The 55,516-nt window shown below is 65.7% G+C and carries 56 protein-coding genes, 1 other RNA gene and 3 pseudogenes (1 of these 60 cut by a window edge); 34 read left to right on the top strand and 26 right to left on the bottom strand.

All coding sequences use genetic code 11. The features are described 5' to 3' along the window. From AC0GNO_RS22130 to AC0GNO_RS22105, 6 genes and pseudogenes are all read right to left on the bottom strand, one after another. Positions 1–349, bottom strand: the 5' portion of a protein-coding gene (locus tag AC0GNO_RS22130) for a hypothetical protein (protein WP_305334506.1). It extends 1,667 nt beyond the left edge of the window; the window shows 349 of its 2,016 coding nt (coding positions 1–349); its start codon is at positions 347–349; its stop codon lies beyond the left edge, outside the window. 3 nt (positions 350–352) lie between these two features. Then, the gene (locus tag AC0GNO_RS22125; protein WP_305334507.1) at positions 353–748 is read right to left on the bottom strand and encodes a hypothetical protein; all 396 of its coding nucleotides are present in this window, start codon (positions 746–748) and stop codon (positions 353–355) included. Continuing rightward, a complete protein-coding gene (locus AC0GNO_RS22120) occupies positions 745–1,830 on the bottom strand; it encodes a hypothetical protein (RefSeq protein ID WP_305334508.1) in 1,086 nt (361 codons plus the stop codon). The genes AC0GNO_RS22125 and AC0GNO_RS22120 overlap by 4 nt, the downstream gene beginning before the upstream one ends. Positions 1,831–1,833: 3 nt before the next feature. After that, complete coding sequence (locus tag AC0GNO_RS22115) at positions 1,834–2,049, bottom strand: hypothetical protein (protein WP_472905535.1); 216 nt, start codon at positions 2,047–2,049, stop codon at positions 1,834–1,836. After that, a pseudogene (locus AC0GNO_RS22110) lies at positions 2,003–2,266 on the bottom strand (head decoration protein); the annotation flags it as partial. The gene AC0GNO_RS22115 and the pseudogene AC0GNO_RS22110, both read right to left, overlap by 47 nt. 18 nt (positions 2,267–2,284) lie before the next feature. Beyond that, complete coding sequence (locus AC0GNO_RS22105) at positions 2,285–3,370, bottom strand: S49 family peptidase (protein WP_472905533.1); 1,086 nt, start codon at positions 3,368–3,370, stop codon at positions 2,285–2,287. A gap of 66 nt (positions 3,371–3,436) precedes the next feature. Between AC0GNO_RS22105 and AC0GNO_RS22100 the strand changes: the two are divergent. The 3 genes and pseudogenes from AC0GNO_RS22100 to AC0GNO_RS22090 all read left to right on the top strand — a co-directional run. Next, a pseudogene (locus tag AC0GNO_RS22100) lies at positions 3,437–4,378 on the top strand (recombinase family protein); the annotation flags it as partial. Continuing rightward, a complete protein-coding gene (locus AC0GNO_RS22095) occupies positions 4,378–4,749 on the top strand; it encodes a site-specific recombinase resolvase (RefSeq protein WP_147073324.1) in 372 nt (123 codons plus the stop codon). The pseudogene AC0GNO_RS22100 and the gene AC0GNO_RS22095, both read left to right, overlap by 1 nt. Beyond that, positions 4,746–5,222 (top strand): LacI family transcriptional regulator, encoded by a 477-nt coding sequence (locus AC0GNO_RS22090; protein WP_337853500.1) that lies wholly within the window; start codon positions 4,746–4,748, stop codon positions 5,220–5,222. The genes AC0GNO_RS22095 and AC0GNO_RS22090 overlap by 4 nt, the downstream gene beginning before the upstream one ends. Here AC0GNO_RS22090 and AC0GNO_RS22085 read toward each other — a convergent pair whose 3' ends face one another. Genes AC0GNO_RS22085 through merT form a run of 3 tightly spaced genes read right to left on the bottom strand, consistent with a single transcriptional unit; the run spans position 5,223 to position 6,109 of the window. Beyond that, entirely contained in the window at positions 5,223–5,444 is a 222-nt protein-coding gene (locus AC0GNO_RS22085) for a GDCCVxC domain-containing (seleno)protein (protein ID WP_147073328.1), read from the bottom strand. After that, positions 5,441–5,725 carry a mercury resistance system periplasmic binding protein MerP gene (merP, locus tag AC0GNO_RS22080; protein ID WP_147073330.1) on the bottom strand — a complete coding sequence of 95 codons (285 nt, stop codon included), beginning with the start codon at positions 5,723–5,725 and terminating at the stop codon, positions 5,441–5,443. Before merP ends, AC0GNO_RS22085 begins: the two co-directional genes overlap by 4 nt. A gap of 12 nt (positions 5,726–5,737) precedes the next feature. Further along, positions 5,738–6,109 carry a mercuric ion transporter MerT gene (gene merT / locus AC0GNO_RS22075; protein ID WP_147073332.1) on the bottom strand — a complete coding sequence of 124 codons (372 nt, stop codon included), beginning with the start codon at positions 6,107–6,109 and terminating at the stop codon, positions 5,738–5,740. A gap of 42 nt (positions 6,110–6,151) precedes the next feature. On the opposite strand from merT, the gene merR reads away from it, so the two are divergent. Next, complete coding sequence (gene merR / locus AC0GNO_RS22070; RefSeq protein WP_147073334.1) at positions 6,152–6,559, top strand: Hg(II)-responsive transcriptional regulator; 408 nt, start codon at positions 6,152–6,154, stop codon at positions 6,557–6,559. Positions 6,560–6,832: 273 nt separating this feature from the next. On the opposite strand, the gene ssrA is transcribed toward merR, so the two are convergent. The 6 genes from ssrA to ompA form a co-directional block, all read right to left on the bottom strand. Then, positions 6,833–7,221, bottom strand: a transfer-messenger RNA (tmRNA) gene (ssrA, locus tag AC0GNO_RS22065). A gap of 13 nt (positions 7,222–7,234) precedes the next feature. Further along, on the bottom strand, positions 7,235–7,909 hold the full coding sequence (locus tag AC0GNO_RS22060; RefSeq protein WP_472905532.1) for an HAD-IA family hydrolase: 675 nt from the start codon (positions 7,907–7,909) through the stop codon (positions 7,235–7,237). Then, on the bottom strand, positions 7,906–8,610 hold the full coding sequence (gene ubiG, locus AC0GNO_RS22055; protein WP_472887843.1) for a bifunctional 2-polyprenyl-6-hydroxyphenol methylase/3-demethylubiquinol 3-O-methyltransferase UbiG: 705 nt from the start codon (positions 8,608–8,610) through the stop codon (positions 7,906–7,908). The genes AC0GNO_RS22060 and ubiG overlap by 4 nt, the downstream gene beginning before the upstream one ends. A gap of 21 nt (positions 8,611–8,631) precedes the next feature. Beyond that, on the bottom strand, positions 8,632–9,861 hold the full coding sequence (locus tag AC0GNO_RS22050; RefSeq protein WP_472905531.1) for a hypothetical protein: 1,230 nt from the start codon (positions 9,859–9,861) through the stop codon (positions 8,632–8,634). Positions 9,862–9,863: 2 nt separating this feature from the next. Then, a complete protein-coding gene (locus tag AC0GNO_RS22045; protein ID WP_472905530.1) occupies positions 9,864–10,394 on the bottom strand; it encodes a hypothetical protein in 531 nt (176 codons plus the stop codon). Between the two features lie 84 nt (positions 10,395–10,478). After that, entirely contained in the window at positions 10,479–11,144 is a 666-nt protein-coding gene (ompA, locus tag AC0GNO_RS22040; protein ID WP_472887840.1) for an outer membrane protein OmpA, read from the bottom strand. Between the two features lie 263 nt (positions 11,145–11,407). Between ompA and gyrA the strand changes: the two genes are divergently transcribed. The 9 genes from gyrA (at position 11,408) to lapB (ending at position 23,090) form a co-directional block, all read left to right on the top strand. After that, positions 11,408–14,047: a DNA gyrase subunit A gene (gyrA, locus tag AC0GNO_RS22035; protein ID WP_472905529.1), complete on the top strand. Its 2,640-nt coding sequence runs from the start codon at positions 11,408–11,410 to the stop codon at positions 14,045–14,047. Further along, the gene (serC, locus tag AC0GNO_RS22030) at positions 14,047–15,153 is read left to right on the top strand and encodes a 3-phosphoserine/phosphohydroxythreonine transaminase (protein WP_472887838.1); all 1,107 of its coding nucleotides are present in this window, start codon (positions 14,047–14,049) and stop codon (positions 15,151–15,153) included. Before gyrA ends, serC begins: the two co-directional genes overlap by 1 nt. 17 nt (positions 15,154–15,170) lie before the next feature. Then, positions 15,171–16,268, top strand: coding sequence for a prephenate dehydratase (gene pheA, locus AC0GNO_RS22025; RefSeq protein ID WP_290972092.1), 1,098 nt, complete (start codon positions 15,171–15,173; stop codon positions 16,266–16,268). 50 nt (positions 16,269–16,318) lie between these two features. Next, positions 16,319–17,197, top strand: a complete 879-nt coding sequence (locus AC0GNO_RS22020) for a prephenate dehydrogenase (RefSeq protein ID WP_472887837.1) — start codon at positions 16,319–16,321, stop codon at positions 17,195–17,197. Between the two features lie 52 nt (positions 17,198–17,249). Continuing rightward, positions 17,250–19,349 (top strand): bifunctional 3-phosphoshikimate 1-carboxyvinyltransferase/cytidylate kinase, encoded by a 2,100-nt coding sequence (locus AC0GNO_RS22015; protein ID WP_472905528.1) that lies wholly within the window; start codon positions 17,250–17,252, stop codon positions 19,347–19,349. Positions 19,350–19,531: 182 nt separating this feature from the next. After that, positions 19,532–21,214: a 30S ribosomal protein S1 gene (rpsA, locus tag AC0GNO_RS22010; RefSeq protein WP_305722783.1), complete on the top strand. Its 1,683-nt coding sequence runs from the start codon at positions 19,532–19,534 to the stop codon at positions 21,212–21,214. A gap of 75 nt (positions 21,215–21,289) precedes the next feature. After that, on the top strand, positions 21,290–21,610 hold the full coding sequence (locus AC0GNO_RS22005; RefSeq protein WP_472887835.1) for an integration host factor subunit beta: 321 nt from the start codon (positions 21,290–21,292) through the stop codon (positions 21,608–21,610). 46 nt (positions 21,611–21,656) lie between these two features. Then, positions 21,657–21,938 (top strand): LapA family protein, encoded by a 282-nt coding sequence (locus tag AC0GNO_RS22000; protein ID WP_472887834.1) that lies wholly within the window; start codon positions 21,657–21,659, stop codon positions 21,936–21,938. A gap of 6 nt (positions 21,939–21,944) precedes the next feature. After that, on the top strand, positions 21,945–23,090 hold the full coding sequence (lapB, locus tag AC0GNO_RS21995; RefSeq protein ID WP_472905527.1) for a lipopolysaccharide assembly protein LapB: 1,146 nt from the start codon (positions 21,945–21,947) through the stop codon (positions 23,088–23,090). 107 nt (positions 23,091–23,197) lie between these two features. Here lapB and AC0GNO_RS21990 read toward each other — a convergent pair whose 3' ends face one another. Beyond that, positions 23,198–23,881 (bottom strand): aspartate/glutamate racemase family protein, encoded by a 684-nt coding sequence (locus tag AC0GNO_RS21990; protein WP_472905526.1) that lies wholly within the window; start codon positions 23,879–23,881, stop codon positions 23,198–23,200. A gap of 47 nt (positions 23,882–23,928) precedes the next feature. Between AC0GNO_RS21990 and AC0GNO_RS21985 the strand changes: the two genes are divergently transcribed. Further along, on the top strand, positions 23,929–25,197 hold the full coding sequence (locus AC0GNO_RS21985; protein WP_472905525.1) for an NAD(P)/FAD-dependent oxidoreductase: 1,269 nt from the start codon (positions 23,929–23,931) through the stop codon (positions 25,195–25,197). Between the two features lie 3 nt (positions 25,198–25,200). Here AC0GNO_RS21985 and AC0GNO_RS21980 read toward each other — a convergent pair whose 3' ends face one another. The 3 genes from AC0GNO_RS21980 to AC0GNO_RS21970 are packed head-to-tail and all read right to left on the bottom strand — an operon-like array spanning position 25,201 to position 27,983. Further along, positions 25,201–26,496: a TRAP transporter large permease gene (locus AC0GNO_RS21980; RefSeq protein WP_472905524.1), complete on the bottom strand. Its 1,296-nt coding sequence runs from the start codon at positions 26,494–26,496 to the stop codon at positions 25,201–25,203. Next, complete coding sequence (locus tag AC0GNO_RS21975) at positions 26,489–26,995, bottom strand: TRAP transporter small permease (RefSeq protein WP_472905523.1); 507 nt, start codon at positions 26,993–26,995, stop codon at positions 26,489–26,491. The genes AC0GNO_RS21980 and AC0GNO_RS21975 overlap by 8 nt, the downstream gene beginning before the upstream one ends. A gap of 13 nt (positions 26,996–27,008) precedes the next feature. Next, positions 27,009–27,983 carry a TRAP transporter substrate-binding protein gene (locus tag AC0GNO_RS21970; RefSeq protein WP_472887828.1) on the bottom strand — a complete coding sequence of 325 codons (975 nt, stop codon included), beginning with the start codon at positions 27,981–27,983 and terminating at the stop codon, positions 27,009–27,011. 174 nt (positions 27,984–28,157) lie between these two features. Here AC0GNO_RS21970 and AC0GNO_RS21965 point away from each other — a divergent pair, with 174 nt between their 5' ends. The 16 genes and pseudogenes from AC0GNO_RS21965 (at position 28,158) to AC0GNO_RS21890 (ending at position 45,144) form a co-directional block, all read left to right on the top strand. Further along, positions 28,158–28,706, top strand: coding sequence for a winged helix DNA-binding protein (locus AC0GNO_RS21965; protein ID WP_472905522.1), 549 nt, complete (start codon positions 28,158–28,160; stop codon positions 28,704–28,706). Next, on the top strand, positions 28,703–29,449 hold the full coding sequence (gene pxpB / locus AC0GNO_RS21960) for a 5-oxoprolinase subunit PxpB (RefSeq protein WP_472905521.1): 747 nt from the start codon (positions 28,703–28,705) through the stop codon (positions 29,447–29,449). Before AC0GNO_RS21965 ends, pxpB begins: the two co-directional genes overlap by 4 nt. Further along, positions 29,446–30,483 carry a 5-oxoprolinase subunit C family protein gene (locus AC0GNO_RS21955; protein ID WP_472905520.1) on the top strand — a complete coding sequence of 346 codons (1,038 nt, stop codon included), beginning with the start codon at positions 29,446–29,448 and terminating at the stop codon, positions 30,481–30,483. The genes pxpB and AC0GNO_RS21955 overlap by 4 nt, the downstream gene beginning before the upstream one ends. Positions 30,484–30,496: 13 nt before the next feature. Then, positions 30,497–31,270 carry a LamB/YcsF family protein gene (locus tag AC0GNO_RS21950; RefSeq protein WP_472905519.1) on the top strand — a complete coding sequence of 258 codons (774 nt, stop codon included), beginning with the start codon at positions 30,497–30,499 and terminating at the stop codon, positions 31,268–31,270. Positions 31,271–31,537: 267 nt separating this feature from the next. Continuing rightward, a complete protein-coding gene (locus tag AC0GNO_RS21945) occupies positions 31,538–32,545 on the top strand; it encodes a recombination-associated protein RdgC (RefSeq protein ID WP_472905518.1) in 1,008 nt (335 codons plus the stop codon). A gap of 14 nt (positions 32,546–32,559) precedes the next feature. Further along, positions 32,560–32,943 carry a fluoride efflux transporter CrcB gene (gene crcB, locus AC0GNO_RS21940; RefSeq protein WP_305361115.1) on the top strand — a complete coding sequence of 128 codons (384 nt, stop codon included), beginning with the start codon at positions 32,560–32,562 and terminating at the stop codon, positions 32,941–32,943. 120 nt (positions 32,944–33,063) lie between these two features. Beyond that, positions 33,064–34,126: pseudogene (locus tag AC0GNO_RS21935) on the top strand (flavodoxin family protein). A gap of 570 nt (positions 34,127–34,696) precedes the next feature. Next, positions 34,697–36,628, top strand: coding sequence for a TAT-dependent nitrous-oxide reductase (gene nosZ / locus AC0GNO_RS21930; protein WP_472905517.1), 1,932 nt, complete (start codon positions 34,697–34,699; stop codon positions 36,626–36,628). A gap of 162 nt (positions 36,629–36,790) precedes the next feature. After that, positions 36,791–39,409 carry a 4Fe-4S binding protein gene (locus AC0GNO_RS21925; RefSeq protein WP_472905516.1) on the top strand — a complete coding sequence of 873 codons (2,619 nt, stop codon included), beginning with the start codon at positions 36,791–36,793 and terminating at the stop codon, positions 39,407–39,409. A gap of 35 nt (positions 39,410–39,444) precedes the next feature. Beyond that, complete coding sequence (locus tag AC0GNO_RS21920; protein WP_472905534.1) at positions 39,445–40,698, top strand: nitrous oxide reductase family maturation protein NosD; 1,254 nt, start codon at positions 39,445–39,447, stop codon at positions 40,696–40,698. Next, a complete protein-coding gene (locus AC0GNO_RS21915) occupies positions 40,679–41,623 on the top strand; it encodes an ABC transporter ATP-binding protein (protein WP_472905515.1) in 945 nt (314 codons plus the stop codon). The genes AC0GNO_RS21920 and AC0GNO_RS21915 overlap by 20 nt, the downstream gene beginning before the upstream one ends. Further along, entirely contained in the window at positions 41,620–42,447 is an 828-nt protein-coding gene (locus AC0GNO_RS21910) for an ABC transporter permease (RefSeq protein WP_472905514.1), read from the top strand. Before AC0GNO_RS21915 ends, AC0GNO_RS21910 begins: the two co-directional genes overlap by 4 nt. Further along, on the top strand, positions 42,444–42,989 hold the full coding sequence (locus tag AC0GNO_RS21905) for a nitrous oxide reductase accessory protein NosL (RefSeq protein WP_472905513.1): 546 nt from the start codon (positions 42,444–42,446) through the stop codon (positions 42,987–42,989). The genes AC0GNO_RS21910 and AC0GNO_RS21905 overlap by 4 nt, the downstream gene beginning before the upstream one ends. Beyond that, the gene (locus AC0GNO_RS21900; RefSeq protein ID WP_472905512.1) at positions 42,989–43,603 is read left to right on the top strand and encodes a nitrous oxide reductase accessory protein NosL; all 615 of its coding nucleotides are present in this window, start codon (positions 42,989–42,991) and stop codon (positions 43,601–43,603) included. Before AC0GNO_RS21905 ends, AC0GNO_RS21900 begins: the two co-directional genes overlap by 1 nt. Positions 43,604–43,709: 106 nt before the next feature. After that, positions 43,710–44,111 (top strand): c-type cytochrome, encoded by a 402-nt coding sequence (locus tag AC0GNO_RS21895; RefSeq protein ID WP_472905511.1) that lies wholly within the window; start codon positions 43,710–43,712, stop codon positions 44,109–44,111. 16 nt (positions 44,112–44,127) lie between these two features. Then, complete coding sequence (locus AC0GNO_RS21890) at positions 44,128–45,144, top strand: FAD:protein FMN transferase (RefSeq protein WP_472905510.1); 1,017 nt, start codon at positions 44,128–44,130, stop codon at positions 45,142–45,144. Between the two features lie 16 nt (positions 45,145–45,160). Here the strand turns inward: AC0GNO_RS21890 and AC0GNO_RS21885 are convergent, their stop codons facing one another. Next, positions 45,161–45,727, bottom strand: coding sequence for an Rrf2 family transcriptional regulator (locus AC0GNO_RS21885; protein WP_472905509.1), 567 nt, complete (start codon positions 45,725–45,727; stop codon positions 45,161–45,163). Positions 45,728–45,840: 113 nt separating this feature from the next. Then, a complete protein-coding gene (locus AC0GNO_RS21880) occupies positions 45,841–46,287 on the bottom strand; it encodes an OsmC family protein (protein WP_177137952.1) in 447 nt (148 codons plus the stop codon). A gap of 175 nt (positions 46,288–46,462) precedes the next feature. Between AC0GNO_RS21880 and AC0GNO_RS21875 the strand changes: the two genes are divergently transcribed. The 3 genes from AC0GNO_RS21875 (at position 46,463) to AC0GNO_RS21865 (ending at position 49,691) form a co-directional block, all read left to right on the top strand. Then, complete coding sequence (locus tag AC0GNO_RS21875; protein WP_472887812.1) at positions 46,463–47,803, top strand: NAD(P)/FAD-dependent oxidoreductase; 1,341 nt, start codon at positions 46,463–46,465, stop codon at positions 47,801–47,803. An 18-nt stretch (positions 47,804–47,821) separates the two neighbouring features. Continuing rightward, the gene (locus AC0GNO_RS21870; protein ID WP_472887811.1) at positions 47,822–48,175 is read left to right on the top strand and encodes a DUF5368 domain-containing protein; all 354 of its coding nucleotides are present in this window, start codon (positions 47,822–47,824) and stop codon (positions 48,173–48,175) included. A gap of 253 nt (positions 48,176–48,428) precedes the next feature. Beyond that, a complete protein-coding gene (locus tag AC0GNO_RS21865) occupies positions 48,429–49,691 on the top strand; it encodes a nitronate monooxygenase (protein ID WP_472905508.1) in 1,263 nt (420 codons plus the stop codon). A gap of 7 nt (positions 49,692–49,698) precedes the next feature. Here the strand turns inward: AC0GNO_RS21865 and AC0GNO_RS21860 are convergent, their stop codons facing one another. The 5 genes from AC0GNO_RS21860 to AC0GNO_RS21840 all read right to left on the bottom strand — a co-directional run bounded on the left by AC0GNO_RS21860 (position 49,699) and on the right by AC0GNO_RS21840 (position 54,112). After that, positions 49,699–49,998, bottom strand: a complete 300-nt coding sequence (locus AC0GNO_RS21860) for a hypothetical protein (protein ID WP_472905507.1) — start codon at positions 49,996–49,998, stop codon at positions 49,699–49,701. Between the two features lie 6 nt (positions 49,999–50,004). After that, on the bottom strand, positions 50,005–50,259 hold the full coding sequence (locus AC0GNO_RS21855) for a MoaD/ThiS family protein (protein WP_177137973.1): 255 nt from the start codon (positions 50,257–50,259) through the stop codon (positions 50,005–50,007). A 77-nt stretch (positions 50,260–50,336) separates the two neighbouring features. Then, positions 50,337–51,689, bottom strand: a complete 1,353-nt coding sequence (locus AC0GNO_RS21850; RefSeq protein ID WP_472905506.1) for an NAD(P)/FAD-dependent oxidoreductase — start codon at positions 51,687–51,689, stop codon at positions 50,337–50,339. A 68-nt stretch (positions 51,690–51,757) separates the two neighbouring features. Further along, positions 51,758–53,605: an aldehyde ferredoxin oxidoreductase family protein gene (locus AC0GNO_RS21845; protein WP_472887807.1), complete on the bottom strand. Its 1,848-nt coding sequence runs from the start codon at positions 53,603–53,605 to the stop codon at positions 51,758–51,760. A 27-nt stretch (positions 53,606–53,632) separates the two neighbouring features. Beyond that, complete coding sequence (locus AC0GNO_RS21840; RefSeq protein ID WP_177137979.1) at positions 53,633–54,112, bottom strand: 4Fe-4S dicluster domain-containing protein; 480 nt, start codon at positions 54,110–54,112, stop codon at positions 53,633–53,635. 224 nt (positions 54,113–54,336) lie between these two features. Here AC0GNO_RS21840 and AC0GNO_RS21835 point away from each other — a divergent pair, with 224 nt between their 5' ends. Then, positions 54,337–55,455: a helix-turn-helix domain-containing protein gene (locus AC0GNO_RS21835; protein ID WP_472905505.1), complete on the top strand. Its 1,119-nt coding sequence runs from the start codon at positions 54,337–54,339 to the stop codon at positions 55,453–55,455. Positions 55,456–55,516 lie beyond the last annotated feature (61 nt).

Genomic DNA, 55,516 nt, shown 5'->3' with positions numbered 1-55,516 from the left:
AGTACCTGACCTCGCCGGAGAACACGACACCAGGAAGACTTGCACCGGTCACGTCCAAGGGGACGCTCGGGCGCAGCAACAGCGTGGTCACCGTCAATGCAGGTAGCTCGGCCAGCAGTGCGGCCCGCGCTGGCGGGATGAACTTGATCGCCACGACCGGCAACGGCAGGCTGGCCAGCACCACGACGTCGTCGCGCGGCGCGATGTAGTTGGCCCCGAACACCAAGTTGGCGTCGGTGGCAGCCGGTTGGTCAAACAGCAGATCGACCAGCGGAGGCCCGACCGCCACGCTGGCGGTGGGCGCAGGCAACGCGGCGACCAGGGTCACCTCGTTGAGAACGGCAGGCACGGACTACCCCAGGATCGCAGACACCATCCGGGCATCGCCGCCCAGATAGAGGTTGGTGCTGGCCAGCTTCACGTCACCGCTGCCGTCGGTACCGCTGCAGTCCAGATCCAGGGCCGTGACTTCGTTGCCGCTGACCAGCCGCGCCCAGGTGGCGATGCCGGTCGCCGTGATCAGCCCGTCTTCTTGCTGCGTCAGCGTCAAGAGTCCACCTGCAATCGTGCCTGCGGGTTTGGTCAGCCTGATCTCGACCAGCATCGCGCTGGTCGGCGTCGTGGCCGGGTTGGCGGGTCGTGTCCCGCCGTAGATGCGCAGACGCGCCGGATTGCTACCGGCATCCAGGAATGCCAGGGTGCCCGCCAGTCGCGCCTCGTTGTGTTCGACAGTGATGGCAACGGTCACGGCATCATCTCCGGATGAAGGTTGTCCGCGATCACGGCGCGGTACATCTGCTTGTGGTCGTAGCTGACCACGGTGTATCTCTGGGCCGGGTCGATAAGCTCGAACCGGTACGCGCCCGTGGTGTCGCTCCAGGTCTCGGCCACCAGGACACGGGTGTTCTCGCTGACCAGTTGCACCCGCCGCACCAGGGGCTGGTCGGGCTGGCCCTTCTCCTTGACGGTTCCGGCGATGAAGCCGTGGCCGCTGAAGTGGATGTTCTTGCGGCCATTCGGAATCGCGTGAAAGTGCCAGTCGTAGCCACCACCCCGGTTCCACAGCTCAGAGTTGGGGCTGTTCAAGCGCATCAGGTCGCAGTCGGCGTTGACGGCGATATTGGCGGCCGGATCAGGGGGCACCGAAGTCGACCCACCCGCGAGCGGCAGCAGGTCATCGGCGGCGTTCACGCCCACGGTTGCCGGAAACGCGGGCAGACCTGACGGTGTGTCACCCGCAATCGCGTGGACGCGCGCCGTGGCCCCATACAGGAACACGCCCGGGATCAGCTTGCCCCGGTAGGCAGCATCCCCGACCTGGAACATCAGCACCCCACCGGCCTTGAACTGGATCAGGCGCGCCCACGGAACGCCGTTGGCGTCGAAGGCTCCGACGATGACCTCACAGCGCAGGGGCATCCGCTGGCCGACGTTGAAGGTCGGGGCCACGTCTATAACGCCCGCGACCGGCTTCGCTCCATCGTTGACACCGCCCGTCACTGGCGCGCCGTCGCCAAAGCCGCTGTTCCAGCGTGTCACGCTCCAGGCACCGTCAATATGTGCGAACCGGTAGCCCTCGGAACCGTTGCCGGTGGTCATCCACAGGCCGATGTGCTTGCGGGCGCTCGGGTCGGTCAGAAACTCAACATCCGCCTCGAACCAGAAGTCACCGTGGGCGGTTTCGTTGAAGCGCAGGATGGACTGGCTATTGGGGGCCGAGATATCGATGGACTGCTGCACGTTGTTGTGTGTCGCGGCCATTCCGCCGAGGACTGCGGTGTAGCCGGTCGCAGGAGCCGTGGCGAAAGACTCGCTCAGCGGGTAGCTCATGGCTTACCTCCACGGGCCAGTGATGTCGAACGCGATCTGTGCGCCTTCGGTTTCCGAGCTGTACTGCGTCCTGACCAGCAAGAAGCGCTTACCCGCCTGACCCACCACGTTGTCCACGATGGTCTGATCGCTATAGGGCCGGTCCTGGGGCATCCACAGCATCCCGGGCAGGATGCCGCGCATATGGCCGTCCTCCTGCCGCACGTAGGTGGGCAGCATCGGCGTCCTGCATCAGCACGCCAGCGGAGTACTGGCTGCCATCGGTGGCCGACGGGTCAATCTGCTTGACCTTGCCCGTCGCCGTGATCTGCCCGAGCACCGTACCCAGCGGTAAGGTCTGGCCAGCTGCCACGGTCACGCGGTCGCGCGAATAGAGATTGGGCGCCTCGTATTTCAGGAGGTCGCCGAGATTGATTGGTTCTTGCATTGCGGGCACGGGATGCTCCTTTTGGGGTTACTTGGTGCCCAGGCGACTTTTGATGGCCTGGATCAGAGGGTTGTGGGGAGAGGCAGGATGGCCAGTGCTACTTGCCGACATGGCCGACTGCGGGTCGATGCGGCTGACGATTTCGGGACTGGCTTCGGCCTGGGTGGCCAGCAACTGGCTGCGCACCTTGGCGGGTGATGCCTTCGCTTCGAGGAAGCCCGCGATCAGGTCGGTGCGCCCGGCCAGGGTGCAGGTCTGGGCGACTTCAATCGCGTCGGCCATGGTCATGGCGGTGGCGGCGGCCGGTTGAGAAAGACTGCCAGCAGGATCAGCAGCAAGCCGATCAGGAGCAGCGGGGTCGGTTCGATCATTCATGTAAGACTCCATCGGGAGGTTGCTAAAAAGTCCCGCGTGGCTTGCCGCCAACTTCGGGGGTGGGGAAACGGATTCGCAGAGCTGCGCAAGTGCGTCGTCGAAGGTGCCGATGGCGTCGGCCAGCCCGATGGCAACGGCGGCTTGCCCAAAGAACAGTCCCGCCTCGGTGTCACGCACGGCAGATGCCTCGATGCCCCGGTTGCGGGCCACCGTCTCGACGAACAGGCCGTAGACGCGATTCACCTCACCCTTGAGAAAGGCGTGGGCTTCGCTGGAAATCGGCTCGTGCGGGTTGAGATCGTTCTTGCGGTCGCCCGCAAAGACCGCCGTGTAGCGAACGCCGTCCTGGGCATCCCTCTCGGACTGGTCGACGTGCATCGCAATGACGCCAATCGAGCCGACACCACCGGTGCGTGAGACGAACACCTTGCTGGCAGCAGACGCCAGTGCGTAGGCCGCTGAAAAGGCCATGTCGTTGGCCACGGCCCAGACCGGCTTCGTCTGGGCAGCCGCACGGATGCGGTCGGCCAGATCGAACACGCCGCCCGACTCGCCACCCGGTGAGTCAACGTCGAGCAGGATGGCGGCGACATCGGGGCTGGCCAGCGCGGCGTCCAACTGCGCGGTCAGCCCTGCGTAGCTGGTCAAGCCGGATTCAGCTTCCAGGCCCACCGTGCGTCGCACCAGCGTGCCGTGGATGGGGATGAGCGCGCTGGCAATCACGACCTGACCGCCCACGTAGCCGAAGCTGACCCATACCCGGGCAACGCCGGGATGGGTGGCGTCGATCTTGGTCTTGACCTCGAAGCCACCGGCGAGCGCATCCGCGACAAGATCGCCGCCAGCAAGCGCAAAGGGATGTGGATGGGTGGCGTGCCGCCGCTCGGCTTCGACGTCGAGAACCGTCTGCTGGTCATCAACGACACCGAGGCGGCGGTGGTGCGGCGCATCTTTGAGGAGATGCTGACCATCGGCTCGCCCACCCAGATTGCCGTCAACCTGACGCTCGATGGCATCACGACCAAGGCGTGGACGACACAGGACGGCCAGACGCGGGCGGGCACGCGCATCGACAAGAAGTACCTGCACAAGCTGCTGCGCAACCGCATCTACCTCGGGGAGTTGTCGCACAAGGGCAGTTGGTACCCGGGAGTGCATCAAGCCATCATCGATCCCGGGCTGTGGGGCCGGGTTCACGAGGTGCTGGCCAAGGACGGTCACACTCGGTCGGTCGAGACCAAGATCAGGTCGCGCACTGACGCGTTGCTGCGCGGTCTGCTGTACGCGCCCTCGGGCGAACGGATGTACCCGACCTACTCGCGCAAGAACGGGCGCAAGTACCACTACTACGTGTCCAAGTCGGAAGCGCGGTTCGGCGCGCCGGGCAAGGGCTACGAGCGCCTGCCTGCGCTGGAGATCGAGGGGGCGGTGGTGGCCCAGATCCGCACGGTGCTGACCAGCCCGGAAACTGTGGCGTCGGTGGTGCGGCACATCCAACGCAACGGGGCACAGATCGACGAGGCCACGACCGTGATGGCCATGGGACGGCTCAACAACGTGTGGGATCAACTGTTCCCAGTCGAGCGCCACCGCATCGCCAATCTGATGATCGAGCGCATCGATCTCGTCCACGCGGGCGAGGTGCAGGGGATCAAGGTGAAGTGGCGTGAGGTGGGTTGGAACGCGCTGATCAAGGAGTTCGCCCCGGACAGCATCGGTGCCGAACTGCTGGAGGTCGAAGCCTGATGGACGAGTCGATGGAAACCTTCGTGCCCCTGACGTTTCGCCGCCGAGGCGTCCAACGCGTGGCTGCCGACGACCGGCACGTCCACGACGTGACACTGCTCGACGGTGTGGCACGCGCCTTCTACTGGCAGCACCTGCTGGACACCGGCGCGATGCAGAGCGGTTCCGCCATCGCCCGCGCCGAGAAGCTGCACCACTCGGTGGTCAACGAACTGCTGCGCCTGACCCTGCTGGCCCCCGACATCATTGAGCAGTTCATGGCGGGCAAGCAGCCACGGCGGCTGACGCTGATTTGGTTTCAGCGAAACCGCCTGACGGTCGACTGGCACGCCCAGCGCCAGCTCATGGCCACCTTCGAGGAGGACGTATGAGCAAGAAGCATCGCGGCCACGCCAAGGGCGACCCTGTGACGTATCAGACGCCGCTGCCCGCTGGCGGCGTGCAGATGGAAACCTTCCTGCCCTGGACGCTCGTACGCCGGGGCCTGAAGAAGCAGGTCATCACGCCGCTGGATGCGCCGCAGGAGTTCCAGAACGAGGCTCGCCGCGAGCGATTGATGAAGGCGGCCGCGCAGGACACGCCTTTGATGCGTGCGCTCGGCCTCGCGCATCACTGGCAAAGGTTGATGGACGAAGGGCGCTTCGCATCGATCACTGAGATCGCTGAAGCTGAAGGCTTCGATTTGGGTCGTGCCAGTCGGATCGCCCGATTGGCACAGTTGGCACCCAGCATCGTTGAAGCCTGCGCAACCGGTGCGGCTGCCGGCGTGACATTGGAAAGCGTCAGCCGTCGTGCCATTCCCCAGCGGTGGGACGAGCAGCGTGAGCGGCTGCGACTCGCGTAATTAGCTACCGCAGCAACCGCCCTTGCCACGCTCCTGAATCGGCGGGCAGGGCACTGTGCCGTAGGAGCAGTACACACAGCAGTCACCCGGCTTGGGCTTGAGAACGGCGTGACACTGCTCACAATCGTAGAACCACTGGCAGGCGTCTGTCGGCATCGTCTCGGTCTTGGCGTGGCCGCACTCGGGACAGGTCAGCGTCGATTCCAGGATCACCGCAGTCATTTGGCGGCTTCCGCCAAAGTGGACGGAAAACCTGCGTCCTTGGTGGCGCGTGTGAGGGCCTCGACGTTCGCCTTCGCATCATCGAACGTGACCTTGGCCTCACGTCGATCCAGGCTCACGTCGATCTTGCTGACGCCGGAGACCTTGGTCAGCGCTTTCTTGACCGTGATCGGGCAAGTGGCGCAGTTCATGCCCGGCACGGACAGCGTGACGCTCTGCGTGGCAGCCCAGACGGGCGAGGTCATCGCGGCCAACGCCGCCAGGGCAACGAGTTTTCTCATGGCAGTTTCCTTTTAGTAAAACCAGGGCGCGATCAGCGGGAATCCGAGCGCAGCGATGACCAGCGCAACCACGACCCAGAACAACGCCTTGTAACTGCGGTTGACCTGTGGCAGCGCGCAGACCTGCCCGGGCTCACAGGCAGCAACGGGTCGCCAGATGCGCCGGTACGCGAAAAACAGTGCCACGAACGCCGCACCGGTGAAGAAGGGCTGATACGGTTCGAGCAGGGTCAGGTTGCTGATCCACGCGCCGGAGACACCCAGCGTGATCAGCACCAAGGGGCCGAGGCAGCAGGTAGAAGCGAGGATGGCGGCTAGACCGCCGGTCAGTAGCGCGCCATGCCCACCGCTGGTTCGAGATTCAGTTGGGGAATCTGGTTTCATGGCGTAAGCTTACTTCCGTACTTAAGTACGGAGTCAAGTGCCATGAACGAACTACCCGAAACCCTGACCATTGGCGTCCTGGCCGAGGCCGCCGGGGTCAACGTCGAAACGATCCGCTTCTACCAGCGCAAGGGTTTGATGCAGGAGCCCGACCGCCCGCTGGGCGGCATCCGCCGCTACGGCGAGGCGGATCTGGCGCGCGTGCGCTTCATCAAGTCCGCTCAGCGTCTGGGGTTCAGCCTCGACGAGATCGCGGACTTGCTGAAGCTCGAGGACGGGTCGCATTGCAACGAGGCCCGCGAGCAGGCCGAGCGCAAGCTCACGGATGTGCGCGCTCGGCTTGCCGATCTGAAAAGGATTGAGGGTGCGCTGCAGGGTCTCGTCGAGCGCTGCTGCGCCGCGAGCGGGGAAGTGCAGTGTCCGCTGATTGCGGCGTTGCAGGCGGCGTGAGCGTCCAGACCGGTTGCCTCCGTTTTCGGTCGCCGACGCCTGAGCAGACGAAAACCGCAACCGCCTGCCCTTAAACCCGCGAAAACAGCGGACTTCGGCACTTGCACGGTCAAGAGGTCAGCAGAGAACAGAGAGAGAAAAACGGTGGAATGCACGACGGAAACGGCGACTTCGGCCGGGGTGCGCTCAAGAGGTCAAGCTCGAAAACCGCGCCAACACTGGGGGAACGGGCAAAAAAAATCCCAACCGGATAAGGGTTGGGATTTCACATTATGGTGGAGCTGGGGGGAATTGAACCCCCGTCCGCAAGCCTTCTTCGCGCAGTTCTACATGTGTAGCCGTCTGATTTGAGTCTCGCTTCCTGTATCGCGCAGCGGCACGCTATACAGGACGCCAGCAACCTTGAATCTTGCTGTGCGCCAAGTTACCCGACGCCCAGCCAGCCTATTGAATTATCTTTGCAGCCTGGACTCTCGCGGCTTGCGCCGTCTGAACCCTTGCCCAGCCCATAGGCCTGCTGTTGCAAAGCTCACCGGCAATTAAGCGGCGAGTGCGAAACGTTCGTCGTTTGCAGTTAGTTTTTTTCTGCGGATTTACGAGGTGACAGAACCTCGACATGCCCTGCTGCGTGTCCGAACCCACGTCGAAACCAGTGCAGCCCCTGAATGTCTGAGTTTAAGGCAGTTGGAGCAATTTCAAGACCTGCAATGGAGAAAGAACTTCCGCATCAGCGCCCCAATGCCCGGTTTCACCCCCAACACCGAGGTAACCATAGCGCGCAGCCACTGTGAACATGCCCGCCTCGCGCCCGGCCACGATGTCGCGCTCGTCATCCCCCACGTAGATGCAGGCCTCCGGGCTCACGCCAAGGCGACGCGCGGCCTCGCGCAAAGGCTCCGGGTGCGGCTTGGGCCAGGGCGTGGTGTCACCGCACACCACCGCCCCCGCCCCGGACAGCATGGGCAAACCCGCCAGCACCGGCTCGGTCAGGCGTTGCGCCTTGTTGGTGACGATGCCCCAGGGCATTTGCCCCAGCGCCAGCGTGGCCACCAGTTCCTCAACCCCTTCGAAACACCGGGTATGGTGCAGCAGGCACTGCTCGTAATGAGCCAGAAACTCCTGTTTGAGGGCATCGTAGGCAGGATCGGCCGGGGGAACCCCGAAGGCCACCTGGATCATGCCTCGCGCGCCCGAACTGGCGTGGGGCCGGTAGCCCTCCAGCGGCAATGCGGGCAACTGCCGGGCCGCACGCATCCGCTCGACCGCCAGCGCCAGGTCGGGTGCACTGTCCACCAAGGTACCGTCCAGATCGAACAGCACCGCCTTCACCGCAAACAGTGGAAGCTTCATGCCTTGCGCGTGGCCAGCAGGTAGTTCACGCTGGTGTCCTGGCTCAACCAGTAGCGCTTGGTCAGGGGGTTGTATTCCATGCCACGTGTCTGGACCAGATCAAGGCTCGCAGCGCGGCAATAGCCCGCCAGTTCGCTGGGACGGATCATCTTGGCGTATTCGTGCGTGCCCTTGGGCAGCATTTGCAGCAGATACTCGGCGCCCACGATGGCAAACAGGAACGACTTGGGGTTGCGGTTGATGGTGGAGAAAAACACCCATCCCCCCGGCTTGACCAGTTCGGCGCATGCACGCACCACCGAGGCCGGATCGGGCACGTGTTCCAGCATCTCCATGCAGGTCACCACATCAAAAGAAGCCGGCTGCTCCGCAGCCAGCGCTTCGGCGCTGACTTCCCGGTAGCTGACACCGGCCGTGCCGGCTTCCAGCGCGTGCAGCTGGGCCACCCGGAGCGCTTTTGTGGAAAGGTCGATGCCTGTGACCTGGGCGCCTTTGCGGGCCATGGAGTCGGACAGGATGCCGCCACCGCAACCCACATCCAACACTTTTTTGCCCGACAGGCTGGCGAGTTCGTCGATCCAGGCCAGTCTCAAAGGGTTGATCTGGTGCAGCGGTCGGAATTCGCTCTCGGGATCCCACCAACGGTGGGCGAGATCGGAAAATTTGGCCAGTTCGGCCGGATCGGCATTGACGGGATTCATGATGCGGATTTTCACACGGCTTCAGGGTGCGAGTCCGTGCTGCGTGGCGAAGTGCTGTCGCTCGCGCAGGACATCAGCGGGCGATATGCAGATTTTTGGCGCTTGCAGGCCCAGGTACTGCAGTTGCTGGCGGTAGTCGGGGTTCTGGTAGGGATCGGCCACCACGTAACCGGCTTGCCCGGTGCACGTGCCATCGGGTCGGCAATCTTTCCAGGTTGCGCCAAAAACGATCCGCCCGTCACGCGTCAAGCCAGGGAAGGCACTGGCCAGCACCTGCGTGCGCCAGTCTTCGATCCGAAACACCTGTCCTTTCAGCGCTGGCCGCGGGTCCACAAAATAGACCGACGCGTTGTCGGTGTAGGTCAGCATGGCAGGTTGGTCGGTGGCGAAGCCGAAAACCGCTTTCCCCGGCGTTACCTGCAGGTCCCAGCGCAGGTCGCAGGGATGAACAGGAACCAGAGCCCCCTGGGCCAGACCATAGACGCGCATGCTCGGCTTCCCCCATCGGGGGTTGATCGGGATGGCAGAAAACGCCAGGCCATCGACCGACAGCATGGGCAGGGTGTAGACATTGCCGTCGATGACCTCGCGGGACCGGCAGATGAACTGCGGGCCAGAGTCGTGAACGACCTCGACCCCGCGCGCATCATCGCGCAGCCCCAGCGTGCGCACCTGGAGCGGACCAGTGCCCTGCCCCGCCCGGCCTCCCTGGGGCCAGCTCATGGACCGGATCCAGATCAGCGAAGGGTCGGGGCTCTGGACCCTGTCCAGCTCGGAGGCGGCGGCATAAAAGCCCTTCATGCCGCCTTTGAACAAGGGCCGCGCCACCTGCTGCTGGCGCACGATGTCCGAAAAACGGTAGTGGCTGCCATCCACATCCACCAGATAGCGCCAGCTGCCCTGCACGGGAAAAGCCTCGTTGCTGAGTGGGGTCTTGCGCACCGTCATCCGGCCGTTGGGTTCTGAGGGCAGTTCGATCAGGGCCACCTGGCCCAGTTGCGCCCCCGAAAACGAGCGCAGGACAAAACGCCCGTCAGGACTGATGCGCTCGTAGGTCCCCAGCGCAGCCATGCCCTGGCTGTCACGCCCCACCTGTGCCGGATCGAGTGGAAGGTAGCTGACGGCCTCGATGCACGACCCGTCCCGCGCACCTTGTGCGGGCTGCGACAGGACGTCAAAACCCGTCAGCGCCAAGGCTGCGCCAGCAAAGACCAGGAAAACGGGTTTGAGCACCATCAATACACTGGTCAAGATCAATGTCTGGAAGGGCGAACCAGCGCACGCTGCAGCGCAAGCCACCGGAATTGCAGGGCATCACGCCATGCCTCGTCGGGCATCACACCCCAAACGGGCCAGGGATGGAGTTGTGACCCCAGCGACACGAAACTCATGGGCAAATGGTTCACACCGCGCCAGAGCCATTGACAACGGGCCGGCATGGCGTGCAATGCATACGGATCGATCAACGTGGATGCAGGGGAAGCCAACGCCGCCCGCCATTCTTCTTCCGGCACCCGGGGATCTTTCCAGCTCAATACCCGGTAACCGATCGCTTCGGCAGCCTGTCTCATGCGCGACCACTCCAGCAGGCTGTAGACCATGCGAGGAGACAGCAGCATGATCACCACGGGCTTGCTGGCGTCGGTCGGCGGGCTCACCAAGCACACTTTCTCTTCCGCCGTCATCACCCGCACGGCACGCCAGGATGCCTCCGGCAACCCGTCCTGCGCACTGGCGGGCCAGGCCCACGCACTCAGGAAGATGCCACTCAGCAGGCTGAACAAACGGGGCATGGGGCTTGATGGCGTGAAAAAGCCCCATGCGCTTTCGCGCATGGGGCTTTGTGTCAGAAGCGCCGCAAGCGGTGCTTACTGGCCCGAACGGGTGCCAACCACTTCAACTTCCACGCGACGGTTCTTCGCACGGCCTTCGCGGGTGGCGTTGTCGGCCACCGGCTGGGTCAGGCCCTTGCCTTCGGTGTAGATGCGGTTGCTTTCGATGCCCTTGCTCACCAGATAGGCCTTGACGGCTTCAGCACGGCGAACCGACAGGGCCTGGTTGTAGCCGGCAGGGCCGGTCGAGTCGGTGTGACCCACAGCGATCACCACTTCCAGGTTGATGCCGCCAACCTTGCTGGCCAGATCGTCCAGCTTGGCCTTGCCTTCGGGCTTGACCACAGCCTTGTCGAAGTCGAAGAAGGCATCGGCAGCGTAGGTCACCTTGGTGGCTGCGGGAGCAGGGGCCGGAGCCGGAGCCGGAGCCGGTGCAGGTGCTGGTGCTGGTGCAGGAGCAACGGCAACAGGTGCAGGAGCCGGTGCAGGAACAATGGCTCCGTCGCAACCCTTGGCAGCGGTCGCCGGCGTCCAGAAAGCATTGCGCCAGCACAGGGTGCCATCGCCGTTCCTCCATTGCAGGTTGCCGTGGCCATTGCGCCAGTTGTCATTGGTTTCAGTGCCGCTGGAGGGCGCGGCAAATACAGCCGAAGCCATGGCGGCGGTTGCAAACAGCATTGCCACTTTGTTCAGTTTTTTCATGGTTTTTCCTCTTAGTTTGAGCCGCGGACGGGCCATATATCAACAATAACGCTTGAAGTGACCACCACTCAAAACGCTGAATTTATTGTGCCACAAGGCTGTGGCACTGGCTTCCGGGCCGCTGACGTCGGTTGTAACCGCTTTCTGCACATCTGGCGCATTCGTTGCCGGCATACCACACTAAGACTTAAAAAGAAGGCCTTGGCAGTAGCCCTAAAATGACGGGTTGCCTTTCGGCCTTTCAGCACCTCACGCCTTCGCTCATGACACAGTTCGCCAAAGAGACCCTGCCCATCAGCCTTGAAGAGGAAATGCGGCGCAGCTACCTGGATTACGCGATGAGCGTGATCGTGGGTCGTGCGCTGCCCGATGCACGAGATGGTCTCAAACCCGTTCACCGGCGCGTGTTGTTTGCCATGCACGAGTTGAATAACGACTGGAACCGGCCGTACAAGAAATCGGCCCGTATCGTCGGCGATGTGATCGGTAAATACCACCCGCACGGCGATTCCGCGGTGTACGACACCATCGTCCGGATGGCGCAGGACTTCTCGTTGCGCCACATGCTGGTGGACGGTCAGGGCAACTTCGGATCGGTCGACGGCGACAACGCTGCGGCCATGCGTTACACCGAAATCCGACTGTCGAAGATCGCCCACGAAATGCTGGCCGACATTGACAAGGAAACCGTCAACTTCGGACCCAATTACGACGGTTCGGAAAAAGAACCGCTGGTATTGCCCTCGCGCCTGCCCAATTTGCTGGTGAACGGTTCTTCGGGCATTGCGGTCGGCATGGCAACCAATATTCCGCCCCACAACCTCAACGAAGTGGTTGACGCCTGCCTGCACCTGCTGAAGCAACCCGAAGCCACGATCGACGAGCTGATGGAAATCATCCCGGCGCCCGACTTCCCGACCGCCGGCATCATCTACGGCATGACCGGCGTGAAAGACGGTTACCGCACCGGCCGAGGCCGCGTGGTGATGCGCGCCAAGTGCCATTTCGAGGACATCGACAAGGGCCAGCGCCAGTCCATCATCGTGGACGAACTGCCCTACCAGGTGAACAAGAAGACGCTGCAGGAGCGCATTGCCGAGCTGGTGCACGAGAAGAAGATCGAAGGCATCAGCCACATCCAGGACGAGTCGGACAAATCCGGCATGCGCCTGGTGATCGAACTCAAGCGCGGCGAAGTACCCGAGGTGGTGCTCAACAACCTGTACAAGCAGACGCAGCTGCAGGACACCTTCGGCATCAACATGGTGGCCCTGATCGACGGGCAGCCGCGCCTGTGCAACCTGAAGGACCTGATCCAGGTGTTCCTGGAGCACCGCCGCGAAGTGGTGACGCGCCGCACGGTGTTCAACCTGCGCAAGGCGCGCGAGCGCGGCCATGTGCTCGAAGGCCTGGCGGTCGCGCTGGCCAACATCGACGACTTCATCCGCATCATCCGCGAATCGCCCACACCGCCGGTGGCCAAGGCCGAGCTGATGGCCCGCCCGTGGGACAGCTCCCTGGTGCGCGAGATGCTGACCCGCACCCGGATCGACGGTGGTGTGATCAACGCCGACGACTACCGCCCCGAAGGCCTGGAACGCGAGTTCGGCATGGGCGGGGACGGTTTGTACCGCCTCTCCGAGACGCAGGCCCAGGAAATCCTGCAGATGCGCCTGCAACGCCTGACGGGTCTGGAGCAGGACAAGATCGTGGCCGAATACAAGGAAGTGATGGGCGTCATCGACGACCTGCTCGACATCCTGGCCAAACCCGAACGCGTGTCCACCATCATTGGCGAAGAACTCACCGAAGTGAAGACTGAGTTCGGCCAGACCAAGCTCGGCGCGCGCCGCAGCGAGATCGAACACAGCGCCCAGGACCTCTCCACCGAAGACCTGATCACGCCCACCGACATGGTGGTCACGCTCAGCCACAGCGGCTACATCAAGAGCCAGCCGCTCTCCGAATATCGGGCACAGAAACGCGGCGGTCGCGGCAAACAGGCCACCGCCACGAAAGAAGACGACTGGATCGACCAGCTCTTCATCGCCAACACGCACGACTACATCCTCTGCTTCTCCAACCGGGGCCGCCTGTACTGGCTCAAGGTCTGGGAAGTGCCGGCCGGTTCGCGCGGCTCGCGTGGCCGCCCGATCGTCAACATGTTCCCCCTGCAAGAGGGCGAGAAGATCAACGTGGTGCTGCCGCTGACCGGTGAGATGCGCAGCTTCCCGCAGGACCGCTACGTGTTCATGGCCACGTCGATGGGCACGGTCAAGAAAACCGCGCTGGACGAGTTCAGCAACCCGCGCAAGGCCGGCATCATCGCCGTGGACCTGGACGAGGGCGACTTCCTGATCGGCGCCGCGCTGACCGATGGACAACACGACGTGATGCTGTTCTCCGACGGCGGCAAGGCGGTCCGTTTTGACGAGAACGACGTGCGCCCCATGGGCCGCAATGCGCGTGGCGTTCGCGGCATGATGATCGAAGAAAGCCAGAGCGTGATCGCCATGCTGGTGGCCGAAGACGAACAGCAGAGCGTGCTCACCGCCACCATCAACGGCTACGGCAAGCGCACGCCGATTGGCGAATACACCCGCCATGGCCGTGGCACCAAGGGCATGATCGCGATCCAGCAGAGCGAGCGCAACGGCAAGGTCGTGGCCGCCACCCTGGTCCACACCGACGACGAGATCATGCTGATCACCGACAAGGGCGTTCTGGTGCGCACCCGCGTTTCGGAAATCCGCGAGATGGGCCGGGCCACGCAGGGGGTGACCCTGATCGCGCTGGACGAAGGCGCTGAGCTTTCCGGCTTGCAACGCATCGTGGAAAACGACGCCAATGTGCCCGAGCTGGCGGACGACAGCGAGGCTGACAGCACGGACGAGCAGCCGTGATGCAGCGCCCGTACAACTTTTCCGCGGGTCCGGCCGCGATGCCGGTGGAAGTGCTGCAGCAGGCAGCGGCCGACATGCTGGACTGGCACGGCAGTGGCATGAGCGTGATGGAGATGAGCCATCGCGGCAAGGAGTTCATGTCCATCATCGAGACGGCCGAAGCCGACTTGCGTGAGCTGCTGGCGGTGCCACCGAACTTTCGCATCCTGTTCATGCAGGGCGGCGGCCTGGCCGAAAACGCCATCGTGCCGCTGAACCTGTCGCGCGGCGGCGTGGTGGACTTCGTGGTCACGGGCAGCTGGAGCCAGAAGTCGTTCAGGGAAGCGCGCAAGTTCTGCGATCCCCACCTGGCGGCCAGCAACGAGGCCGACGCACACACCAGCCTGCCGACGCCTGGCAGCTGGCAACTCAGCCAGGATGCGCAATACGTGCACCTGTGCAGCAACGAAACCATCCATGGCGTCGAACTGCACGAACTGCCCGACCTGAAGGCACTCGGCAGCAACGCACCGCTGGTGATCGACTTCTCGTCCCATGTGGCCTCGCGCACCGTGGACTGGCGCCGTGTCGGGCTGGCTTTTGGCGGCGCCCAGAAAAACCTCGGCCCGGCGGGCGTCACCCTGGTCGTGGTGCGGGAAGACCTGCTCGGTCATGCGCTGTCGATCTGCCCGAGCGCCTTCGACTACAAGACCGTGGCCGACAACGGCTCGATGTACAACACGCCACCCACCTACAGCATCTACATGGCTGGACTCACCTTCCAGTGGCTCAAGCGCCAGACCGAAGGCGATCTGCGGGGGATAGCGGCCATGGAACATCGCAACAGGGCCAAGGCCGAGCTGCTGTACGGTTTCATCGACCAGTCTTCGTTCTATGTGAACAAGGTCGCACCGGCCTGCCGCTCGCGCATGAACGTGCCGTTCTTCCTGCGCGACGAGTCGCGCAACGAGGCCTTCCTCACCGGAGCCAGGGCGGCGGGCCTGTTGCAGCTCAAGGGCCACAAGTCGGTCGGTGGCATGCGCGCCAGTCTCTACAACGCCATGCCGCTGGAAGGCGTGCAGGCGCTGGTCGCCTACATGCGCGACTTCGAACAAACACAGGCTTGAAACCGGCCGACCCCACGATGAAACAACCCACACAGTCCGAAGCGCTGGGCGCCTTGCGGATCCAGATCGACTCGCTGGACCAGCAACTGCTGTCGCTGTTGAACCAGCGTGCCAGAGTCGCCGAACAGGTGGGCGAGATCAAGCGCGCCGAGGGCTCGCCCTTCTTTCGCCCGGATCGCGTCGCCCAGGTGATCGAAAAAATCCAGGCGGCCAACCAGGGACCTTTGCTGAACCAGCATGTGGCATCGATCTGGCGCGAGATCATGTCGGCCTGTCTGGCGCTGGAAGCCCCGCAGCGCGTGGCCGTGCTCGGTCCCCAGGGCACTTTCTGCGAACAGGCCGCCATTGAATTCTTCGGCAGCGCCGCCAACCTGATCTACTGCGCCAACTTCGACGAAGTGTTCCACGCCACGGCGGCGGGCACGGCGCAGTACGGCGTGGTGGGCATGGAAAACTCCACCGAAGGTGTGGTCGCCCGATCACTCGATCTGTTCCTGCGCTCGCCGGTGCACGTGGTCGGCGAAGTCAGCCTGCTGGTGCGCCACAACCTGTTGCGGCAACTGAACGAGCTCGACGGCATCGAAGTGGTCATGGCCCATCCGCAAGCGCTGGCCCAGTGCCAGAACTGGTTGAGCCAGCATCTGCCCAACGCCGAGCGCCGCGCGGTGTCCAGCAACGCCGAGGGCGCCCGTCTGGCCGCGACCAACCCGGCCTGGGCCGGTTTGGCGAGCGAGCGCGCTGCCGCCCAGTTCGGCCTGCACATCGTGGCCCACGCGATCCAGGACGAGGCCTACAACCGCACGCGCTTTGCCGTCATCAGCCTGCCCCAGACCCTGGCCATGCCGCCCGCATCGGGCAAGGACTGCACCAGTCTCGTGGTGTCGGTGCCGAACCGCCCCGGTGCGGTGCACGACCTGCTGGTACCGCTCAAGAACAACGGCGTGTCCATGACCCGTTTTGAGTCCCGCCCGGCCAAGTCCGGCCAATGGGAGTATTACTTTTACATCGACATCGCAGGCCATCCCTCGCAGCCCCATGTGGCGGCGGCGCTGGAAGAACTCAAAGGCCTGTGTGCGTTCTACAAGGTGCTGGGTGCCTACCCGGTCAGTGAATAAGATGCATCGCCTCGTTCCAATGGATTCAATGGGGTTCTCCAGGGGTCTGCATGTTTGAACAACTCGGGCTGATCGGCTGCGGCCTGATGGGTGGGTCGTTCGCGCTTGCCCTGAAAAAGGCTGGTCTGGTCAAACGCGTGGTGGGCTACAGCAAGTCGCCATCCACCACCGAGCGTGCGCGCCAGATGGGCGTGATCGACGTGGAAGCGCCATCCGCCCTGCTGGCGGTATCCGGCGCCGACCTCGTGCTGCTGGCCGTGCCCGTATCGGCCACAGAAGCGACCTTCAAGGCCATCCGGCACCTGTTGAACAACAACACCCTCGTCATGGACGTCGGCTCCACCAAGCGCGACGTCATTGATGCCGCGCGCCGCGTGCTGAAAGATCAGGTGGGCGTGTTTGTGCCCGCCCATCCGATCACGGGAAAAGAACTCTCGGGTGTGGAACACGCGGATGCCGAGCTCTACACCGGGCGCCAGGTCATCCTCACTCCCATAGAGCGCACGCTCACCACCCAGCTTGACAAAGCCCAGCAGGTCTGGACCGCGCTCGGTTGTCATGTCAAGCAGATGTCGCCCGAGGCCCACGATGCGGCGTACGCGGCGGTCAGTCACCTGCCGCACATGATTGCCTTTGCGCTCATGAACGCGATCAACAACCAGCCCCAGTCGCAGCAATTCCTGTCGCTGGCCGGACCAGGTTTCCGCGATTTCACCCGCATTGCCGCGAGCGATCCCAGCGTCTGGCGCGACATCCTCACCTCCAATCGCGAGGAGTTGATCGCCCAGTCCCGGCATTTCCAGCGCGCCCTGCAAGCCTTTGAAAATGCCATCAGCGCCGGCAACCCGGATGCCCTTGAATCGCTGATTGAGCAGGCCAGCAGCTCGCGCGCGCACTGGCGCATGAGCGCCATCAAACCGCAAAACTGAGACCGTTTCGCCGATCCCGATCGGCGGTGACCGCCGTTCGCCCACCTCGCTCATGTACGCCATCGACCACCTTGACGTTCCGCCCTTGCACACCGCAGGCGGGATCGTTCGCCTGCCCGGCTCCAAAAGCATCTCTAACCGCGTGCTGCTGCTCGCGGCCCTGAGCGTCGGCCACACCGACATCGCCGATCTGCTGGATTCGGACGACACCCGGGTGATGCTGGCCGCGCTGGCCCAGCTGGGCTGTCGCATCGAACCCCAGTCCGACGGCGCCCTGCGGGTGCACGGGCTCGGCGGCGCACTGCCCGCGAAGCAGGCGCTGCTTTTCCTGGGCAACGCCGGCACGGCCATGCGCCCGCTGACCGCCGCGCTGGCGCTGCTGGCCAGCGTGCACGGCGGTGCGTTTGAACTCAGTGGCATCGCCCGCATGCACGAGCGTCCGATCGGCGATCTGGTGGATGCCCTGCGCCAACTGGGCTGCCCGGTGGACTGCCTGGGTCAGGAAGGTTACCCGCCGCTGCGGCTGGGCAACGGCGTCCCTCAAACACTGGCGCTCGACCAGCCGATCCGCGTGCGAGGCGACGTGTCCAGCCAGTTCCTCACGGCCCTGCTGCTCGCGCTGCCCCTGGTCGCCACGAACCGTGCCCCCACGCTCGGCACTGACGTGTCCTCGCTGCCCCCCGAGGGGGCTGTCCCGTCTTGGGGCGGCCCGGCGACGGGACGGGACATCGTCATCGAGGTGGTGGGCGAGCTGATCTCGCGCCCCTACATCGAGATCACGCTCAACCTGCTTGAACGCTTCGGCGTGCAGGTTCGCCGCGACGGCTGGCAACGTTTCACCATTCCCGCCGGCAGCCGCTACACCTCGCCCGGGCGCATTCCCGTTGAAGGCGATGCGTCTTCAGCCAGCTACTTCATCGCACTGGGTGCGCTGGCAACGCCAACTCCCGGCACCGATGGCATCACCATCGAGGGCGTGGGCCTGTCCTCCATCCAGGGCGACATCCGTTTCGTCGAAGCCGCCCGCCAGATGGGCGCCGAGGTCTCCGGCGAAGCCAACCGGCTGCACATACGGCGCGGCGCCTGGCCACTCAAGGCCATCGACCTTGACTGCAACCACATCCCCGATGCGGCCATGACCCTGGCTGTGATGGCGCTGTATGCCGATGGCATCACCACGCTGCGCAACATCGCGAGCTGGCGGGTCAAAGAAACCGACCGCATCGCGGCCATCGCCACGGAATGCCGCAAGCTCGGCGCCACGGTGGAGGAAGGTGCCGATTTCATCCGAATCACACCGCCAACCGAGTGGAGAGCAGCCTCCATCCACACTTACGACGACCACCGCGTTGCCATGTGCTTCTCGCTGGCGGCGTTCAACCCGGCCGGCCTGCCGGTGCGCATCGAAGACCCGAAGTGCGTGGCCAAAACCTTCCCGGACTACTTCGAAACCCTGTTTGAGGTCTGCGAAACCCCGGCCCAGGTCATCCCCGTGATCTGTATCGACGGTCCCACGGCTTCGGGCAAGGGAACACTGGCCTCCGAAGTGGCCCAGCGCCTGGGCTACCACCTGCTGGACTCCGGTGCGCTGTACCGCGCCACCGCCCTGGCGGCGCAGGACGCGGGCATCGATCTGGACGACGAACCCGCCCTGGCCCACCTGGCCGCGCAGCTGCCACTGGCGTTCCGCGATCACAAGGTGTTTCTGGGGGGCCGCGACATCACCGACCCCCTGCGCCTGGAATCCACCGGCGGCATGGCGTCCCGGGTGTCGCAGCACCTGGCCGTGCGAACCGCCCTGAATGCGCTGCAGCTGGGCTTCAGGCGCCTGCCTGGCCTGGTGGCCGACGGGCGCGACATGGGCACGGTGATCTTCCCGGACGCCCCGCTCAAGGTGTATCTGACCGCCAGCGCCGGGCAGCGCGCCGAACGGCGGCATAAGCAATTGATTTCAAAGGGAATTGCTGCTAATATCGACAGTCTTTTGGCAGACTTGAAAATGCGCGATCACCGGGACTCGTCCCGTGCCCACGCGCCACTCAAGCCCGCTGAAGACGCTTTGTTGCTGGACAACTCCGAACTGGGTATCGAACAATCGGTACAGCAAGTCCTGAACTGGTGGCAAGGCAAAACGGTGTTTTCGGAGCTCTGAAAACGCCACCCTGATGGCCCAGACGGCACAGCCGGGCGTTCACAGCCCGCAGGCCCGACGGTTCTTTCACTTAACCCCGCGGTGCCACGCACCGCAATGTCAACGCCGCCCAACCGTCGTTACCCGTTCCAGCCACCTCAACGTGGTTGCTGCGCCGACGCTGAGTGGTTTTAGGAAATTCAATGTCTGAATCTTTTGCCGCCCTGTTCGAAGAGTCCCTGAAACGCGCTGAAATGCGCTCGGGCGAAGTCATCACCGCTGAAGTCGTTCGCATCGAACACAGCCACGTGGTGGTCAACGCTGGCCTCAAGTCCGAAGCCTACGTGCCGCTCGCCGAATTCAAGAACGATCTGGGTGAGCTCGAAGTCCAGGTGGGCGACTTCGTGTCGGTCGCCATCGACTCCGTTGAAAACGGCTTCGGCGACACCCTGCTGTCGCGCGACAAGGCCAAGCGCCTGGCTTCGTGGATGTCGCTGGAAAAAGCGCTCGAGTCCGGCGAATTCGTCACCGGCACGACCTCCAGCAAGGTCAAGGGCGGCCTGAAGGTCATGGTCAACGGCATCAGCGCCTTCCTGCCGGGTTCGCTGGTCGACAGCCGTCCGACCAAGGACCTGACCCCGTACGAAAACAAGACCCTGGAATTCAAGGTCATCAAGCTGGACCGCAAGCGCAACAACGTGGTGCTGAGCCGCCGCGCCGTGGTGGAAGCCTCCATGGGCGAAGAGCGCGCCAAGCTGATGGACACGCTGAAGGAAGGCGCCATCGTCAACGGCGTGGTCAAGAACATCACCGAATACGGTGCGTTCGTGGACCTGGGTGGTATCGATGGCCTGCTGCACATCACCGACATGGCCTGGCGCCGTGTCCGTCACCCGAGCGAAGTGGTGACGGCTGGCCAGGAAATCACCGCCAAGATCCTGAAGTTCGACACCGAGAAGCACCGCGTTTCCCTGGGTCTGAAGCAGATGGGCGATGACCCGTGGATGGGCGTTGCACGCCGCTACCCGCAAAGCACGCGCATGTTCGGCAAGATCACCAACATCGCCGACTACGGCGCGTTCGTTGAGCTGGAGCCAGGCATCGAAGGCCTGGTGCACGTCTCTGAAATGGACTGGACCAACAAGAACGTGGCCCCGTCCAAGCTGGTGTCGCTGGGCGACGAAGTCGAAGTCATGGTGCTCGACATCGACGAAGACAAGCGCCGCATCTCCCTGGGCATGAAGCAGTGCCGCGCCAACCCCTGGCACGAGTTTGCCGAGCAGACCAAGCGCGGCGACCGCGTCAAGGGCCCGATCAAGTCGATCACCGACTTCGGCGTGTTCGTGGGTCTGGCTGCCGGCATCGACGGCCTGGTGCACCTGTCCGACCTGTCCTGGAACGAAACCGGCGAAGCCGCCGTGCGCAACTTCAAGAAGGGCCAGGAAGTCGAAGCCATCGTGCTGGCCATCGACGTGGAGCGCGAGCGCATCTCCCTGGGCATCAAGCAGCTCGACGGCGACCCGTTCACCACCTTCGTGTCGGTGAACGACAAGGGCTCCATCGTGACCGGCAAGGTCAAGACGGTTGACGCCAAGGGCGCCGAGATCGATCTGGGCGAAGACGTGCTGGGTTACCTGCGCGCCTCCGAAATCAGCCGCGACCGCGTGGAAGACGCGCGCAACGTGCTGAAAGAGGGCGACGAAGTGACCACCGTGGTGATGAACGTGGATCGCAAGACCCGCAACATCCAGCTGTCGATCAAGGCCAAGGACATGGCTGACCAGAACGAAGCCATGCAGTCCCTGAGCCAGCAGTCGGCCCGTGAAAACGCCGGCACCACCAGCCTGGGCGCCCTGCTGCGCGCCAAGCTCGACAACAACAACTGAGCCGACTGAATCCGGGCGGGTGTTTCACAGCACCTGCCCGGACCAGCCCGTCAGCCTTCAAACCCCTTCCCAGACATGACCCGTAGCGACCTCGTTGAAGCACTGGCCGGCCGTTTTGGCCAGCTCACCCAACGCGACGCCGAGTACGCCGTCAAAGCGATCCTCGATGCGATGGGCGATGCCTTGGTCAAAGGGCACCGGATTGAAATCCGGGGCTTCGGCAGTTTCTCCGTCAACCGCCGCTCACCCCGCATCGGACGCAACCCGCGTTCGGGCGAGAGCGTGATGATTCCGGAGAAGCGCGTTCCGCACTTCAAACCAGGCAAAGCCCTGCGTGAACAGGTGGACGCGAAGACCGCCGAGATCCTGGGTCGCGAGCCGAAAAAGGCGGACTGATCAAGAGACTGGATCGTTACAATCGTCCCACCACAGAGGGGATGATTTGAAATACCTGATGTGGCTGCTCAACGCAGCCATTTTTTTTGTGCTTTTCGCGTTCGCGCTGAACAACCAGGACGCGGTCACGCTGCACCTGTTCTTTGGCGCCCAATGGCAGGCACCGCTGGTGCTGGTGCTGTTCATCGCCCTGCTGATGGGTGTGAGCCTGGGCGTGCTCGTGATGCTGCCGCTGTGGCTGCGCGCGAGGCGTGCGCGCCAACAGGCCCCGTCCCGCCTGAGCGCGTCAGATGCTGGCGCTGACACCCTCACGCCCCCCGCGCCGTAACGCCACATGGATCTTGACCTCACCTGGCTGCTCTGGGGCCTGCCCATCGCGTTTGCACTCGGCTGGATCGCCTCAAGACTCGATCTGCGGCAGTGGCGCATCGAGAGCCGCCAGACACCCAAAGCCTATTTCCGGGGCCTGAACCACCTGCTCAACGAGCAGCAGGACCAGGCCATCGATGCCTTCATCGAAGCCGTGCAGGGCGACCCCGACACCGCCGAACTGCACTTTGCGCTGGGCAATCTCTTTCGCCGTCGGGGCGACTACGACCGCGCCGTGCGTGTGCACGAACACCTGCTGGGTCGCGCCGACATCAACCGCAAAGACCGCGACCGCGCCCAGCACGCGCTGGCGCTGGACTTCCTCAAGGCCGGGTTGCTTGACCGCGCCGAAGCCGCCCTGCACAAGCTCGAAGGTTCGGCCTTTGAGGGCGAAGCCTTGCTGGCGCTGCTGTCCATCTACGAACGTTCACGCGACTGGCGCCAGGCCCAGACCATTGCGCAACGCCTCGAAGCGGCCGAACAGGGCAGCTTCACCACCCGACTGGCGCACTACCAGTGCGAAGAAGCCGAACTGGCCCAGAAAAACGGTGACACCACGCTGGCGCAGCGCCTGCTGGGTGAGGCGGTGCAGCACGCGCCGCAGTTGCCCCGGGGCTGGATGGCGCTCTCTGCGCTCAAAGCCCAGCAAGGCGATACCGCCGGTGCACTGGCCGCCTTGAAACAGCTGGCGCACCAGGCGCCGCAAGGCCTGCCGCTGGCCGCCCATGCGCTCGCGGAACTGGCGCAGCAAACCGGGCGGCAGGCCGAGGTTCTGGTGCTGCTGCAGGCCGCCCACGAACATGGGCCTTCGCTCGATGTGACCGAAGCCCTGGCCCGCCTGAGCCCCGACGCTGAAAGCGCCCGTGCCCGCTACCTCAACCACCTGGAGCGGGAGCCCTCGCTGGTGGTGGCCACCCAGTGGCTGGTCGGCGAAACCCTGTCGGACCCGCGCGCACAGAAACCGGTGCACAGTGCACTGGAGCAGGCCAGCAATCCACTCAGACGCTACCGCTGTGCAGCCTGCGGCTTCGAGGCCCGGCAGCACTTCTGGCAATGCCCGGGCTGCCAGAGCTGGGACAGTTATCCGGCACGGCGCGTAGAGGAGCTTTGACGCCCCCCCGCGCCGCGCCTGCGGCGCGTCACCCCCCACTGGGGGGCAACGCTGGCGGCCCGGCGGAGCCGGTTCCGCGGCGTTCTGGGTTGGGCCGCCCCTCCACTTCAAACGCGTTGCCCGCGCCAGATTTCCAGCAGCCAGGATTCCAGATCGTGCACCGGTCTTCCGGTGGCTTGGGCCACGGCTGCCCGGTACGGTGGCATGTTGGTGCACTCCAGCACCAGGTGTTGCACCTCGGGATGCTTTTCCACCAATCGCATCGCGGCCTCCACCACATCGTCCGATGCCTGCCGCAGGTCCAGCTTGGTGTCGTTGGCCAGGATGCGCGACTGCAGCTCACAACCAGGAGGCAGACCCTCCACGGGTGTACCCGCCGGCACGCCCGCCCGCTGCAGCAACCCGGCATGCAACGAGGCTGCATCAAAGGTGACGATGCCCGGTGACGGCAGCCGGGCGCATTGCAGCAGGCTGGAGGTGAACACGGGCACGTCCACCGCCGCCTGCAATTCGGCCTGCCAGCTGGCCAGAAAGCCACAACTGGTGGTGATGAGCCGGGCACCCTGACCGGCCAGCGAACGGGCGGCCTCCACGAAGGGTTCAAGCAGCGCCGGGTCCTGCGCCTGCACCACGCGCCGGGCCGAGGCCCCCGGCACGGTGATGAAGCGCGCCGGGATGCCAGCGCGTGTCCAGGTGTCCGGGCTACCGATGTCGCCCGGCGGGCGCGGGAAACGGGTGTCCAGCATGATCACGCCCAGGCATCCCTCGGCGACGGTCTTCGTGTCCTTCATGGCGATAAGCTGCGGGTTGAAAACACCAACGATGGGAACATGGAAGCATGACGCAGGCAAGGCTTGGACAACAGGTGGTGGTGCTGGGCGCCGGCGTGGTGGGCATCAGCTGTGCGCTCTCGCTGCGCCAGCGCGGCCTGGCCGTGACCGTGATCGACCCGCTGGGTCCGGGCGCCGCAACTTCGCACGGCAACGCTGGCGTGCTGGCGCGCAGCTCGCTCATGCCTTTCAACCACCCCCGGCTGTGGCCTCAGCTGCCGGGTCTGCTGCGCGGGCACAGCCCGGGCTTCCGCTACGACCCACTGTGGATGCTGGGCCAATGGCGCTGGGGTCTGTCGTTCCTGTCCCATGCGCGCGAACAGGACTTCCGCGAGACCACCACCGCGCTGGACGCGCTGATCCGGTACTCGGGTGAGGTGCACCACCGATGGATGGACGCGGCGGGTGTCGCGCAGCGCCGCCGCGACGAGGGCTGGCTGTTCCTCTACCGCAGCGAAGCCGGCTTCCAATCGGGCGCCTTCGGACGCGAGACGCTGGCCCGCTTCGGCGTCGCCACCGCCGTGCTGGACCCGCACGAACTGCACGATCTGGAACCGCACCTGCAGCCCATCTTCCGCAAGGCCCTGTGGGTGAAAGACGCCAGTTCGGTGGACAGCCCGGGTGAGCTGGTGCGCGCCTACGCGCGGTGGCTGGTGGAACTGGGTGGACAGCTGCAGACCACCGAGGCCACACACCTGCAACAAGACAACGCTTGCTGGTCCGTCGCCACAGCCGATGGGCGCACCCTGCGTGCCGATCACGTCGTGATCGCGCTCGGCCCGTGGTCGCGCGATTTCCTTCGACAGCATGTCGGACTGAAGCTGCCCATGGGCTTCGAGCGCGGCTACCACCGGCACTTCACGCCGGCAAATGGCGCGGCGCTGAACCGGCCGGTGTACGACACCGCCGCCGGCTACGTGCTCGCGCCCATGGCGCAAGGGCTGCGGCTGACCACCGGGGTGGAGCTGAACGCACAACACGCACCGCCGCGGCCTGCGCAGCTGAATGCTGCCGAGCGGGCCGCGCGCGAGGCGCTGGCGCTGGGTGAACGCACCACTGAACCCGACTGGCTGGGCAGCCGCCCCACCCTGCCCGACAGCCGCCCTATGGTGGGCGAATGCCCCGGTCAGCCCGGGGTCTGGCTGGCGCTGGGCCACCAGCACATCGGCTTTTCCACCGGGCCGGGCACCAGCGAGTTGCTGGCGCAACTCATGCTGGGCGAGCCCACCACCCTCGACCCGAACCCGTTCAGGCCGCAGCGTTTCCTGCGGTCATGAGGTTCACATCCGCCCCGGCAGCCACATCACGATCTGCGGAAACCACCACAGCAGGCACACGGCCAGCACCATGAGGAAGAAGTAAGGCATGCAGACGCTGGCGATCCAGTTGATCTCGCGCTTGGTCATGCCCTGCAGCACAAACAGGTTGAAGCCCACCGGCGGCGTGATCTGCGCCATCTCCACCACGATGACGACGAAGATGCCGAACCAGATCAGGTCGATGCCCGCGGCCTGCACCGTCGGGATCAGCACGCCCATGGTCAGCACGATCATGGAAATGCCGTCGAGGAAACAGCCCAGCAGGATGAAGAACAGCGCCAGCGCGATCAGCAGCAGCCCCGGCGACAGCCCCAGCGAACCGACCCACTCGGCCAGGTGGCGCGGCAGGCCGATGTAGCCCATGGACAGCGTGAGGAAAGCGGCCCCGGCGAGGATCAGCGCCATCATGCAATACAGGCGCGTCGCGCCCAGCAGCGCGTCCTTGAAGTTCTGCCAGTTGAGCGACTTCTGGTACGCCGACAGCACCAGCGAGCCCACCACGCCGATGGCGGCCGCCTCGGTGGCGGTAGCCACGCCCACGTAGATCGAGCCGATCACGCCACCGATGAGCAACACCACCGGGATCAGTTCGCTGGAAGCACGCAGCTTGTCGGTGAAGCTCATGCCGGGGTCGGCCTCGGGGATCTTGTCGGGGTTGAGCAGCGACCAGACCATCAGGTAGCCGCTGAACAGCCCGGCGAGCATCAGGCCCGGAAGCATGCCGGCGACAAACAGCTTGGCGATCGACACCTCGGCGGCCACGCCGTAAACGATCATCACGATGGAGGGCGGGATCAGCAGGCCCAGCGTGCTGGCACCGCCCAGCGAGCCGATGACGCGCTCCGGCGGGTAGCCGCGTTCGGTCAGCTCGGGGATCGTCATCTTGCCGATGGTGGCGCAGGTGGCCGCCGACGAGCCCGACACCGCCGCAAAGATCGTGCTGCCCAGGATGTTGGTGTGCAGCAGCCGGCCCGGCAGCGCATTGACCCAGGGCGCCAGGCCCTTGAACATGTTTTCCGACAGCTTGGTGCGGAACAGGATCTCGCCCATCCAGATGAACAGCGGCAACGCGGTCAGCGTCCAGCTGCTGGCCGAGCCCCAGATGGTGACGGCCATCGCGTCGCCTGCGCTGCGCGAGGAAAACAGCTCCATGCCGATCCAGGCCACGCCGGCCAGCGTGAGGCCAATCCAGACGCCGCTGCCCAGCAGGGCGAACAGGGTGACGATCAGAAACCCGGTGACGACCATTTCATTCATGGCGGGTCTCCGATCCGTCGTGGCGTTGACGCAGGCCGCGCGCTTCCAGCACCCACTCATCCACGAAGGCGATGAACAGCACCAGCGTGCCGAACGCCATCGCCAGCTGGGGCATCCACAGTGGCGTGGCGTCGTTGCCGGTGGAGATGTCGTGGAACTCGATCGACTGCCACACCAGGCGAGCCGCGAACCAGGCAAACAGCCCGGACAGCAGCACCGCGACGCTCAGGGACCAGAGCTCCAGGCCCCGACGGGCACGGCCCGTGAGCTTGCCCAGCACCAGCGTGACGCGGATGTGCTCGTTGCGCTTGAGCGTGTGCGCCAGGGCCAGGAAACCGGCGGCGGCCATGGCGTAACCAGCGTAAGCGTCCGTGCCCGGCACGTGGAACTGGAACTGCCGGCCCAGCACCGACAGCAGCACCATGACCAGCACGCCGATCATGAACACCGCCGCGAGCCAGGCGCAGCCGTCGTACAAGGCATTCAGCGTGCGTCGCATGGGCTGCCGTGGCTCACTTGCGGAACGCGTCGACCATGGCCTGGCCTTCAGGGCCGGCTTTGGCGAGCCACTCCTTGAGCATGGTGTCGCCGACCTGCTTCATGTCGGTTTTGAGCTGCGCGGGCGCCGGCAGGATCTGCATGCCACCGGCCTTGAGTTTGTCCAGGCTTTCCCCGTTGGCCTTCTTGCTCTCGGCCCAGCCGCGGGTCTCGGCGTCGGCGGCGGCCTTCAGCACGGCGTCCTGCGTCGGCTTGTCCAATGCGTCGAAGGCTTTCTTGTTCACCAGCAGTGCGTTCTTGGGCAGCCAGGCCTGCGTGTCGTACCAGTACTTCACGTGTTCGTACAGCTTGGCGTCGGCACCGGTGGAGCCGCTGGACATCATGCTTTCGGTCACGCCGGTGGCGAAGGCCTGGCTGACCTCGGCCGCCTGCACGGTGACGGGCTGGGCGCCCACCAGCTCGGCGATGCGCGCAGTGGCCGGGCTGTAGGCGCGCCACTTGATGCCCTTCAGGTCGGCCGCGCTGTTCAGCGGTTTCTTGCTGTACACGCCCTGGGGCGGCCACGGCACGGCGAACAAAACCATCATGCCCTGCTCGGCCAGCTTCTTCTCCAGCACCGGGCGTTGCACCTTCCAGAGCTTGGCCGCTTCGTCGTAGCTGTCGGCCAGGAACGGCAGGCCATCGGCACCAAACACCTGCCATTCGTTCTGGTAGTTCACCAGCAGGATCTCGCCGGCCTGGGCCTGACCGCCCTGCACCGCGCGCTTGATCTCGGGCGCCTTGAACAGCGCGGCGTTGGCGTGCACCGTCATCTTGAGCTTGCCGCCGCTGGCCTTGTCCACGTCGGCCGCGAACTGGCTGATGTTGACCGTGTGGAAGTTGGTCGCCGGGTAGGCGGTGGCCAGGTCCCACTTGGCCTGGGCAAAGGCCGAGGTGGAAAACGCGATGGCGGCAGCGGCCATCGAGAGTTGGAATGCGCGTCGTTTCATGGGAGCTCCGGTGGGTGGGGTGGAACAGATCGCAGGCAGACCCTGCGGGGAATGGGTGCACGGACTGTAGGCGCCGTGCTGGCGGATTGTGATGGGTGTTTTCCCTTATCGTCAACAAATCGTTGGCAAATCATCAGCAAAAAATCTAAACTCGGCGCCATTGCAGGAGAGCACATGGCCAAGACACCCAAAGCAACAACCACGCCCGCCGCCAAGGCGCCCGGCTCGCACATCGTGTCATCGGCGCACCTGGTCTCGCCCCAGAGCGCGGAGATGAGCGAGTTCGAGTTCGGCCTGATCGTGGCCAGCAACGCCTTCCACCGCTGGGTGGTGCATTGCATGTCGGCCGCGGGGCTGAAGGACCTGATGCCGCTGGATGTGCTGGTCCTGCACCACGTCTCGCACCGCGCGCGCGACAAGCGCCTGTCCGACATCTGCTTCATCATGAACATCGAGGACACGCACCTGGTGAACTACTCGCTCAAGAAGCTGGTGAGCCTGGGCGTGGTGGTGTCCAGCAAGTCGGGCAAGGAAGTGACCTACGCCGCCACCGAAGCCGGCAGCGTCAGCGTGCAGCGCTACCGCGAGATCCGCGAGCAATGCCTGATCCAGGCGCTGCACGCCGACGACGGACTCAACAAGGACATCGGCGAGCTCGCCAGGCTGCTGCGCGTGCTCTCGGGCATGTACGACCAGGCGGCGCGGTCCGCGGCATCGCTGTGAAGCCCCCCCGCCTGCTCGCCCTCGGCGACAGCGCCTGGACGCTGGAGTTCGGCAGTGCCATCGACCCTGCCATCAACGCCCGCGTGATGGGCCTGGCCGAGCGCGTGGCGCAGGCGCGTGGTTCGGAACCGCTGCTGGCATCGATCACCGATGTGGTGCCCACCTTCCGCTCGCTCACGGTGCATTACGACCCCTTGGAAGCCGATGCCACCGCGCTGGGCGAGCGCCTGCGGGTGCTGGCGCAAGACGGTCATCAGGCCATGCAGCCCGGCCGCCTCTGGCACCTGCCGGTGTGTTTCGACGCCGACTTCGCGCCCGACCTGCCGCGCCTGGCCGAAGCCAAAGGTCTGAGTCAGGTCGAGGTGATCCAGCGCCTGCTCACCGCCACGTTCCGTGTCTACATGCTGGGCTTCCAGCCGGGCTTCCCGTACATGGGTGGCGTGCCGCCCGAGCTGCACATGCCTCGCCTGCCGGCGCCGCGCCAGAAGGTGCCCGCGCAATCGCTGGCCGTGGCCGGCGAGATGTGCGCGGTCTACCCCTGGGAAAGCCCCGGCGGCTGGAACCTGCTCGGTCGCACGCCGGTGGTGCTGTTCGACCTGCGCCACGCCGAGCAGCCGGCCCTGCTCGCGGCCGGCGACGAGGTGCGGTGCCACGCCGTGGACCGTGCCACCCACGACCGACTGTCCGCCGAGATCGCTCGTGGGCTGCCACGCGCAACGTTTCTGAAGGCACCCGAGCGATGAGCGGCCTGCTGGAAATCGTGCAACCCGGCATCGGCACCACCGTGCAGGACCGCGGCCGCGCGGGCCACCGGCACCACGGCATGCCGCTCTCCGGCTGGCTCGACGGACCGCTGGCACGTGCCGCCAACGCCCTGCTCGGCAACCCGCCTGACGCCGCCGTGCTGGAACTGCGCGGCATGGGCACCGTGCTGCGCGTGAAGGCCGGGCCGGTGCGCGTGGCACTGGCGGGCCGCATCGGTGGCACCTGCCAGCGCGGCGACGGCGGCCGCAGCGCCCTGCCCGCCTGGCACAGCGTCACGCTGCGCGAGGGCGACCAGTTGCTGCCCGGCCCGGCCGAAAGCGGCTGTGCCTACCTGGCCGTGGCTGGCGGACTGCGCCTGGACCCACAGCTGGGCAGCCGCTCCAGCTACTGGCGTGCCGGGCTGGATGGCGTGCTGGGCCGTGCTTTCCAACCGGGCGATCAACTGCCCTGCGGCGCCTGGCTGCTCGCGGATCCCAGGGAGTGGCGCTGCCGTTCTCCGTGGACCACCAGCGAGGGCCCTGTGCGCGTGCTGCCCGGCCCGCAGCAGGATCATTTCACCGCCGACGCCATCGCGTTGTTCCTGAGCCAGGACTGGGAAGCCACCGCCGCGCAGGACCGCATGGGCCTGCGCTTCCAGGGCGAACCGCTGGCGCACGTCAACGCTGCGGCGGCGGACATCGTGTCCGACGGCGTCACGCCCGGCGCCATCCAGGTACCGGCCAACGGCCAACCCATCGTGCTGCTCGCCGACGGCCAGACCGTGGGCGGCTACCCCAAGATCGCCACCGTGATCAGCGCCGACCTGCCCCGGCTGGCGCACCTGAAGCCCGGCATCCGCGTGCGCTTTGAAGCCGTGAGCCACGAAGCGGCGCACCGCGCCTTGCTGGACGAACATCAACGCTGGCAACGCTGGCTCGCCTCGCGCGAGATCTATTTGCCACCGGGCACGGTGGACGAAGACGCGCTCTACGCATCCAATCTGATCGACGGCATGCAACGTGCCGACCCCTGACCAGGAGCCCCTCATGAACCCAACCAGCATCAACCTCAACGCCGACCTCGGCGAAAGCTTCGGCGCCTGGCGCATGGGCGACGACGCGGCGCTGCTGCAGGTGATTGGCAGCGCCAACATCGCCTGCGGTTTTCACGCGGGTGACCCGGTGGTCATGCGCGAGACCGTGCGCCTGGCGCTGGCCAACGGCGTGAGCCTGGGTGCCCACCCGGCGTTCCCGGACCTGCAGGGTTTCGGCCGACGCGCGATGCAACTGTCGACCCAGGAGCTGGAAGCCACCATCCTCTACCAGGTGGGCGCGCTGCAGGCCATGGCCGCGGCCGAAGGCGGCCGTGTCACGCACGTCAAGCCGCACGGCGCGCTCAACAACATCGCCTGCGCCGACGCCAACGTGGCCGCCACCGTGGCACGCGCCGTGCGCGCACTGGACCGTGAGCTCATCCTGCTCGCGCCCGCCCTCTCGGCGCTGGAAGCGGCCGGCGAGGCGGCGGGCCTGCGCGTGGGCCGCGAGGTGTTCGCCGACCGCAGCTACCAGGCCGACGGCCAGCTCACCCCGCGCTCCCAGCCAGGCGCCGTGCTGCACGACGCCCAGGCCTGTGTGCAACACGTGCTGCGCATGCTTGACGCCGGGGGCATCGTCACCGCCGACGGCCAGCGCCTGCCGACCCCCATTCACAGCATCTGCGTGCACGGCGACGGGCCCGACGCTGTGGCCTCGGCGCAGCAGATCCGCCTCGCGCTGGAGAAGGCGGGATTTCAGCTCGCCCCGCTGACCGCGCTGGTCTGAGAGGCTGAGAGTCTTTCGTCCGTGCCCGCCTTGCACGCCAGAACGGCCCAGCTCGTGGTTGCAAATGCTCGCCGTAGCCCGGGCTACGGCTGTGCTTTGCGCCTAGATCCGGGCCGTTTTGGCGCGCCTTTCAGGCCCGGTCAAAAAACGCTCAGCCTCTGAACCCCGGGGTTGGGCTGGGTATCATCAAAGCCCCTCACCCAACCCTCTCCCGCTGCCGGGAGGGGGCGCCGGTCCACAACGCACCGGCACAACCCAAGGAATTCCGTGTTCAAGAATGTAACGATCTACCGCATCGCGCCCGGCTGGACGGCGACGCTGGAGTCGATGGAAGCCGCGCTCGACGCGGCCCGTTTTGTGCCCTGCGGCGCCACGCAGGACAAGGCCGTGGGCTGGGTCGAGCCGCGCGGCGAGGCGCATGGCCCGCTGGTCGAATCCGTGGCCGGGCAGCGCATCCTCAAATTGATGATCGAGACCAAGGCCGTGCCCGGCTCGGTCGTGCGCGAGAAGGCGGACGAAGAAGCCGAACACATCGAAGCCACCACCGGCCGCAAGCCCGGCAAGAAGCAGATGAAGGAACTGCGCGAAGACGCGCTGCTGTCCCTGCTGCCCCAGGCCTTTCCGCGCCGCATGGGCGTGTGGGTCTGGATCGACCTGGCCAACGGCCTGCTGGTCACCGATGCCAGCAGCCAGGGCAAGCTCGACGAGCTGGTGACCGCCCTGGTCAACGCCTTCAACGACCTGTCGCTCACCTTGCTGCAGACCGCCGTGACGCCGCAGACCGCGATGACTTCGTGGCTCTCGGCCCCGGTGTCCGACGAAGACGAAGGCGGCGCACCGGGTGGCTTCTCGGTCGAGCGCGAGTGCGAACTGAAATCGGGCGACGAAGAGAAGTCGGTCGTGAAGTTCACCCGCCACAACCTTGCCACCGACGAGGTGCGCAAACACATCACCGAGGGCAAGCTGCCCACGCGCCTGGCCATGAGCTGGGAAGGCCGCATCGGCTTCGTGCTCACCGAGTCCATGCAGCTCAAGAAACTCGCGTTCCTCGAAGGCGTGTTCGACGACCGCGCCGCCGACGGCGAAAGCGGCTTCGACACCGACGTGGCACTGAGCACCGGCGAGCTGAACAAGCTGATCCCCGAACTGATCGAAGCCCTGGGCGGCGAGATCGTGCCCGGCATGGCGATGCCCGATGCGCCAACGGCCGCGCCGGCCAAACCCAAACAGGAAGCCGTCACCGCCGTGGGCGACGACGAAGACCCACCGTTTTGATCCCCCACTGAGCCATGCTGCAAGTGATCGCCATCAGCCTCGGTGCCAGCATCGGCGCGCTCTCGCGCTGGCAGCTCAGCCTGTGGCTCAACCAGGGCCACGCGGTGTTGCCCTGGGGCACGCTCACGGCGAACTGGACCGGGGCCTGGCTGGTGGGCGTGGCGGTGGTGTTCTTCCAGAGCCAGACGCAGCTCGACCCGGCCTGGCGGCTCGCCATCGTGACCGGGTTTCTGGGCGCGCTCACCACGTTTTCCACCTTCTCGGTGGAGGTGGTGAGCATGCTGCAACACGGCCGCTGGCTGCTGGCCACCGGTACCGCGGGCCTGCACCTGTTCGGCTCGCTGCTGCTCACCGTGCTCGGCATGAAGATGGCGGGCTGGTGGTGGGCCCCGGCCTGACCCCGACCCGTTGAAAACCCGAGCGGCCACGCCCGCCAGGCTTGGGTGCGCTATCGCACAGACGCCCCCGCGCCATGCGCCCAGATTGGACTCCCCACAAGTTACAGCCGGGGGTTGACCATGATTTGGATTCGCAAGGGGCAGGCGCCCGCCTCCTTGGCACGGGCGCAGTTCGCGGAGCGCTTCCGGGCCTCGTTCATGGACCCGGCCTTCCGTGCCGAGGATTCGTCCATCGACCGGCTGGAAGCCGGCCGCCTTCAGCGAAGGCCGCAAAGCACCCTCGACGCACCAGGCCGGCAAAGGCTACGCGGACCCGGACTACCAGCTGTCCGACGAATGGGTGACCACCAGAGAGCGGCTGGATGCCGCCCAATTGCAGTGGGCCGACCCGGCCACGCCTTCGCGCGTGCTGCTGGTCTGCGGCTCGGCGCGCAACGACGGCACCTGCCCGGGTGAAATCTCCAAGAGCTTTCGGCTGGTGGAAACGGCCCGCGAGGTGCTGGAGCCGCTGGGCATGCAGACCGACCTGCTGGACCTGAGCCTGCTCACCTCCGAATACGGCCTGAACATCCACCCCTGCAAGGGCTGTTTGTCCACCGCCATGCCGCTGTGCCACTGGCCCTGCAGCTGCTACCCCAACCACGCGCTGAACCAGACCAGCGACTGGATGGCACAGATCTACGAGCGCTGGACCTCGGCCCACGCGGTGCTCATCGTCACCCCGGTCTACTGGTACCAGAGTCCGAGTCCGCTCAAGCTGATGATGGACCGCATGGTGTGTGCCGATGGCGGCAACCCCGACCCCACCACCACCGCAGGCAAAAACGCCGCCAAGGCCAAAGCCCTGGAGATGGCCGGCTGGAGCTACCCACAACACCTGGCCGGCCGTGCCTACGGCGTGCTGGTGCACGGCGACGTGGCCGGCATTGAAGGCGCCCGGCGATCCTTGTGTGACTGGCTGGACTGGATGGGGTTCATCGACGCTGGCGTGATGGCCCGGCTGGACCGCTACATCGGCTACTACGAACCCTATGCCAACAGCCACGAAGCCCTGGACCGGGACGAGGACCTCCATGAAGAAACCCGCAACGTGGCGCGTGCGGTGGCCAAGGCCGTGGTCGAACTGCGCGCCGGCCGGCTGCAGACCGCACAGCCCCACCTGAAACGTCCCCGGCCCAAGTAGCGCAGAGGGCCGTGGCCCACACCCCGCCGGCTGCCACCGCAGCAGCCAGTCGACCGCGCTCTGCGCGCCGACGCCGGTCCTGACAACCTCACGCAACCACCCCGCGCGGGCGACCACGGGACAGCATTCATTGATCCAGATCAAACGTTCTTAAATATGCATTTCATTTGAATGATATCGGACTTATAGTCCGCGCATGTCCAGTTTTCAGCACCCCCAACGAGCCCGCCAGCGCTGGGTCTTGTTGTGCCTTCTGCTCTGCTGGGGCATCGTTTTTGCATCACCGCTGTTGACCCACCGCGGCATGACGGAGGTCTGCAGCGGCAGTGGCGTCAAGTGGGTCGATGCCGGCGACAGCCCGGACTCGGTGCCTGTCCCGACGCTGGATTGCGCCCTGTGCCTGCCGCCGTTCCTGCCCACGCCAACGGCACACCCATCGTTCACCGAACGGCACACCCACCACACGCTGACGGCGTGTGCCGAGCGCCGTGCGCACACCTCTCCCGCGGCCATGCCACCTCCCGCGCGTGGCCCACCCCTTTTCCAAACCCAAACCCAAAAGGTTCACACATGAAAAGCGACAGCAGCTTGCCCTCCAAAGACACCACCGCATGGGGTCGCCGACGTTTCCTGAACACCGCCGCACTGGCGGGACTGACGATGGGCGCCGCGGCCTGCACCGAAAAAGAATCCGGTGCCGGCAACGCCCCCGCCGCAGCGCCGGCCGCGGCCCCCGATGCCGCACACAGCAGCGCCAACGCCACGCACCTCAAGCCCGGTGAGCTCGACACCTACTACGGTCTGTGGAGCGGTGGCCACACCGGCGACATGCGCGTGCTCGGCATGCCCTCGGGTCGCGAACTGCTTCGCATCCCCTGCTTCGTGCCCGACGCCCTGGTGGGCTGGGGCATCACCAACGAGTCCAAGGCGATCATGGGCACCAAGCCCAATGGCGCGCTGCGCCACACCGTGGGCGACACCCACCACACGCACGCCTCGTACAAGGACGGCAACTACGACGGCCGCTACGCCTGGATCAACGACAAGATCAACAGCCGCATCGCGCGCATCCGTCTGGACTATTTCATCTGCGACAAGATCACGCAGCTGCCCAACGTGCAGGGCTTCCACGGCATCTTCCCCGACAAGCGCGACCCGGTGGACCCCGCCATCAACTACACCACGCGCGTGTTCTGCGGCGGCGAGTTCGGCATTCCGCTGCCCAACGCCGGCACCGAGGACGCGGCCAAATACCGTTCGCTGTTCAGCTGCGTCGATGCCGAAACCATGGAAGTGCGCTGGCAGGTGCTGATCGACGGCAACTGCGACCTGGTGGCCACGTCCTACGATGGCAAGCTGGCCGCGTCGAACCAGTACAACACCGAGATGGGCGCGAAGTACGAGGACATGATGTCCGCCGAGCGCGATGCCTGCATCTTCTTCAACATCGCCCGCATCGAAGCGGCGGTGAAGGCCGGCAAGTTCAAGACCTTCGGCAGCTCCAAGGTGCCCGTGGTGGACGGCACACACGAAGCCAACCAGGACCCGACGGCCGCGCTGACCGCCTACGTGTCGGTGCCCAAGAACCCGCACGGCGTCAACGCCAGCCCGGACCAGAAGTACTTCATCTGCGCCGGCAAGCTCTCGCCCACCGCCACGGTGATCGAGCTGGCCAAGGTGCTGGAATGGTTCGACGGCAAGATCGAGAAGCTGGACGACGCCATCGTGGCCGAGGTCGAGATCGGCCTGGGCCCGCTGCACACCGCCTTTGACGGCCGTGGCAACGCCTACACCACGCTGTTCCTGGACAGCCAGATCGTGAAATGGAACGTGGACGCCGCGATCAAGTTCCACGCCGGCGACAAGGCCGCCAAGTACGTGGTCGACCGCCTGGACGTGCAGTACCAGCCGGGCCACATCAACGGCTCGCAGTCGGAGACCATTGCCGCCGACGGCAAGTACCTGGCCGTGGGCTGCAAGTTCTCGAAAGACCGTTTCCTGCCAGTGGGTCCGCTGCACGCCGAGAACGAGCAGATCATCGACATGTCGGGCGAAAAGATGGTGCTGCTGGCCGACCACCCGGTGCGCGGCGAACCGCACGACTTCATCATCTTCAAGCGCGACCTCGTCAAGCCCAAGCAGGTCTATTCGCTCGACGATTTCCCGAACGCCATCAAGGACCCGAAGGACTCGGGCGTGGTGCGCAACGGCAAGAAGGTGACCGTGAAGATGACGTCGCAGGCCCCGGCCTTCTCGCTGCGTGAGTTCAAGGTGAAGGCGGGTGACGAGGTCACGCTGATCCTGACCAACCTGGACAAGATCGAAGACCTGACGCACGGCTTCGCGATCCCGAACCACGACGTCAACTTCATCGTCAACCCGGGCGAAACCGCCTCGGTCACCTTCACGGCGGGCGAGCCCGGCGTGTACTGGTGCTACTGCACGCACTTCTGCCACGCCCTGCACCTGGAGATGCGCACCCGCATGATCGTGGAGGCATGAGCGTCGCGCCGGGCCGCCCCAAGCAAGCTCGCACCGGAGTGCGCTGCACGAAGGTAGGCCCATAAGCCTTCAAAACCTCCCCCCGGGGAGGTCCTGCTTTGCCAGGTCCGATGCCCGCGCCGTGTGGCGCTGGCGTCGGACCCCGCCCCCTGGACCCCAACGATGTCGATTGCACGCCTTTTCTCGGCCGCGCTGACCGCCGCCGCCCTGTTGCTGAGCCCGCTCGGCAACGAAGCCCAGGCGCAGGCCTACGAGGCCCATCTGCCCGCCGACCTGGCCACCAACCCCGACCTGTGCGCCCTCGTGCCCTGCGCGGAGGTCTTCCCGGGCGCCCAAAGTTTTTCCCAGCGCATGGGCCAGCCACCGTATGTGGAGGCCTACGGCGACGCCGACCCGCAACAGCCGGGCAAAAAGGCCCTGCTGGGCTACGTGATGCTCTCGACCGACATCACCGACACCCCGGCCTATTCCGGCAAGCCGGTGATCACGCTGATCGGCATGGACGCGCGCGGCCGCTACGTCGGCGTGAAGGTGCTCAAGCACTCCGAGCCCATCCTGCTGCTGGGCATTCCAGAGTCCACGCTGGTCAACTTCAACAACCAGTACCTCGGCAAGTCGGTCACCGACCAGATCGAGGTCGGTCCTTCGCGCCCGGACGAGAACATCCTGGGCCTGGACGCCATCTCCGGCGCCACCGTCACGGTGATCGCGCAGAACCAGGTGATGCAGCTCTCGGGCTCGGCGGTGGCCCGCCAGGTCGGCATCATCGAACCCACCCGCCGCGACCCCGCTCGTTTCGTGACCAGCGGCCGGCCCTACCGCTGGGACGAACTGGTGAAGATGGGCGCGGTGCAGCGCCTGCGCGTGATGCCCGAGCAACTGGGTCTGGAGCGCAGCGCCGAGCCCTTCATCGAGCTGTGGTTCGGCGACCTCAACCACCCCGATGTGGGCCAGAGCCTGCTCGGCAAATCGGGCTTCGCCACGCTGCGCTCGCGCCTGAAAGACAGCGAACAGGCGCTGTTCGTGGTGCGCAGTGCCGGCATCGAATCCTTCAAGGGCTCGGGGTTCGTGCGCGGTGGCATCTACGACCGCATCCAGGTCAAGCAGGGCGCCGATGCCTTCACCTTCCGGGACCTGGACTCGTTCAACCTCTACGGGCTGGAAGCCGAGGGGGCGCCGCGCTACTCCGAGTCGGCGATCTTCGTGATCCGCTCCGAGAGCTTCTCGGCGGCCTACCCCTGGAAGCTGGCCTTCCTGGGCAACCGCGTGGACCGCGCCACCGGGCACCGCAGCTTCGCGGTCTTCGAGACCAAATACTGGCTGCCCGCCGACATGCTGCAAGGCGGCCGCCCGGTGGTCACCGAGCCCGATGCCCCCTGGGTGCGCATCTGGAAGTCACGCGCCATCGAGATCGCCCTCTTCAGCGCCCTGCTGCTGGCGGTGGCCGTGGTCTATGCCCTGCGCGACAAGCTCACGCGGCGCTCGACCCACAAGAACAAATGGCCGGTCAACGCCTTCAAATACTCGGCCTGGGCCATCAGCATCGGCTTCGTCGGCTTCGGCCTGCTGGCGCAGCCCTCCATCACCCAGGTGCTGACCTGGTTCCACGCCTTGCTGTTCCAGTGGACCTGGTCGCTGTTCCTGTCGGACCCGTTCATCTTCATCTTCTGGGTCTTCATCATCGTCACCGTGTTCGTGTTCGGGCGCGGGCTGTTCTGCGGCTGGATGTGCCCTTTCGGCTCGCTTTCCGAAGCGCTTTACAAGGTGGGTCGCGTGATCGGCCTCAAACGCTTCCAGACCAAGGTGCCGCAGGTCTGGCACGACCGGCTCAAGTGGCTGAAGTACGCCATCTTCTTCGGTCTGCTGGTGGTGTCCATGTTCTCCATGGGCCTGGCCGAGGTGCTGGCCGAGGTGGAGCCGTTCAAGACCACCTTCCTGGTCGGCATCACGAACCGCAGCTGGCCCTACGGACTGTTCGTGGTGGTGATCCTGGGTGCGTCGCTGTTCATCGAACGCCCCTACTGCAAGTACATCTGCCCGCTGGGCGCCTCGCTGGCCATGCCCAGCACGTTCCGCTGGTTCGGCCTGCAGCGCAAGCAGGACTGCAAGAGCTGCAAGGCCTGCGCCGTGGGTTGCGGCGCGCAGGCGATCGACGCCGATGGGCGCATCGACCACCGCGAGTGCCTGCACTGCCTGGACTGCATGGTGCTCTACACCGACCAGAAGGGCTGCCCGCCGCTGGCCAAGGAGCGCAAGCGCCGCGAACGCGACGGCCTGCTCATCACGCCGATCGGGCGCAACGGCTATTTCATCCCCATCGAACCGGTCTCGCCCGTGAGCGCCCGGGCGGCGCAGGGCCCCGATCCGCGCATGCCCACCGCGCCCGCCCAGCCCTGGCCCGGCGGCCGAGCCCCTGGCCTCAAAGGTCTGTGGCAGGAAGTGCAGCACCACCTGTGGCCCTGGAGCCGCGACGGCTGGAAGAGCCAGCGCGCCCTGCAGTTCGCCGGGCTCTCGCTGGCCCTGGCCGCGAGCGTGGCCTGGCTGCTGGCGGCCGACGGGCGGCTGTCGGCCAGCGCCATCATCGGCTGGTGGTTCGGCTGGAGCGTCTACGAGGTGCTGATCCGCATGGCGGGCAAACGCTACGTGAAGGACGGCCCGTGGTGGCAGGCGCGCTACCGCGTGGCGAACTGGATGGACATGCTCAGCTACGTCGGGTTCAAGAACCTGCTGATCGGTGCGACGCTGTTCCTCGTGCTCAAGACCCTGGGGCAGCTGGCGTGAAGACCCAAAGCTTCTGGCGCCAACGGCTGGCTTGCGTGTGGCTGCTGGGCCTGGCCTTGCCCGCGTGCTCCGCGTGGTCCGCCGTGTGGCGGGTGGAGCCGGGCGGCGACATCCAGGCCGTCGTGAGGCAGGCCGCCGCTGGCGACGTGGTGGAAGTGGCGCGCGGCTTCTACAGCGTGAACCTGCGCATCGACAAGCCCCTGACCCTGCGCGGCATCAACCGCCCCACCCTCAGCGGCGGCCAGCGCGGCGACACCATCCGCGTCGCCTCGCCCGACGTGCTGATCGAAAACCTGATCGTGCGCGACTCGGGCACCAGCCTGAAAAGCCAGCACGCGGGCATCTACGTGCAGCCCGGTTCGCACCGCGCCGTGGTGCGGCGTTGCGACCTGACCTACAACCTCTTCGGCCTGTGGATCGAAAAAGCCAACGAAGTGCGCATCGAAGACAACCGCATCACCGGCCTGCGCGACTTCAACTCCTCGCAGCGCGGCAACGGCATCCAGCTCTACAACACACAGGGCGCGCGCATCACCGGCAACGACATCAGCTTCGTGCGCGACGCGCTCTATGTCGACGTGTCGCACCACGCCGAATTCCGCGCCAACCGGCTGCACCACAGCCGCTACGGCGCGCACTACATGAACTCGTACCACAACCTGTGGGAAGACAACGACAGCTACTACAACCGCGGCGGCCTGGCCCTGATGGAGGTGCGCGACCAGGTGGTGCGCGGCAACCGCACCTGGGGCAACTCCGACCACGGCATCATGCTGCGCACCCTGCAGGACTCGGTGATCGAAAACAACGTGGTGGCCGGCAACGCCCGCGGCTTCTTCATCTACGACGTCGAGTACGTGACCCTGCGCAACAACCTGGTGGTGGACAACCACGTGGGCGTGCACCTGTCGGCCGGGTCCACGCGCAACCAGGTCGTGGGCAACGACTTCATCGCCAACCGGGAGCAGGTGCGCTACGTCGGCGCGCGCGACGAACCCTGGGGCCACCCCGAGCCCGGCCAGGGCAACTACTGGAGCAACTACCTGGGCTGGGACCGCGACGGCAACGGCATCGGCGACCTGTCCTACGAAGCCAACGATCTGGTGGACCGCCTGCAGTGGCGCCACCCTTCCATTCAACTCTTGCTGGGCAGCCCCGCCGTGCAGGCCCTGCGCGTGCTGGGACACCAGTTCCCGGTGCTGCGCGTGCCCAGCGTGATCGACCCCCATCCGGCCATGGCGCCGAAACATCCCCACTGGAGCACATGGCGTGACAAGTATTTCCGCTGAGGCCCTGCACCTGGAGGGCGTCACCAAACCCTACGGCAGCCGGCGTGCGCCGCTGCTGGCGCTGGACAACGTGAGCCTGCGGGTGCCGCGCGGCCAGCTTTTCGGCCTGATCGGCCACAACGGCGCCGGCAAGAGCACCCTGTTCAAGCTCGTGCTCGGTCTCATCACCCCCAGCCAGGGCCGCATCCAGGTCAACGGCTGCACGGTGAACGGCCCCGACTTCCGCACCACGCGGCGCGCCCTGGGCTACCTGCCCGAGAACCTGGTGCTGTACGACAACCTCACCGGGCTGGAGACGCTGCGCTTCTTCGCGCGCCTCAAGGGCGCGCCGCAGACACAGTGCGCCGCCCTGCTCGACCGCGTCGGCCTGACCCGGGCCGGCGGGCGTGCGGTGCGCGAGTACTCCAAGGGCATGCGCCAGCGGCTGGGCTTTGCCCAGGCCCTGCTGGGCGACCCGCAGCTGCTGCTGCTCGACGAACCCACCACCGGCCTGGACCCGTCGGCGATCCGCGACTTCTACGACCAGCTCGACCTGCTGCGCTCGCAGGGCGTGACCCTGGTCATCAGCTCGCACATCCTGGCCGAGTTGCAACAGCGCGTCGATGCGCTGGCCATGCTCAGCAACGGCCGCGTGTGCGCGCAGGGCACGGTGCAGGCGCTGCGCGAGCGCTCGCGCATGCCCCTGGTGTTCCAGCTGCGCGCCGCGCCGACCTGGCTGCAGACCCTGGCCACCGAACTGCCCGGGCAACTGGCCGGCGCCGACATCGTGCTGCAGCAGCGCGAACCCGGCCTGCTGGAACTGCGTTGCCCCCGCGAGCACAAGATGCGCGTGCTGGCCTGGCTGGCCAGCGCGGAGCTGAGCGATCTGCAGATCCACGAGCCCTCGCTGGAGGACGTGTACTTCGGCCTGAGGGAGGCACCATGAACCTTTCATTGCAATGGCGCCAGGTGCAGGCCGTGGCCGCCAAGGAATTCCGCGACCGGCTGCGCAACCGCTGGGTGCTGGCCGTGGCCGTGGTCTTCACCGTGTTCTCGCTGCTCATCACCTACTTCGGCTCGGCCGCGCAAGGCCAGATCGGCCCGCGCTCGATCGAGCTCACCATCGCCAGCCTGGTCAGTCTGGTGATCTACCTGATCCCGCTGATCGCGCTGCTGCTCGGCTTTGACGCCATCGTCGGCGAGCGCGAGCGCGGCTCGCTCGACCTGCTGCTGGCCCTGCCCATCACGCGGCTGGAACTGCTGCTGGGCAAGTACCTCGGGCTCGCGGGCGCGCTGACGCTGTCCACCGTGTCGGGCTTTGCGCTGGTGGCCCTGCTGCTGTACCAGCGCTTCAGCTGGGCCGGCCTGTACCACTACGCCGGCTTCGTGCTCAGCTCGGTGCTGCTGGGGCTGGCGTTCCTGAGCCTGGCGGTGCTGCTGTCGGTGCTGGCCCGCGACCGCACCCGCGCCTCGGGCCTGGCCATCGCGCTGTGGTTCGCGCTGGTGCTGGTGTTCGACCTGCTGCTGCTGGGCCTGCTGGTGGCCACCGGCGGCCAGTTCGGCGGCCAGGTCTTCGCCTACCTGCTGCTGCTGAACCCGGCCGACATCTTCCGCATCCTCAACGTGTTTTCGCTCGACGACGTGCAGCGCCTCTATGGCCTGGCCAGCATCCTGCCCCCGGCGCTGAGCCAGGTGGGCTGGCTCAGCAGCGCCATGCTGGCCTGGATCGTCGCACCCCTTGCCCTGGCTTCCTGGAGATTCCGGCCATGAACACCCCATCACACTTCCCCCTGAACCGCCGCCGCCTGCTGTGCGGCTGCGCCGGCCTGGCCACCCTCAGCCTGCTGGGCTGCGGCCAGAGCGGCGATGCCACCTCCAGCGCCCCGGCCGAGATCGACGCCCAGTCCAGCTGCTCGCTGGACGGCATGCAGTTGTCCGACTACCCCGGCCCCAAAGGCCAGATCCGCTACGCCGGCGTGGCCGAGGTGCAGTGGTTCTGTGATTCGGTGGAATTGCTGTCGGTGCTGCTGGCGCCCGAGCAGGTGCGCGCGGTGGTGTCGGTGCACGTGCAAGACATGGGCCAGGCCGACTGGGACCAGCCCCGGGGGCACTGGATCGACGCGCGCCAGGCGCTCTACGTGCTGGGCAGCAAACGCCACGGTTCCATGGGCCCCACGGCCGCCAGCTTTGCCGCCGAAGCCGAGGCCCAGGCCTTCGTGCAGCAATACGGCGGCCGCCTGCTGCGCTACGCCGACATCAAGCCCGAGATGGTGGATCTCAGCGGCGGCGCCCTGCACGACACCCGCATGTGATGCCGCAACGCCGCCGGTTCATCGGTCTCTCGGTGCTGGGCAGCGTGGCGGTGTTCGCCGGTCTGGGCTTGCGCTCGCCGGGTGACCCGGTGGCAGTTGCCCGTACTGGCTCGGAACTGCCGTCCGACGTCTGCCTGGTGGCGCCCACTTTTTCTTACGACGCCGCCTCCGGCCTGCCGTTGAGCGCAGCACGCGAGGTGCCACCCGAGGCGCGCTGCCCGGTCTGCGGCATGTTCCCGGCCCGCCAGCGGCGCTGGGCGGCACAGGTCATTTTTTCCAACGGCGACGTGCAGTACCTGGACTCGCCCCTGAGCCTGTTTCTTTACCTGCAGCAGGTTCCGCGCTACACCGCAGGCCAGAGCGCCGACCGCATCGTGGCCTCGTACGTCACCGACCTGGACAGCGGCGTCTGGGTGCCCGCCGAACAGGCCCTGTATGTGCATGGGTCCAGGCTGATGGGCCCGATGCGATCGGGCAACCTGCCTGCGTTCGCCACCAAACACCAGGCAGGGGTGTTCATCGACCAGCACGGAGGCGAATGGCTCACGGCCGCGCGCTTGCGCAAAGGCCTGCCCGCACCGCTGCAGCGGCTCGCCCCGCACACCCATGGCTGAAGCCCGGTTCACCTTGATGCGTGTCAAAAACTGTTTTAATTATTCATATAAAATGAATGTTAAAAATCCACCCCACTCCCTTCACCACTCCATTCAAGGACACCCCATGAACGCCAAGAACCTCCTCCTGATCCTGGGCTGCAGCGCTGCCCTGCTGGCCTGCGGCGAAAAGCCCGCCGAGACCACGGCGGCGGCGCCGGCGGCTGCTACCCCGGTGACTGCAGCCGCCCCGGCGCCCGCCCCTGTGGCCGAAAACACCGTGGGCAAAAAAGTCTATGGGGCGACTTGTGCCATGTGTCATGCGGCTGGCGTGGCCGGCGCGCCCAAGCCCGGTGACAAGGCCGACTGGGGTCCGCGTATCGCACAGGGCAACGACACGCTCTACAAACACGCCATCGAAGGCTACACCGGCGCCAAAGGCATGATGCCCGCACGCGGGGGTAGCACGACCCTCTCCGACGACGATGTCAAGGGTGCCGTGGACCACATGGTCGCTTTGTCTCAGTAAACGACACGCCGGCACCATGACTCACCTGCTCCAACGCCGTCGCTGTCTGGCCGGGCTGGGCGGCCTGCTCGTCACGGGCCTGGGCTTGCGCCCGGCACTGGCCAACCCCGATGTTCAACGCGTGTCCCGCGCCCTGATGGGCACGAAGGTGGACATCGTGGCGCAGGGCGACGACCCCGCCAGCACGGCAGTCGCCATCCAGGCCGCCTTTGCGGAGATGCAGCGCCTGGAACGCATGATGAGCCGCTACAGGGCCGACAGCCTGGTGTCCGCACTGCACCGCAGCGCGGGTCGGTCATGGGTGGATGCGCCGCCGGAGCTGATGGCGGTGCTGCAGCGCGCCGCCGAACTGTCCCGGCTCAGCGATGGCGCCTTTGACATCACCGTGGGGGCGTATGACGGCTGGTCGTTCGACGCCAAGCATGCGCGCATCCCGTCGCCCGCGGAACTGCGCAGCGAACGCCGGCTGGTGGATTTTCGCGAGGTGTCGATCAACCCCCAGGCTGGCCAGGTCGGCCTGAACCGGTCGGGCATGCGCATCGACCTGGGCGGGGTGGCCAAGCTGCCCATCCTGCAGGCCGGCCTGCGGGTGCTGGAACGACACGGGCTGCGCAACGCCATGCTGAACGGCGGCGGCGATGTGCTGACGCGTGGGCAGCTCCTGGGTCGCGACTGGCGCGTCGGCATCCGCGACCCGCGGGCGCCCGAGCGGCTGATCGGCACGGTGTTTCTCGGCGACGGTTGCGTGGCATCGTCCGGCGACTACGAGCGGTGCTTCGTTCGCAACGGGCGGCGCTATCACCACGTGCTCGATCCGGTCTCCGGCATGCCCAGCAGCGGTGTGCGGGGAGTGGTCCTGGTGTCGCGCCAGCCGGACCCCGTCAACGGCCTGGGTGCCGCGATCATGGCGGCGGGCGCCGCTGCTGGACAGCATCTGCTCTCGCCCCTGCACGAGGTGGACAGCCTGATCGTGGATAGAAATGCCAGCGTCCGGACCACGGGACGCATGGACGTGCGCCTGCAAGCGGCCTGAGGACGGCCCCGGCGCGTCAACCGGCCCTGGCCGGCTTGGGTTTTCGCGCCGCCGCCGGCTTGTGCCGGGCAGCGGCCTTACTGGTGGAGGCCGGCGCCTTTTTCGGCGGGGCCAGCGAAGCAAACTGGATGGGAATCAGGTGGGGCAACTGACCCGCAGGCGCCTTGCCTGCCGCCATGGGCGCGAGCAGGTCGGCCAGCGTGATGCCATCGAGCACATCGAAGAAGCCCTGCATGGCCTTGTGCAAGGAATCCTTGAGCCGGCAATAGCCATCCAGGCGGCAGGTGTTGGTCTTGCGGTCAAAACACTCCACCAGCGTCATATCGGTTTCGGTCTGGCGGATGACTTCGCCCAGGGTCAGTTCTCCGGCCGGCTTGAGCAAGCGCAGGCCACCGCCCCGACCCCGCGTGGTCGCGATCCAGCCACACGCGGCCAGGATCATCGCGATCTTGGTGAGATGGCTGCGCGAAATGCCATGCGCCTCGGCGATCTCGTTCACCGTGGGCGGATGCTCGCGCCCTTCACAAGCTGCGCAATACATCAGCATGCGCAAGCTGTAGTCGGTCCATTGGGTGAGTCGCATGGGGTCATCAGCCTGTCAGAAGAAAGGGCGGGGACGAGAATGGTTCACTGTACCGTCAAAACGGCGGGCACCTTGAGCCCTGCATCAAGGCCACAGGCCTCGCCGTCACCTGCTCAGCCTTTGAGGAGGGCTCCGGTGCCGTCCTGCACCTGCACGTTGATCGCAATGCCCTGGCGCACGCTCATCGAAACGGTGCAGAACTCCTCGAATTGGGCGAGCACGCGGTCCAGGTGCTCGATGTCGGCGGCGGCCTGCCCCAGCTCCAGTTTCACGTTGATGCCCATGATGCGCAGGCGCTTGTTTTCATTGCGCCCGACCTCGGCCGTGGCGGTCGCCTTGAGGGCGCCCGGATCCTGCTTGAATTTCTGCAAGGAAAACAGCAGGCTCGCGCTCAGGCAGTTGGCCACCGCGGCCAGCAGCATGTGGTCGGGCGCCGGGCCTGCGCCCAGCCCCAGAGGCGCAGGTTCGTCGGCCAGCATCTGCGGGATGGCTGCGCCGAAGTCAACCAGAAACTGGTAACCCGACTGGCGGGTGATGGTCACGCTGGCGTTTTCGCTCATGGGAGCTCCTGAAGAATGCGACCGCTGGACACGGGGCCGACGGTCGAGGGTTTCCGATTGTGCGCACAGGCCACCAGATTGACCAATGTCAAATCTTGATCTGCGGTCGATCTCTATAGTAACAAACTCCCCGGGGTATCAAACAACCGGATTCGTTTACTGAAAGGAGACAACCATGTCCAAGACCCTGCAACCCGACCAGCGGGTTGAACCCGCGCGCCGCCGCTTCCTGGCCGGTCTGGGCGCCCTGCCGCTGGCCGCGGCGCTGTCGCAGACCAGCACCCCGGCGCATGCCGACAGCGTCAAGAGCAGCGCCCGCATCGTGATCGCGGGTGCGGGTGCAGCGGGCCTGTCGGCAGCCTCGCAACTGGCGGCCCGCCTGCAGGGCGCCAGCATCACCGTGATCGACGCACGCAAGGAGCATTATTACCAGCCCGGCTTCACCCTGGTCGCCGCGGGCATCAAGTCGCAGAACTACACGGTTTCAAACACCGGTGACTACCTGCCCCAGGGCGTCGAGTGGATCACGGAGCGGGTGGCCGAAATCGATCCGGAAGGCAACAAGGTGGTCACCGAAAGTGGCAAGGCCGTTCCCTACGATTTCCTGATCCTGGCGACCGGCCTGGAGCTGAACTACGCCGGCATCGAAGGCATGGACACGGCGCGCATCGGCCAGAACGGCATGGGCAGCATCTACCACAGTCCGCAGGCCGCCACCGCCACCTGGCAAGCCATGTCGGCCTTCGCGGACAAGGGCGGTATCGGCGTCTTCGGCCGACCGGCGGGCGAGATGAAATGTGCAGGCGCCCCGCTCAAATACACCTTCATCACCGACGACCACCTGCGCCGTCGCGGCAACCGCGGCAAGGCCGAGATCATCTACATGGCCCAGAGCAAGTCGCTGTTCGGCGTGCCCATCGTGGCCGAAAAAGTGCGCATGCTGTTCCAGGACCGCGGCGTCAAGGTCAACCATGAACATGTTCTCCAGGCCATCGATCTGGACAAGCGCATCGCGACCTACAAGACCCTCACCGGAACGGCGGAGCAGCCGTACGACTTCATCAATGTGGTGCCGCCCATGCGCGCGCCCGAGGTGGTGCGCAACAGTCCTCTGCCCTGGACCGAAGGGCCGTTCGCGTCCGATGGCTGGGTTGAAGTGGACCGCGACACGCTGCGCCACAAGCGCTACCCCAACGTCTTCGGCGTGGGTGACATCGCCGGTGTACCCAAGGGCAAGACGGCGGCCAGCGTGAAGTGGCAGGTGCCGGTGGCCGTGTCACACCTGATCGGTGACATTTCGGGAAAGGCCTCCAGCGAGGTCTACAACGGCTACACCAGTTGCCCGCTGATCACCCGCCTGGGCCAGGCCATGCTGATCGAGTTCGACTACAAGGACAACCTGATCATGTCCTTCCCCGGCGTCATCGCGCCGCTCGAAGAGCTCTGGATCAGCTGGGTCATGAAAACCATGGCCCTCAAACCCACCTACATCAGCATGCTGCGCGGCCGCGCCTGACCCCCAAGGAGACTCCCCATGAAAGAACTCGATCCGATGGTTTTTCTCTCCGTGTTCCAGGAGATGCTCGGCCCCCTGCTCTGGATCATGCTGCTGGTCGCGGTGCTGGGCATCCTGGCCTTCCTGGCGCTGCTGGTGCGCGAGCGCGGCCTGGTTTCGCGCCGCCTCGTGCGCGCCGAAGTGCTCGGCATTTTTGGCGGTGCTCTCGCGCTGGTGATCATGGCCAAGGTATCGTCCTCGGGCTTCACCGATGCTGGCGGCCCGGCCGACTGGTTCCTGATTGCCCTCGTCTATGGCGTGGGTCTGGTCGCCACCGTGGTCCTGACCTACACCCTCATGGGCTGGATCTCACCGCGGCGAGCGAGCCACTGACCACGGCACGCCAGCCCGTTTGCGAAGGCCGCCACACGCGGCCTTCGCTTTTTTTCAACGACATCGCGTAAGGGCTATGTCGCATATTCCGGGTACCGTTGCGGGTTTGACCGAAAATCACACCTGCACTGAAACAATGAACCTGCGCGCCCAACAACGGGCGCCGGCCAACGCCGGTTCATATTTGACAAATTCGTGAAAAAAACAGTGTCATGGACCGGGTAAGCTTGGGCCGTACATTCGAAAGCTGACTATGAGACGACTGGAAGATTTCCGCCTGAAGATGGGCCACCAGGAAATGGTGCCCATCATGATCGGCGGCATGGGTGTGGACATTTCCTCGGCCGACCTGGCACTGGAAGCATCCCGCCTGGGCGGCGTGGGGCACATCTCCGACGCCATGATCAAGACGGTAACCGACCGCCGCTACAAGACCAAGTTCGTCAAGGCCAAACAGGCCTTGTACAAATACAACATGGACTCCGAGGACAAGTCGGCCATCAAGTTCGATCTCGGTGATCTGGCCGAGGCCACCCGCCTGCACGTCGAGCACACCATGGGCCGCAAGCGCGGCAGCGGCATGGTGTTCATCAACTGCATGGAAAAGCTGACGATGAACGCGCCCAAGGAAACGCTCAAGATCCGCATGTCCTCGGCGCTGGACGCCGGCATCGACGGCATCACGCTCGCGGCCGGTCTGCACCTGGGTTCGTTCGCGCTGATCGAAGACCACCCGCGTTTCCGCGACGCCAAGCTGGGCATCATCGTCAGCTCGCTGCGCGCGCTGCAGCTCTTCCTGAAGAAAAACAGCCGCCTGAACCGCCTGCCCGACTACGTTGTGGTGGAAGGCCCGCTGGCCGGTGGCCACCTCGGCTTCGGCATGGACTGGGCGCAATACGACCTGGCCACCATCGTGGCCGAAATCCTGGCCTGGATGAAGGCCGAGCAGCTTGACATCCCGGTCCTTCCTGCGGGCGGCATCTTCACCGGCACCGACGCCGTGCGCTTCATGGAAATGGGCGCCTCGGGCGTGCAGGTGGCCACGCGCTTCACCGTCACCAAGGAATGTGGCCTGCCCGACGACATCAAGCAGGAGTACTTCAAGGCCAACGAAGACGACATCGAAGTCAACGAGATTTCGCCCACGGGTTACCCGATGCGCATGATCAAGAGCAGCCCGGGCATCGGCGACGGCATCCGCCCGAACTGCGAGGCCTATGGTTACCTGCTCGACGCCAATGGCAAGTGCGCCTACGTCACGTCGTACAACCGTGAAGTGTTGGCGCACCCGGGTGAAAAACGCATCAAGGTCATGGACAAGACCTGCCTGTGCACCCACATGCGCAACTTCGACATCTGGACCTGCGGCCAGCTCACCTGGCGCCTGAAAGACACCACCGTGCGCAACGCCGATGGCAGCTTCCAGTTGCTGAGCGCAGAACACGTGTTCAAGGACTACCAGTTCAGCACCGACAACCGGGTGGCGATGCCCGAGCCCGAAGCCGTGCCCGCCTGAACCCGGGTCATCCGCCCCCGCGCTGCATGTAAAGGTCGAAGCGCTTCATGAACGTGAAGCGCTGAGCTGCGTCCAGCCCGCTGAAGGCGAAACTCACGCGCAGCACCGGCATGCGCATGAGGGCGATCACACGCGGCGGCATGACCTGCCAGCGCAGCTGCAGCGCCCCCGGTGCGATGGCCACCCGGGCCGCACCGGCATCGATCTGCCAGGGGCAGCTGCCAATGGCCGCGGGCAGCCAGCCCAGCCATTCGGCCTCGGTGCAGCCCATGTCGCGATCGAAAGTTTCGGCGTAGCTCGACTGCATGGGATCTCAACCACCCGCTATGGGAGGCCAGATCGCCAGAACATCACCTTCGGCCAGCGTCGCGGTCATGCGCTTTTCAGGCTCCACGTATTTGCCGTTGACCAGCACCAGATGCACCAGCTTCGGCGGCAGGCCAAAGGGTTCGATGATCTGGCTGATGGGCGCGGCCGGACTCACGTCCAGCTCGACGAGGTTGCTGCGCCGCGCCTCGGCGGGCAGGTAGTCCGTCAGGGTGGCGAAGAGCTTGAACGTGATTTTCATGGATGTGATTTTCCCATTCCGGGCTGCGCCGCGTCAGCGGCGCCGGGTATCGCCCCTGACGGAGCGGCGGAATGGATTCATCGGCGGCGGTCGTCGGCAGCGCCGCTCCACTGCCCCTGCCCCTGCGCGCTGGCGAGGTAGGCGTCCATCAGCCTGGTCGGGTCGGCCATCAGCGTGTCCTTCCATTCGCCCAGGCGCACCTGCCCTTCCACCAGACCCCGCATGACGCCCACGTGATCGGTCCAGCCCACGCTGTTGCAACCGACCATGAGGTCGTCCTTGAATTGCAGGCTCAGGTGGCGGCCCGACTTCTCATCGGTCAGCTCCACGTGTTCGCCACCCCGCAGGCCTTCCCAATTGCCGAAGCTGGTGGAGATCATGCCCAGCGTGTCGAGCACGTTGATCTGCGTCACGCCCTTGAGCTCCACCTTCTGGCCCACCATGTTGAGCGCGGCCACACGCGCTTGCTCGGCGGCGTTGGGCTGGATGGCGCTCACGATGGTCTTGCCACTGACCTTGTCGAAGGCCTCGGCGCAGTCGCCCGCGGCGTAGATGCCGGGCACATTGGTCTGCAGGTGTTCGTCGGTCAGCACGCCGACCAGGCAGCGCACACCGCTGTTTTCCAGGAAGCCGATGTTGGGCTTGACGCCGGTGGCGCTGATGACCAGATCGGCCTCCAGGCGGTCACCGGTGGACAGGCGCACCTGCATCTTGCCGTTGGATGCGGTCGACGACCCGATGCCCACCACCTGCGCGATCTTGCCCAGCAGGCCGGGCTCGGCACCGTCGCCGCGCTCGATCGCTTCGACCCGCGCGCCGGTGAAGACCTTCACGCCCTTTTTCTGGCACCAGTCCTTGATCATGCCGCCCGCGGTGGGGCCCATCATGCGGGGCACCATGCGGTCGCCCATCTCCACCACGGAGAGCTCCACACCACGCTGTTGCAGCGATTCCATGATGATGCAGCCGATGAAACCGGCGCCCATCTGCAGCACCTTGGCGCCGGGCTTGGCCAGGTTGGCGATGGCACGCGCGTCGGCCAGCGTCCAGCAGCTGTGCACGCCGGGGCCGTCAATGCCCGGAATCGGCGGCGTGGCGGGCGATGAGCCGGTGGCGATGAGCAGCGTGTCAAAGCCGATGGTGTGACCGTTGCTCAGATCGATGGTTCGTTTGGCCGGGTCCAGCAGCTTGGCCCGCACACCGCGCAACACCTGGATGTTCAGCGCCTCGAAGTGACCGGCCGTGTGGCGCAGGTGCGTGCCGTCCTCGCCGACCTTGCCGATCAGCAGGTAGGGGATCGCCATGCGCGAATACGGCGCTTCGTTTTCATCGCCGATGACGGTGATCGTGTCGTTGGGCGCGTGCTTGCGGATGGTTTCGGCTGCAATGACACCGGCCGGGCCGGCGCCGAGGATGACGTGGTGGGTCATGAAAGTGTTCTCCAAAAGAAAGAAGCGGCCGCAGGGGACCGCTTCTTTGACGTCCCCGATGCGAAAGATCAGAGGCTCAGGCGGGCCCTGGTCTCGGCGGTCGGGCGGCCTTCCGGGTCCCAGCCGCGCGCGGCGTAGTACTTGGGCAGCATCTCGGGCAGCTTGCTGACCATGCCCTTGGAGGCACCGGTCTTGGCCGCTTCGGTCAGCAGGCGCTTGGGCAGGCTGTCGTCCTTGGCGGTGAAGCCGGCGGCGTTGTTGAATTCGCGCTCCATGTTCCAGATGCGCTCACCGATCTTCTCCAGCTCTTCGGTGGTGAATTCTTCGTTGCACGCGGCCTGCAGCTGCGGTGCCAGATCGGCCACGCCCCAAGCGAAGGTGGTGAACACACACAGGCCTGACGAGTCGAACGCGGCGGTGGCGTCCTGGAACGCCTTCACCAGTTCCGGCTTGCCTTCGCTCTCGACCGGATCGGTCTTGACCGGAATGCCCAGCACTTCGGAGGCGATGGTGTAGCCACGCAGGTGGCAGGCGCCGCGGTTGGAGGTGGCGTAAGCCAGGCCAATGCCTTGAATGGCACGACCGTCGTAGGCCGGGAATTCCTGGCCCTTGACGCTCATGGACAGGTCGGGGTGGCCGTATTTTTCGGTCAGGCGTTTGGAACCCTGGCCGATCTCCTTGCCGAAGCCCTCGCCCCTGGCGGTGATCTCGGCGAAGTGGGCCAGCGCCTGCGCCGAGCCGAACTTGGCGTCGATGCCGAGCTGCTCCGCGGTGAGCACACCCATTTCGTAGAGCTCCATCACCGCGCCCACGGTGGCGCCGAAGCTGATCGGGTCGAAACCTTCTTCGTTGCACAGCATGTTGGCGTATTGCAGCGCTTCCAGGTCGTTCACGCCGTTGGCCGCGCCCAGCGCCCAGGCCGCTTCGTATTCCAGGCCGCCGTTGGCGCCCCAGTACTGCGGCTTGTTGGCCACGGTGAAGTGGCCTTCGTCCATCTTGCTGATGCGCCCGCAGGCGATGGTGCAGCCGAAGCAGGCCTGGTTGGTCACCAGGTGCTTCTTGCCGTCGCTTTCGCGCGGTGTGGCCATGGCTTCGGCCGAGATGTCTTTCGCGCCTTCGAACTGCACGTCGCGGTGGTTGCGCGTGGGCAGCGCGCCCATCTCGTTGATCACGTTCATCAGCACCTGCGTGCCGTAGGCCGGCAGGCCCTGACCCGTCACGGCGTTCTCGGCCAGGATCTTCTTCTTCTCGAAGGTGACCTTCATGAAGGCCTTGGGATCGCGGATGTTGCCCACGCCCTTGGTGCCGCGCACGGCGATCGCCTTCAGGTTCTTGCTGCCCATGACGGCGCCCACGCCCGAGCGGCCGGCCGCACGGTGCAGGTCATTCACCACGGCCGCGTACAGCACGCCGTTTTCGCCCGACTTGCCGATGCTGGAGACACGCAGCAGCGGGTCCTGCAGGCTCGTCTTGAGCATCTCTTCGGTCTTCCACACGCTCTGACCCCAGAGGTGACCGGCGTCGCGCAATTCAGCGTCGTCGTCGTTGATGTAGAGGTAGACCGGCTTGTCCGACTTGCCTTCAAAAATGATCATGTCCCAGCCGGCCATCTTGAGCTCGGCGCCCCAGTAGCCACCCGAATTCGAGCAGGCGATGGCGCCGGTCAGCGGGCCCTTGGTGATGACGGTGTAGCGCCCGCCCGTGGAGGCCATGGTGCCGGTCAGCGGGCCGGTGGCCCAGATGATCTTGTTGTCCGGTGACAGCGGGTCGACCTTGGGGTCGATCTCGCTGATGAGGTACTTGCTGCCGAGGCCGCGCGAACCGAGGTAGGCACGCGCCCACTCCATGTTCAGCGGTTCGGATTTGACGGTGCCCGCGGTCAGGTTGACGCGGAGGATTTTTCCAGCCCAAGACATGTTGTGCTCCTTGAATGGGTTGGGGGATCAGGCGGCGGCAGACGGCTGGTTGCCCAGCTTGTCGGCCCACTGCTTCATCTTGTCGATACCGGTCCAGTTGGCGTCCACAAACGTGATCGCCGCGGTCGGGCAGGCTTCGGCGCAGGCCGGCTCGCCGCCACAGAGGTCGCACTTCTGGACCTTGCCGGTTTCCTGCACGTAGTTGATGGTGCCAAAGGGGCAGGCGATGGTGCAGACCTTGCAACCCACGCAGGTGGTCTCGTTCACCACCTTGGCGCCGGTCATCTTGTCCACCGTGATCGCCTCCACCGGGCAGGCGTGCAGGCACCAGGCTTCGTCGCACTGCGTGCAGGTGTAGGGGACTTTCTTGCCGGTGTGGTGGAAGTCGAACACCTTGATGCGCGACTTCGAGGTGGCGTAGGTGCCGTAGTTCTCGAACGAGCAGGCCATTTCGCACTGCAGGCAGCCGGTGCATTTGTCCGGGTTGATGTGCAGGACTTTCTGCATGAGGTTCTCCTGTGGGGGTGCGGCGCCACTTGTGCTGCGCCATGCTTATGAAAAGATTTGCCTAGCCATTGTTGGTGGGCTGTTCCACTTTGTGGTGAGGGTTATCCCTCATTCGCTCCGCCGCACCCGCGGAAATTCTCAAAATGAAACACCGCGGCCGTTGGCATACTTGATGCTGTCTGTGGCATGGCAGACAGAACACTGAACAAAAACGAGACACTCCCATGAGCATCCGCCAGCCCCCCCAGCCAGCCAGCAGCACGTCCGACCGGCTGACCCTCATCGAGCACGCGCGCCAGGCGGTGTTCCAGAGCGACGGCATGGCCGCCGCGGCCCGACTGGAGCCCTGGATCGAACGTTCCTGGCGGCGCTGTCTGGCGCAAGGCCTGCAGCCCGACCAGCGACTGGCTTTCGACCCGGTGTCGAGCGTGGCCATGCGCCGCGTGATCGAGGCCAACCAGCCGCTGCTGCGCGCGGCGGCGCCGGTCATCCAGCAGCTGGCGCGCGCCATGGCCGACACCCGCTACTTCGCCATCCTCACCGATGCCCAGGGCGTGGTGATCGATGTCAACGGCCCGATCGATCACCACAACCGCCTCGCGCACCTGATCGCCCGCGTGGGCGTGGACCTGTCGGAGCAGGCTGTGGGCACCACCGCCATCGGTGCCACCCTGGCCGAGCTGCAACCGGTGTGGCTGCACCGCGGCGAACACTTTTTCGACGACACCAGCGCCTACAGCTGCGCGGGTGCCCCGCTGTTCGGCCCTGACGGCCGCTGCGTCGGCATGCTCGACCTGACCGGCATCAACGTGCCCGAACGCCCGGCCCTCAAGCACCTGGTCACCCAGTCGGCGCTGAGCATTGAAAACGCGCTCACACTGGCGCAGCCGCACCACCTGCTGCTGCGCCTGAACTGGCCCGGGCGCACGCCCGGCGAAGAGAGCGACGGTCTGGTGTGCCTGGATGGCGACGGCCACATCACCGGCGCCAACCGCGCGGCGGCCGACATGCTGACCCTGCCGGCCGGTGCGCCCTGGCCACATTGCAGCGACGTGATCGCCGTGCCACCCGACAGCCTGTTCGATGCCGCCCGCGCGTTGCGCGGAGCCATCGAACTGCCCCTGTGGTCGGGCCTGCGCCTGCAGGTTCTGGCACGCCTGAATGACGGCCGGGGCAGCAGCAGTGCCCCACAGCGGCCGACGGGTGCCAGCGTGCCGCTGAAAGACGTGGAAACCGCGCTCATCCGCCGCGCAGTGGAAGAAGCGCGTGGCAACGTGATGGAGGCGGCCCGCGTGCTCGGCATCAGCCGGGCCACGGTGTACCGCAAGATCGGACGGAGGTAGCCCCCCCCCTGCGGGGGGGGGGGGGGGTTGCTCGCCGGGGGGGAGGGGGGGAGGGGAGAGG

It is taken from the genome of Hydrogenophaga sp. L310, assembly GCF_055703065.1.
Note: the sequence above shows the minus strand (reverse complement) of the source record. Positions and strands in the feature narration are given on the sequence as shown.

Bases quoted from the DNA above. Each gene is read 5' to 3' on its own strand.
- AC0GNO_RS21860 (WP_472905507.1), bottom strand. From the start codon at position 49,998: ATGCAGTCGAGCTACGCCGAAACTTTCGATCGCGACATGGGCTGCACC.
- AC0GNO_RS21890 (WP_472905510.1), top strand. From the start codon at position 44,128: ATGACTCACCTGCTCCAACGCCGTCGCTGTCTGGCCGGGCTGGGCGGC.
- AC0GNO_RS21985 (WP_472905525.1), top strand. From the start codon at position 23,929: ATGACGCAGGCAAGGCTTGGACAACAGGTGGTGGTGCTGGGCGCCGGC.
- AC0GNO_RS21875 (WP_472887812.1), top strand. From the start codon at position 46,463: ATGTCCAAGACCCTGCAACCCGACCAGCGGGTTGAACCCGCGCGCCGC.
- AC0GNO_RS21975 (WP_472905523.1), bottom strand. From the start codon at position 26,995: ATGCGACGCACGCTGAATGCCTTGTACGACGGCTGCGCCTGGCTCGCG.
- AC0GNO_RS21835 (WP_472905505.1), top strand. From the start codon at position 54,337: ATGAGCATCCGCCAGCCCCCCCAGCCAGCCAGCAGCACGTCCGACCGG.
- AC0GNO_RS21895 (WP_472905511.1), top strand. From the start codon at position 43,710: ATGAACGCCAAGAACCTCCTCCTGATCCTGGGCTGCAGCGCTGCCCTG.
- AC0GNO_RS21955 (WP_472905520.1), top strand. From the start codon at position 29,446: ATGAGCGGCCTGCTGGAAATCGTGCAACCCGGCATCGGCACCACCGTG.
- nosZ (WP_472905517.1), top strand. From the start codon at position 34,697: ATGAAAAGCGACAGCAGCTTGCCCTCCAAAGACACCACCGCATGGGGT.
- AC0GNO_RS22005 (WP_472887835.1), top strand. From the start codon at position 21,290: ATGACCCGTAGCGACCTCGTTGAAGCACTGGCCGGCCGTTTTGGCCAG.
- AC0GNO_RS21885 (WP_472905509.1), bottom strand. From the start codon at position 45,727: ATGCGACTCACCCAATGGACCGACTACAGCTTGCGCATGCTGATGTAT.
- AC0GNO_RS21845 (WP_472887807.1), bottom strand. From the start codon at position 53,605: ATGTCTTGGGCTGGAAAAATCCTCCGCGTCAACCTGACCGCGGGCACC.
- gyrA (WP_472905529.1), top strand. From the start codon at position 11,408: ATGACACAGTTCGCCAAAGAGACCCTGCCCATCAGCCTTGAAGAGGAA.
- ubiG (WP_472887843.1), bottom strand. From the start codon at position 8,610: ATGAATCCCGTCAATGCCGATCCGGCCGAACTGGCCAAATTTTCCGAT.
- lapB (WP_472905527.1), top strand. From the start codon at position 21,945: ATGGATCTTGACCTCACCTGGCTGCTCTGGGGCCTGCCCATCGCGTTT.
- AC0GNO_RS21905 (WP_472905513.1), top strand. From the start codon at position 42,444: ATGAACACCCCATCACACTTCCCCCTGAACCGCCGCCGCCTGCTGTGC.
- AC0GNO_RS21900 (WP_472905512.1), top strand. From the start codon at position 42,989: ATGCCGCAACGCCGCCGGTTCATCGGTCTCTCGGTGCTGGGCAGCGTG.
- AC0GNO_RS21910 (WP_472905514.1), top strand. From the start codon at position 41,620: ATGAACCTTTCATTGCAATGGCGCCAGGTGCAGGCCGTGGCCGCCAAG.
- AC0GNO_RS21870 (WP_472887811.1), top strand. From the start codon at position 47,822: ATGAAAGAACTCGATCCGATGGTTTTTCTCTCCGTGTTCCAGGAGATG.
- crcB (WP_305361115.1), top strand. From the start codon at position 32,560: ATGCTGCAAGTGATCGCCATCAGCCTCGGTGCCAGCATCGGCGCGCTC.
- AC0GNO_RS21950 (WP_472905519.1), top strand. From the start codon at position 30,497: ATGAACCCAACCAGCATCAACCTCAACGCCGACCTCGGCGAAAGCTTC.
- AC0GNO_RS22060 (WP_472905532.1), bottom strand. From the start codon at position 7,909: ATGAAGCTTCCACTGTTTGCGGTGAAGGCGGTGCTGTTCGATCTGGAC.
- rpsA (WP_305722783.1), top strand. From the start codon at position 19,532: ATGTCTGAATCTTTTGCCGCCCTGTTCGAAGAGTCCCTGAAACGCGCT.
- AC0GNO_RS21925 (WP_472905516.1), top strand. From the start codon at position 36,791: ATGTCGATTGCACGCCTTTTCTCGGCCGCGCTGACCGCCGCCGCCCTG.
- AC0GNO_RS21855 (WP_177137973.1), bottom strand. From the start codon at position 50,259: ATGAAAATCACGTTCAAGCTCTTCGCCACCCTGACGGACTACCTGCCC.
- AC0GNO_RS21980 (WP_472905524.1), bottom strand. From the start codon at position 26,496: ATGAATGAAATGGTCGTCACCGGGTTTCTGATCGTCACCCTGTTCGCC.
- AC0GNO_RS22120 (WP_305334508.1), bottom strand. From the start codon at position 1,830: ATGAGCTACCCGCTGAGCGAGTCTTTCGCCACGGCTCCTGCGACCGGC.
- AC0GNO_RS21880 (WP_177137952.1), bottom strand. From the start codon at position 46,287: ATGAGCGAAAACGCCAGCGTGACCATCACCCGCCAGTCGGGTTACCAG.
- AC0GNO_RS22095 (WP_147073324.1), top strand. From the start codon at position 4,378: ATGGACGAGTCGATGGAAACCTTCGTGCCCCTGACGTTTCGCCGCCGA.
- AC0GNO_RS22020 (WP_472887837.1), top strand. From the start codon at position 16,319: ATGTTTGAACAACTCGGGCTGATCGGCTGCGGCCTGATGGGTGGGTCG.
- merP (WP_147073330.1), bottom strand. From the start codon at position 5,725: ATGAGAAAACTCGTTGCCCTGGCGGCGTTGGCCGCGATGACCTCGCCC.
- merR (WP_147073334.1), top strand. From the start codon at position 6,152: ATGAACGAACTACCCGAAACCCTGACCATTGGCGTCCTGGCCGAGGCC.
- AC0GNO_RS21850 (WP_472905506.1), bottom strand. From the start codon at position 51,689: ATGACCCACCACGTCATCCTCGGCGCCGGCCCGGCCGGTGTCATTGCA.
- AC0GNO_RS21840 (WP_177137979.1), bottom strand. From the start codon at position 54,112: ATGCAGAAAGTCCTGCACATCAACCCGGACAAATGCACCGGCTGCCTG.
- AC0GNO_RS21865 (WP_472905508.1), top strand. From the start codon at position 48,429: ATGAGACGACTGGAAGATTTCCGCCTGAAGATGGGCCACCAGGAAATG.
- AC0GNO_RS21990 (WP_472905526.1), bottom strand. From the start codon at position 23,881: ATGAAGGACACGAAGACCGTCGCCGAGGGATGCCTGGGCGTGATCATG.
- ompA (WP_472887840.1), bottom strand. From the start codon at position 11,144: ATGAAAAAACTGAACAAAGTGGCAATGCTGTTTGCAACCGCCGCCATG.
- serC (WP_472887838.1), top strand. From the start codon at position 14,047: ATGCAGCGCCCGTACAACTTTTCCGCGGGTCCGGCCGCGATGCCGGTG.
- AC0GNO_RS22115 (WP_472905535.1), bottom strand. From the start codon at position 2,049: ATGCTGCCCACCTACGTGCGGCAGGAGGACGGCCATATGCGCGGCATC.
- AC0GNO_RS22090 (WP_337853500.1), top strand. From the start codon at position 4,746: ATGAGCAAGAAGCATCGCGGCCACGCCAAGGGCGACCCTGTGACGTAT.
- pheA (WP_290972092.1), top strand. From the start codon at position 15,171: ATGAAACAACCCACACAGTCCGAAGCGCTGGGCGCCTTGCGGATCCAG.
- merT (WP_147073332.1), bottom strand. From the start codon at position 6,109: ATGAAACCAGATTCCCCAACTGAATCTCGAACCAGCGGTGGGCATGGC.
- AC0GNO_RS22015 (WP_472905528.1), top strand. From the start codon at position 17,250: ATGTACGCCATCGACCACCTTGACGTTCCGCCCTTGCACACCGCAGGC.
- AC0GNO_RS22085 (WP_147073328.1), bottom strand. From the start codon at position 5,444: ATGACTGCGGTGATCCTGGAATCGACGCTGACCTGTCCCGAGTGCGGC.
- AC0GNO_RS21965 (WP_472905522.1), top strand. From the start codon at position 28,158: ATGGCCAAGACACCCAAAGCAACAACCACGCCCGCCGCCAAGGCGCCC.
- AC0GNO_RS21970 (WP_472887828.1), bottom strand. From the start codon at position 27,983: ATGAAACGACGCGCATTCCAACTCTCGATGGCCGCTGCCGCCATCGCG.